General features: G+C 33.2%; 52 protein-coding genes, 2 tRNA genes and 1 pseudogene (1 of these 55 running past the window's edge). 34 read left to right on the forward strand and 21 right to left on the reverse strand.

All coding sequences use genetic code 11. The features are described from left to right. The first annotated feature begins 132 nt into the window (after positions 1-132). The gene (locus tag PKK00_06050) at positions 133-1,566 is read left to right on the forward strand and encodes an NADH-quinone oxidoreductase subunit L (GenBank protein HNW97956.1); all 1,434 of its coding nucleotides are present in this window, start codon (positions 133-135) and stop codon (positions 1,564-1,566) included. Between the two features lie 65 nt (positions 1,567-1,631). Here the strand turns inward: PKK00_06050 and PKK00_06055 are convergent, their stop codons facing one another. Next, positions 1,632-1,901, reverse strand: a complete 270-nt coding sequence (locus PKK00_06055; GenBank protein HNW97957.1) for a hypothetical protein — start codon at positions 1,899-1,901, stop codon at positions 1,632-1,634. On the opposite strand from PKK00_06055, the gene PKK00_06060 reads away from it, so the two are divergent. The 16 genes from PKK00_06060 (at position 1,900) to PKK00_06135 (ending at position 16,245) form a co-directional block, all read left to right on the forward strand. Further along, positions 1,900-3,450 carry a proton-conducting transporter membrane subunit gene (locus PKK00_06060; GenBank protein HNW97958.1) on the forward strand — a complete coding sequence of 517 codons (1,551 nt, stop codon included), beginning with the start codon at positions 1,900-1,902 and terminating at the stop codon, positions 3,448-3,450. The genes PKK00_06055 and PKK00_06060 overlap by 2 nt on opposite strands. 11 nt (positions 3,451-3,461) lie before the next feature. Continuing rightward, on the forward strand, positions 3,462-4,880 hold the full coding sequence (locus PKK00_06065; GenBank protein HNW97959.1) for a proton-conducting transporter membrane subunit: 1,419 nt from the start codon (positions 3,462-3,464) through the stop codon (positions 4,878-4,880). A 9-nt stretch (positions 4,881-4,889) separates the two neighbouring features. Next, positions 4,890-5,387: a hypothetical protein gene (locus PKK00_06070; GenBank protein HNW97960.1), complete on the forward strand. Its 498-nt coding sequence runs from the start codon at positions 4,890-4,892 to the stop codon at positions 5,385-5,387. 3 nt (positions 5,388-5,390) lie between these two features. Beyond that, positions 5,391-5,690: an NADH-quinone oxidoreductase subunit K gene (locus PKK00_06075; protein HNW97961.1), complete on the forward strand. Its 300-nt coding sequence runs from the start codon at positions 5,391-5,393 to the stop codon at positions 5,688-5,690. Between the two features lie 13 nt (positions 5,691-5,703). Then, positions 5,704-6,024 (forward strand): hypothetical protein, encoded by a 321-nt coding sequence (locus PKK00_06080; GenBank protein ID HNW97962.1) that lies wholly within the window; start codon positions 5,704-5,706, stop codon positions 6,022-6,024. Between the two features lie 43 nt (positions 6,025-6,067). After that, positions 6,068-6,496 carry an NADH-quinone oxidoreductase subunit B family protein gene (locus tag PKK00_06085; protein HNW97963.1) on the forward strand — a complete coding sequence of 143 codons (429 nt, stop codon included), beginning with the start codon at positions 6,068-6,070 and terminating at the stop codon, positions 6,494-6,496. Between the two features lie 8 nt (positions 6,497-6,504). Beyond that, entirely contained in the window at positions 6,505-6,966 is a 462-nt protein-coding gene (locus PKK00_06090; GenBank protein HNW97964.1) for an NADH-quinone oxidoreductase subunit C, read from the forward strand. 9 nt (positions 6,967-6,975) lie between these two features. Then, a complete protein-coding gene (locus PKK00_06095) occupies positions 6,976-8,187 on the forward strand; it encodes a nickel-dependent hydrogenase large subunit (GenBank protein HNW97965.1) in 1,212 nt (403 codons plus the stop codon). A gap of 67 nt (positions 8,188-8,254) precedes the next feature. Then, a complete protein-coding gene (locus tag PKK00_06100; GenBank protein HNW97966.1) occupies positions 8,255-9,181 on the forward strand; it encodes an NADH-quinone oxidoreductase subunit H in 927 nt (308 codons plus the stop codon). Position 9,182: 1 nt separating this feature from the next. Then, the gene (locus PKK00_06105) at positions 9,183-9,548 is read left to right on the forward strand and encodes a 4Fe-4S binding protein (protein HNW97967.1); all 366 of its coding nucleotides are present in this window, start codon (positions 9,183-9,185) and stop codon (positions 9,546-9,548) included. Between the two features lie 126 nt (positions 9,549-9,674). Further along, on the forward strand, positions 9,675-10,217 hold the full coding sequence (locus PKK00_06110) for a hydrogenase maturation protease (GenBank protein HNW97968.1): 543 nt from the start codon (positions 9,675-9,677) through the stop codon (positions 10,215-10,217). A gap of 149 nt (positions 10,218-10,366) precedes the next feature. After that, the gene (locus PKK00_06115; GenBank protein ID HNW97969.1) at positions 10,367-11,464 is read left to right on the forward strand and encodes a T9SS type A sorting domain-containing protein; all 1,098 of its coding nucleotides are present in this window, start codon (positions 10,367-10,369) and stop codon (positions 11,462-11,464) included. 202 nt (positions 11,465-11,666) lie between these two features. Beyond that, on the forward strand, positions 11,667-13,481 hold the full coding sequence (locus PKK00_06120) for an NAD(P)H-dependent oxidoreductase subunit E (protein ID HNW97970.1): 1,815 nt from the start codon (positions 11,667-11,669) through the stop codon (positions 13,479-13,481). Between the two features lie 26 nt (positions 13,482-13,507). Continuing rightward, on the forward strand, positions 13,508-14,212 hold the full coding sequence (locus PKK00_06125; GenBank protein HNW97971.1) for a 2Fe-2S iron-sulfur cluster-binding protein: 705 nt from the start codon (positions 13,508-13,510) through the stop codon (positions 14,210-14,212). 15 nt (positions 14,213-14,227) lie between these two features. After that, the gene (locus PKK00_06130) at positions 14,228-14,779 is read left to right on the forward strand and encodes a hypothetical protein (protein HNW97972.1); all 552 of its coding nucleotides are present in this window, start codon (positions 14,228-14,230) and stop codon (positions 14,777-14,779) included. A 17-nt stretch (positions 14,780-14,796) separates the two neighbouring features. Further along, positions 14,797-16,245, forward strand: a complete 1,449-nt coding sequence (locus PKK00_06135; protein HNW97973.1) for a Ni/Fe hydrogenase subunit alpha — start codon at positions 14,797-14,799, stop codon at positions 16,243-16,245. Positions 16,246-16,484: 239 nt separating this feature from the next. On the opposite strand, the gene PKK00_06140 is transcribed toward PKK00_06135, so the two are convergent. Continuing rightward, positions 16,485-17,480 (reverse strand): virulence RhuM family protein, encoded by a 996-nt coding sequence (locus tag PKK00_06140; protein ID HNW97974.1) that lies wholly within the window; start codon positions 17,478-17,480, stop codon positions 16,485-16,487. Between the two features lie 579 nt (positions 17,481-18,059). Between PKK00_06140 and PKK00_06145 the strand changes: the two genes are divergently transcribed. The 10 genes and pseudogenes from PKK00_06145 to PKK00_06190 all read left to right on the forward strand — a co-directional run bounded on the left by PKK00_06145 (position 18,060) and on the right by PKK00_06190 (position 25,688). Beyond that, entirely contained in the window at positions 18,060-18,908 is an 849-nt protein-coding gene (locus tag PKK00_06145) for a T9SS type A sorting domain-containing protein (GenBank protein HNW97975.1), read from the forward strand. 3 nt (positions 18,909-18,911) lie between these two features. After that, positions 18,912-20,843, forward strand: coding sequence for a neutral/alkaline non-lysosomal ceramidase N-terminal domain-containing protein (locus PKK00_06150; GenBank protein ID HNW97976.1), 1,932 nt, complete (start codon positions 18,912-18,914; stop codon positions 20,841-20,843). A gap of 129 nt (positions 20,844-20,972) precedes the next feature. Further along, a complete protein-coding gene (locus PKK00_06155) occupies positions 20,973-21,428 on the forward strand; it encodes a hydrogenase maturation protease (protein ID HNW97977.1) in 456 nt (151 codons plus the stop codon). 45 nt (positions 21,429-21,473) lie between these two features. Beyond that, on the forward strand, positions 21,474-21,641 hold the full coding sequence (locus tag PKK00_06160; protein ID HNW97978.1) for a winged-helix domain-containing protein: 168 nt from the start codon (positions 21,474-21,476) through the stop codon (positions 21,639-21,641). Between the two features lie 21 nt (positions 21,642-21,662). Next, positions 21,663-22,094 (forward strand): annotated as a pseudogene (locus tag PKK00_06165) (redox-sensing transcriptional repressor Rex). Between the two features lie 129 nt (positions 22,095-22,223). Beyond that, positions 22,224-22,697, forward strand: a complete 474-nt coding sequence (locus tag PKK00_06170; protein HNW97979.1) for a hypothetical protein — start codon at positions 22,224-22,226, stop codon at positions 22,695-22,697. 108 nt (positions 22,698-22,805) lie between these two features. Then, entirely contained in the window at positions 22,806-23,204 is a 399-nt protein-coding gene (locus tag PKK00_06175; protein HNW97980.1) for an Rrf2 family transcriptional regulator, read from the forward strand. Between the two features lie 66 nt (positions 23,205-23,270). After that, positions 23,271-23,792, forward strand: coding sequence for a hypothetical protein (locus PKK00_06180; protein HNW97981.1), 522 nt, complete (start codon positions 23,271-23,273; stop codon positions 23,790-23,792). Between the two features lie 338 nt (positions 23,793-24,130). Then, positions 24,131-24,215: transfer RNA gene (locus PKK00_06185), tRNA-Ser, on the forward strand. A 240-nt stretch (positions 24,216-24,455) separates the two neighbouring features. Then, positions 24,456-25,688, forward strand: a complete 1,233-nt coding sequence (locus PKK00_06190; GenBank protein HNW97982.1) for a site-specific integrase — start codon at positions 24,456-24,458, stop codon at positions 25,686-25,688. A gap of 70 nt (positions 25,689-25,758) precedes the next feature. Here the strand turns inward: PKK00_06190 and PKK00_06195 are convergent, their stop codons facing one another. Further along, positions 25,759-25,950: a hypothetical protein gene (locus tag PKK00_06195; GenBank protein HNW97983.1), complete on the reverse strand. Its 192-nt coding sequence runs from the start codon at positions 25,948-25,950 to the stop codon at positions 25,759-25,761. A gap of 218 nt (positions 25,951-26,168) precedes the next feature. Here PKK00_06195 and PKK00_06200 point away from each other — a divergent pair, with 218 nt between their 5' ends. Further along, the gene (locus PKK00_06200) at positions 26,169-26,918 is read left to right on the forward strand and encodes a hypothetical protein (GenBank protein HNW97984.1); all 750 of its coding nucleotides are present in this window, start codon (positions 26,169-26,171) and stop codon (positions 26,916-26,918) included. A 44-nt stretch (positions 26,919-26,962) separates the two neighbouring features. Here the strand turns inward: PKK00_06200 and PKK00_06205 are convergent, their stop codons facing one another. Beyond that, positions 26,963-27,436, reverse strand: coding sequence for a hypothetical protein (locus PKK00_06205; protein HNW97985.1), 474 nt, complete (start codon positions 27,434-27,436; stop codon positions 26,963-26,965). A gap of 426 nt (positions 27,437-27,862) precedes the next feature. Here PKK00_06205 and PKK00_06210 point away from each other — a divergent pair, with 426 nt between their 5' ends. From PKK00_06210 to PKK00_06220, 3 genes are all read left to right on the forward strand, one after another. Beyond that, entirely contained in the window at positions 27,863-28,498 is a 636-nt protein-coding gene (locus tag PKK00_06210; GenBank protein HNW97986.1) for a hypothetical protein, read from the forward strand. A gap of 48 nt (positions 28,499-28,546) precedes the next feature. After that, positions 28,547-29,077, forward strand: coding sequence for a hypothetical protein (locus PKK00_06215; protein ID HNW97987.1), 531 nt, complete (start codon positions 28,547-28,549; stop codon positions 29,075-29,077). Between the two features lie 204 nt (positions 29,078-29,281). Continuing rightward, positions 29,282-29,404: a hypothetical protein gene (locus PKK00_06220; GenBank protein HNW97988.1), complete on the forward strand. Its 123-nt coding sequence runs from the start codon at positions 29,282-29,284 to the stop codon at positions 29,402-29,404. Between the two features lie 451 nt (positions 29,405-29,855). Here the strand turns inward: PKK00_06220 and PKK00_06225 are convergent, their stop codons facing one another. From PKK00_06225 to PKK00_06285, 13 genes are all read right to left on the reverse strand, one after another. Continuing rightward, positions 29,856-30,137 (reverse strand): hypothetical protein, encoded by a 282-nt coding sequence (locus PKK00_06225; GenBank protein HNW97989.1) that lies wholly within the window; start codon positions 30,135-30,137, stop codon positions 29,856-29,858. After that, positions 30,134-31,054: a hypothetical protein gene (locus PKK00_06230; protein HNW97990.1), complete on the reverse strand. Its 921-nt coding sequence runs from the start codon at positions 31,052-31,054 to the stop codon at positions 30,134-30,136. The genes PKK00_06225 and PKK00_06230 overlap by 4 nt, the downstream gene beginning before the upstream one ends. 246 nt (positions 31,055-31,300) lie before the next feature. Continuing rightward, positions 31,301-32,371 carry a hypothetical protein gene (locus tag PKK00_06235; GenBank protein ID HNW97991.1) on the reverse strand — a complete coding sequence of 357 codons (1,071 nt, stop codon included), beginning with the start codon at positions 32,369-32,371 and terminating at the stop codon, positions 31,301-31,303. Further along, positions 32,368-32,604, reverse strand: a complete 237-nt coding sequence (locus PKK00_06240) for a hypothetical protein (GenBank protein HNW97992.1) — start codon at positions 32,602-32,604, stop codon at positions 32,368-32,370. The genes PKK00_06235 and PKK00_06240 overlap by 4 nt, the downstream gene beginning before the upstream one ends. 43 nt (positions 32,605-32,647) lie before the next feature. Next, positions 32,648-35,323 carry a DEAD/DEAH box helicase family protein gene (locus tag PKK00_06245; GenBank protein ID HNW97993.1) on the reverse strand — a complete coding sequence of 892 codons (2,676 nt, stop codon included), beginning with the start codon at positions 35,321-35,323 and terminating at the stop codon, positions 32,648-32,650. A gap of 21 nt (positions 35,324-35,344) precedes the next feature. Further along, on the reverse strand, positions 35,345-37,114 hold the full coding sequence (locus PKK00_06250) for a site-specific DNA-methyltransferase (protein HNW97994.1): 1,770 nt from the start codon (positions 37,112-37,114) through the stop codon (positions 35,345-35,347). Continuing rightward, positions 37,115-38,950: a hypothetical protein gene (locus tag PKK00_06255; protein ID HNW97995.1), complete on the reverse strand. Its 1,836-nt coding sequence runs from the start codon at positions 38,948-38,950 to the stop codon at positions 37,115-37,117. A 48-nt stretch (positions 38,951-38,998) separates the two neighbouring features. Continuing rightward, positions 38,999-39,844 carry a DNA damage-inducible protein D gene (gene dinD / locus PKK00_06260; protein ID HNW97996.1) on the reverse strand — a complete coding sequence of 282 codons (846 nt, stop codon included), beginning with the start codon at positions 39,842-39,844 and terminating at the stop codon, positions 38,999-39,001. A 55-nt stretch (positions 39,845-39,899) separates the two neighbouring features. Beyond that, positions 39,900-42,860, reverse strand: a complete 2,961-nt coding sequence (locus tag PKK00_06265; protein ID HNW97997.1) for an SNF2-related protein — start codon at positions 42,858-42,860, stop codon at positions 39,900-39,902. A 34-nt stretch (positions 42,861-42,894) separates the two neighbouring features. Further along, positions 42,895-43,842 (reverse strand): hypothetical protein, encoded by a 948-nt coding sequence (locus PKK00_06270; GenBank protein HNW97998.1) that lies wholly within the window; start codon positions 43,840-43,842, stop codon positions 42,895-42,897. A 68-nt stretch (positions 43,843-43,910) separates the two neighbouring features. Next, the gene (locus tag PKK00_06275) at positions 43,911-44,195 is read right to left on the reverse strand and encodes a helix-turn-helix domain-containing protein (GenBank protein HNW97999.1); all 285 of its coding nucleotides are present in this window, start codon (positions 44,193-44,195) and stop codon (positions 43,911-43,913) included. A gap of 216 nt (positions 44,196-44,411) precedes the next feature. Then, a complete protein-coding gene (locus PKK00_06280) occupies positions 44,412-45,581 on the reverse strand; it encodes a hypothetical protein (GenBank protein HNW98000.1) in 1,170 nt (389 codons plus the stop codon). Between the two features lie 706 nt (positions 45,582-46,287). Continuing rightward, positions 46,288-46,521, reverse strand: coding sequence for a hypothetical protein (locus PKK00_06285; GenBank protein HNW98001.1), 234 nt, complete (start codon positions 46,519-46,521; stop codon positions 46,288-46,290). Positions 46,522-46,600: 79 nt separating this feature from the next. Between PKK00_06285 and PKK00_06290 the strand changes: the two genes are divergently transcribed. From PKK00_06290 to PKK00_06300, 3 genes are all read left to right on the forward strand, one after another. Then, positions 46,601-47,725 (forward strand): radical SAM protein, encoded by a 1,125-nt coding sequence (locus PKK00_06290; GenBank protein ID HNW98002.1) that lies wholly within the window; start codon positions 46,601-46,603, stop codon positions 47,723-47,725. A 45-nt stretch (positions 47,726-47,770) separates the two neighbouring features. Beyond that, a tRNA-Ser gene (locus PKK00_06295) sits at positions 47,771-47,859 on the forward strand. 1,642 nt (positions 47,860-49,501) lie between these two features. After that, positions 49,502-49,705, forward strand: a complete 204-nt coding sequence (locus PKK00_06300; protein ID HNW98003.1) for a hypothetical protein — start codon at positions 49,502-49,504, stop codon at positions 49,703-49,705. A gap of 212 nt (positions 49,706-49,917) precedes the next feature. Here PKK00_06300 and PKK00_06305 read toward each other — a convergent pair whose 3' ends face one another. From PKK00_06305 to PKK00_06320, 4 genes are all read right to left on the reverse strand, one after another. Then, positions 49,918-53,682, reverse strand: a complete 3,765-nt coding sequence (locus tag PKK00_06305; GenBank protein HNW98004.1) for an Eco57I restriction-modification methylase domain-containing protein — start codon at positions 53,680-53,682, stop codon at positions 49,918-49,920. 361 nt (positions 53,683-54,043) lie between these two features. Continuing rightward, complete coding sequence (locus PKK00_06310) at positions 54,044-56,107, reverse strand: M13 family metallopeptidase (protein HNW98005.1); 2,064 nt, start codon at positions 56,105-56,107, stop codon at positions 54,044-54,046. 195 nt (positions 56,108-56,302) lie between these two features. Then, positions 56,303-56,707: an energy transducer TonB gene (locus tag PKK00_06315; protein HNW98006.1), complete on the reverse strand. Its 405-nt coding sequence runs from the start codon at positions 56,705-56,707 to the stop codon at positions 56,303-56,305. A gap of 131 nt (positions 56,708-56,838) precedes the next feature. After that, positions 56,839-57,671 carry the 3' portion of a hypothetical protein gene (locus PKK00_06320; GenBank protein ID HNW98007.1) on the reverse strand. The gene runs 229 nt beyond the window's last position, so the window shows 833 of its 1,062 coding nt (coding positions 230-1,062); its start codon lies beyond the right edge, outside the window; the stop codon is at positions 56,839-56,841.

Genomic DNA, 57,671 nt, shown 5'->3' on the forward strand with positions numbered 1-57,671 from the left:
GACGATTTTCAGCTTTCTTTGTTCCCTGTTTGAAATTTTTGAGGAAACTCCAATTTTAAGTAAAAAAAACGTTTAAAATTTTTTTTATTAATTTTCTTGAGTACTTTTGCCGCTTCAAATCATTGAAAATACATGAATGCTAAACTGATTTTGTGCTTAATTGTATTTGTTCCTATGGCTGGAGCATTTATACTCCCATTAGTAAGTTCAATTTCGAAAAAATTCAGGAATATTACTGCAATTCTTTTGGTTTTAACTTCAGTTATCTTATCATTTATTGCTTTGCCAAGTTCTATTACGACACCGTTGCAATTCAATATTGATTTTCCCATGAATTTCAATTTTGGTTTTCTTGGTGACGGATTGGCAGTTTTTATGGCACTTTGCTCAGCCGGAATCGGATTAATAATAATTTATTATTCTTGGGACTATATTGATCATTACAAAAACCAAAATGAGTACTACTTGATGGTGTTGCTATTCCTTGGTTCTATGATGGGAATTGTTTACACTACGAATTTAATTTTCCTTTATATTTTTTGGGAAATATCAGCTATTTGTTGCTGGAGATTGATTGGTTTTTTTAGAGATAAAGAGATTGTTAAACGAGCTGACAAAGCATTTCTTATTACAGTTTTCGGCGCATTATTGATGCTCGTTGGGTTTATCCTTATTTATAACGAAACAGGAACATTTGACTTAATCGAATTAAGAGGGACTAAAATTTCTAATGTCGCAATGATTTTAATCCTTGCCGGTATTTTTTCAAAATCAGCTACATTACCTATTCACACATGGTTACCTGATGCAGGGGTTGCTCCTTCGCCGGTTACCTCGCTACTACATGCGGCTGTTCTTGTTAAAATTGGGGTATATGTTTATGCACGTCTCTTTCTAATTACATTTGAAATTGACGATATATGGCATACAATTATTCCTATTATTGTCGGAGCTAGCGCATTGGTATCAGCAGGTGCTGCTTTGATTGAAAATGATATTAAACGTATTATTGCTTATTCAACGGTAAGTCAAATAGCTTTTATTTTCCTTGGACTATCTACCGGAACAATTATTGGGGCAGCAGGGGCTATTCTCTATATTCTTATGCATGGACTTGCAAAAGGAGGTTTATTCCTTTGTGCCGGTATCATTGAACAGAAGACCCATACTAAAGACCTAAGAAAATTGGGTGGCTTAATATACACCATGCCTATTACGGCAATATCTTTTATTATTTGTGCTTTATCTGTAATGGGTATTCCACCATTGGGTGGGTTTTTCAGCAAAATGATGGTTATCAATGGTGCTGTACTGGCTAACGAACCATGGATTGCAGTTATATTTATTGTAGGAGCAATTCTTACAGCGATTTATATGCTTAGATTATTTATCAAAATTTTCTTCGGTAAAAACAAATATCCCGAAATCAATGAAAGTGGATCATTTACAATGGTTTCTAGTGTAGTAGCATTAGCTGTACTTTCAATATTAGGTGGTATTCTTATATATTACCCTGCAGATTTTGTAAATTCAATTGTTGGCCAGTTGGCCATGTTATCTTTTTAATATAATAAGGAGTTAGAAAATAAAAACTGTATGTTTGGACTTAATTCTTTGCAATTTTCTCTTTTTTATCCAGTTTTAATACCAGCAATAACTGCATTGGTGGTATTGTTACTACCTAAAAAAGATTTTTGGTTAAAAAGCTTTATAAGTTTGGCTGGAGTAACCATCAACTTAATATTAGCAATCAGCTTGTTTAATAAAGAAGCCGCTTTTACAATTCCCTGGACGGGATTTGGTCTTAATTTTTCGTTTAGACTATACCAGTTCAGTAGTTTTATAATTTTGGCTTCAGCTGGTTTTTCATTCTTGATTGCTTTGTATTCAACCATTTTCATGAAAGGAACGAAGTATTATGTGAAACAGTTTTTCGCATTCTTCTTAATAACAGTTTCAATGGTAAATGGAGCAGCATTATCAAATAACCTTCTTCTTATGCTTTTCTTTTGGGAAGGTCTGTTACTTACAACATTTGTACTTATTTTTGCAGGTAGTAAGAACTCATTTGCAGCTGCAACAAAAGCGTTAATAATTCAAGCAGTTGCTGATTTATTAATGACTCTTGGCATATTAATGATTGGATGGCAAGCCGGTACATTCGAAATGGATCAAATTAATCTTCCAATGAATTATTGGGGAAGTTTTTCTTTCATTCTTGTAATGATTGGAGCAATTGCTAAAGCAGGTTCCATGCCTTTCCATAGTTGGATTCCGGATGCTGCTGTATCTGCACCACTCCCTTTTATGGCTTTTCTTCCTGCTGCTCTTGAAAAACTTTTAGGAATTTATTTCCTTTCTAGAATTACACTTAACTTATACCAATTTGAACCTGGCTCATCGATGAGTACACTTATGATGTCGATAGGAGCAATTACAATTCTACTTGCTGCAATGATGGCTCTAATCCAGAAAGACTTTAAAAAGCTTCTTTCTTATTGTGCAATCAGTCAAGTAGGATATATGGTGCTTGGAATTGGGACAGCTTTACCTATTGGTATAGTGGGTGGTATTTTTCATATGATAAACCATGCCATGTATAAAAGTACGTTATTTCTTATCGGTGGATCTGTTGAAAAACAAGTTGGGACAACAAATCTTGAAGTTTTAGGTGGTTTGGGAAGAAAAATGCCTGTAACATTTACTTGTTTCATTATTGCTGCAGCTGCAGTCTCTGGTGTTCCCCCATTAAACGGATTCTTCTCAAAAGAATTAATTTTTGATGGAGCATTAGAATCAGGAACCATATTTTATCTTGCTACATTATTAGGAGCATTCCTTACAGCAGCTTCTTTCCTAAAACTTGGACATGCTGCATTCCTTGGAAAACCCACAACTGATATTAGTAATGTTAAAGAAGCTAGTTGGCCTATGCTAATTCCAATGATAGTGATTGCAGGTTTTTGCGTTCTATTTGGAGTATATAACCCACTCCCATTACAAAATTTAATACAACCTGTTCTTGGTGCAAAAATGGAAGGTCATGATTTTTCCGGACTTCCACATGCATGGAATTTGGTTATAATTTCTGTTATCGTCCTTTTACTTGCACTTGCTAACCACATATATGGTGTGAAAAAAACCAAAAGAGGTTTGGGCGCAGTAGACCATATTCATTATGCTCCTGGACTTCATCAAATGTACAACTGGGCTGAAAAAAGATATTTTGATCCTTATGATATCAGCAGATTCTTTGTACGCATACTTTCTAAAGCTTTATATGCTATTGACAGAGCTATCGACTGGTTTTATGACACGTTCTGCGTGTGGGTGGCAACATCATTATCAAAAATTTTGAAAAAAGCTTATTCTGGTAATTTTTCAGCTTCTGTTAGCTGGTCATTAATCGGAATTGTAATAATTATAGTAACCACGATGATTTTAATGTAGGAGAAATATAAATGCCAACATTATTTGTGTTAATACCTTTTATTGGAATCGTACTTCTTAACCTGTTTTACACACAGGGAGTAAAAAAACTTGCATTTGGAACGGGAATACTCGTTACATTACTTCAAATGTTCATGGCATGTACGGTAATTTTCCAAATAGCCGGAAACGTTTTTTCATCAATCGAAATGGACTATTTTATTAGTTTTTCAATTGATATGTATGCGGCAATAGTACTTTTTACTATAGGTTTGATTTCATTTATTTCATTAATTATAAGAAGACATTCTGATAATGATGAAATATTCAACTTCTCCCAACTTATTTTTATAATAATGATAGGGATGAACGGAACTGTAATGGTAAATGATATTTTTTCATTATATGTTTTCCTTGAAATAACTTCTGTTGCATCATTTATTTTAATTGCAAAGAAAAAAGTATTGATGGCGCTTAATGGTTCATTTAAATACTTATTGATGTCGAGTATAGCTACCGTAATGATTCTTACTTCAGTAGCCATATTCTTTATGACATTTGGCACTTTAAATTATAACGAACTCGGAGCACAACTTAGCGGATTAACAACTGTATCAACTCAAATAATTTTAGCTGTGATATTCCTTGTAACCGGATTATCAATAAAAGCAGGGCTTGTTCCTTTCCATATGTGGGTACCCGATGCATATTCAAATTCCAGCGATTCTGTTTCCGTACTTCTTGCAGGTATTGTTACTAAAGGTGGTGGTGTTTATGCAATTATTCGTTTATTAATGGTAGTGTTCCCACAGATAGCTATTATTCAAGATATTTTTGCATTACTTGGTATCATTTCGATAGTGGTTGGTGCATTGATGGCTATTGGTCAGAATGAATTTAAAAAAATGCTGGCTTATTCAAGTATCAGCCAGATTGGTTATATTATAGTAGGAGCCTGCTGTGGAACACCACTGGGATTCCTCGGAGCTTTCTTGCATTTCTTCAATCATGCTACTTTCAAATCATTATTATTTGTTAATTCAGCAGCTGTTGAAGCTCAAACAGGCCATAAAGAACTTGATAAACTTCAGGGTCTTGGTGGTAAAATGAAAATAACGGCAGGAACATCAGCAATTGCATTCTTGTCGACTGCAGGAATTCCTCCTCTTTCAGGTTTCTGGAGTAAAGTTATTATTATTGTTGCTTTATGGCAATGCGGATATGTACCTTATTCGGTTATTGCACTTCTGGCAAGTATTTTAACTTTGTCTTATTTTCTTATTCTTCAGAGAAAAGTATTCTTTGGAAAACCAACTGAAGAATTTGAAAATACAAAAGAAGCAAATAAAGGTTTTATCACAGCATCAATGATTCTTGCAATTATCATTGTACTGGTAGGTATTGCCTTCCCGTTTGTATTGAATTTTTTAAAGATTAAAGGATTGTTTTAAGACTTAGATATGAACAACACAGTTTTGTATATTCTCCTTGGTTTGCTGGTATTTTCATCATTGTTCACTGCATTGATCAAAAATACTCTTAAAGCGGTTATTGCTCTTGCAATTGCCAGTGCTCTTTTATCTATAATCATGTTTTTGATGGGTGCTCCACTTGCAGCAGTTTTTGAATTATCTGTATGTGCCGGGTTAGTTACTGCCATTTTCGCTAGTACTATAAGCCTTACTGATCAACCTAATCCAGAACAGCAAGCAGAAAAAAATAAGAAAAGACTAAGCAGATATATTTATTTGCCAATTATTATTATTGTAGTTACAGGTATTATTTTAATCACAAAACCCGGTTTGGACTTTACTTCGTTTACCAGTACCGTTGCTGAAAATACTGTACAAAATACAATATGGCATACAAGAGGTTTAGATATAGCCGGGCAAATAATTGTTATACTTGCTGGAGTATTTGGAATAGTAATTCTTTTTAAAGAAAGATCAAAAAACTAAAACATGCTAACTATAATTTTTCTTACCGTAGTTTTGTTATATATAATCGGATTTTATTACTTGATTACAACAAGAAATCTGATTCGTATACTCATTGCCCTTGAGGTGCTTACAAAAGGTGTTACGCTAACGCTTATTTATGTAGGTAAAGTTACCGGACAAATGGCAACAGCCCAGAGTATGGTAATTACCTTGATCATTATTGAAGTTGTAATACTGGCTGTAGCTGCCGGAATTATTATAAATATCTTCAATCATACAGATTCGCTTGATGTCAGAAAAATTTTCAGAAAAAACGAATAAGGAGTTATAAAAAATGGAAAATATACTTCTGTCCCCACCCATCGCCTTTGCTCTTATACTTGCAGTAGTAATTTTACTTGGCTTTGTTTCTAAAGGCTTGGCTCCTAAAGGTACTGCATCTGTTGGCAAAGGTGAATCATATGCTAGCGGTGAGGATGTAAAAACGCATAAGGTTCAGCCTGATTACAGGCAGTTTTTCCCTTTTGCATTTTTCTTTACAATAATGCATGTCGTAGTTCTAATTGTAGCTACCGTTCCAAAGGAAGTGTCAATGTTGTCGTTTGTTTATATATTTGCAGCAATATTGGCATTATTGATTTTGTTCAGAAAGTAATCTTTCTAATTTGTTAATATTATTAATAAAAATATAGTAGGAAATGGTTTTAGATAAAACTATTAATTGGGCACGGAGAAAATCACCCTGGATTTTACATTACAATTCCGGGTCATGTAATGCCTGCGATATTGAAACACTTGCTGCTTTGACACCCAGATATGATGTTGAAAGGTTGGGTGTCCTTCTTAAAGCTGTTCCACGCCATGCAGATGTTTTGGTTTGTACAGGACCTGTAACGGAACAGAGTGCTAAAAGACTTAAACGCATTTATGAGCAGATGGCTGAACCTAAATTTGTTGTTGCTGTTGGTACATGTGCATGTTCTGGCGGAGTATTTCAGGGCTGCTACTGCGTTAAAGGCGGTGTAGATGCTGTAATACCAGTTTCGGCATATATTCCGGGTTGTGCAGCCAGACCTGAAGCTATAATTGATGGCGTTGTTAAACTAGTAACCAGTCTGAAAAAATAAGTTGTTATATGAGCAAAGAAGAAAATATTTTATCTGGACTTACACAAAAATTCTCATTTTTAGGTGATAAATGTGTTATTATTAGAGCCAGGCGTATAACGATTGAAGTTGACAGGGATAAAGTATTGGATGTACTAAGATATCTTTATTCAGAATATAAATTCGATTTTCTGTCAACAATTACTGGTCTTGATTCAGGTGATAACCTTGAAGTTATATATCACATAAACAACAGCGAAGGTATGCTGATGAATATTAAGGTTTTTGCTCCAAAAACAGATCCTGTAATAAAATCTGTACTTGAAATTTATAACGGGGCAACCTATTATGAGAAGGAACTTGAAGGTATGTTTGGATTAAAAGTTGACGGCTTGCCTGCTGGAAGACATTATCCCTTGCCTGAAGACTGGCCTCAGGATGAACATCCGCTTTTAAAAAACTGGAAACCTAAGAATAAAGAACTAAAGTAGAGGAATCATATGCCAAAAAGAGTTGAAATCCCATTAGGACCTCAGCACCCCGCTTTAAAAGAGCCTGAAAGCTTTACTCTTTACCTTGAAGGCGAAAGAGTAGCTGCAAGCAATGTTACTATTGGGTATAACCATCGTGGTATGGAAAAAGCTTGTGAACAAAGATCATATATTCAGGACCTATATTTAATTGAAAGAACCTGCGGAATATGTTCACACTCCCATACGACTGCATTTATTACAGCAACTGAAGAAGTTGCAGGGCTTGAAATTCCTAAACGTGCAAAATACATCAGAGTACTTGTTGGTGAACTTGAACGCGTTCATAGCCATCTGCTATGGGTAGGTGTTGCTGCTCATGAAATAGGATTTGACAGTTTATTCATGTATAGCTGGCGAGACAGAGAAATAGTAATGGATATTCTAGCTATGCTTACCGGTGGACGTGTACAATATAGCATTAACACATTAGGTGGAGTTCGCAGGGATGTTTCCGAATCACAAAAGGAACAGATTCTTAAAGCAGTAGATATTTTAGAAGAACGTACAAAATATTACATCGAGGTTGCAACAACTGAAACAACCATGATGGGTCGTTTAAAAAATGTTGGTGGTCTTACTTATGATATTGCCATGCGATTTCATGCTTCAGGACCTTTAGCAAGAGCATCCGGTGTTACCCGCGATGTGAGAAGAGATGACCCATATCTGGTATACGATGAACTTGATTTCAATGTGATAACCAACGATGGTTGTGATGTATTTGCACGAGTTGTTGTTAGAGCACTGGAACTTATGGAATCGTACAAGCTGATCCGTCAAGCAGTGAAAAATATGCCCGATGGTGATTTAACAGTAAAAGCTCCAAGAAAATTACCTGCCAATGAAGCAACAGTTCGTTATGAAGCTCCCCGCGGAGAGGATATACATTACGTACGTGGCAATGGCACTGAAAAACCAGAAAGGGTTAAGCTCAGGGCTCCTACAATGGCAAACCTTGCATCGATATCATATATGATTGATGGTGGATACTTAGCTGATGTACCTATAGTAATTGCAGCAATAGATCCATGCTTCTCCTGTACAGACAGGGCAATATCAATTAAACAGATTGAAAACGGTCGTGAAGACAAAATGGACTGGGAAAACCTACGTAAATATAGCATCGACTGGTATAAAAAACGTGGATTTGACGGACATAAGATTAAATTAATGCACTGAACGAATTGACTTAATTGAATACTGTTGAGGCTAATGAATTAAAACTAATTATAATTTAAATATGTTAATGTCATTATTTTATATTTTTATTTTCCCGGGTATCTTATTCCTCAGTATCTATGGTATTATACTCGAGTTTGTGGATCGTAAATTATTTGCACGTTTTCAGAATCGTGTTGGTCCCCCATGGTTTCAGCCATTAGCAGATTTTATAAAACTCATGGGTAAGGAAGGAATTATTCCTACGCATTCCGATAAAGCAATGTTTAAAATATTGCCTGCTTTTGCAATAGCTGCAGCATCAGTAGTTATATTATATCTTCCTATATGGAGTACAAATGCTTTGTATTCTTTTGATGGAGATTTGATCGTAGTATTGTATCTGCTTACTATTCCCACTGTAACATTTTTCCTTGCAGGCTGGTCATCATCTTCATTATATGCTACTATTGGTGCAGTGCGTACCATTACCCAGCTTTTTGCTTATGAAGTTCCTTTATTCATGTCCCTTCTGGGACCTGCCATCCTTGCTGACAGTTGGTCTTTTAGTGGTATAACTGAATTTTACTGTAATAATCCATTAATGGCTCTTGCAAATATTCCTGGTTTTATAGTAGCAATAATAGCCATACAGGGTAAACTGGAAAGAACACCTTTTGATATACCTGATGCAGAAACTGAAATAGTAGCTGGTCCTTTTACTGAATATAGCGGACGTTTTCTTGCATTCTTCAGAATGTCCCTCGATATTGAAATGATCATAGGTGCTTCTATAATTGCAGCTGTATTTCTTCCTTTCTGGAGTACAAACATTTGGTTTGGGTTATTGATCTATCTTGTAAAAACACTTCTTGTAGTATTCATTCTTTCTTTATTGCGTGCATTAATGGCAAGAATACGTATTGAACAAATGGTGAATTTCTGCTGGAAATTCCTTGCACCTCTGGCCATTCTTCAGATATTGATTGATATTATCGTTAAAGTATTGATATAATATGCCAAATAAAATAAAAGGACCTGGAAAAATGCTCTCATTGGTTTTTGGATCTCAATTCAAAAAACCTGCGACAGTATTGTATCCATTTGTAAAGCCTGAAGTGGTTGACCGATTCAGGGGAAAATTAAAATTTGATCAGAGTAAATGCATAGGCTGTAAAATCTGCATGCGCGATTGTCCTTCTTTTGCAATAGAAATTTTTAAAATTTCTGAAACAGAAAAGATCTTCAAAGCGGTAGTACGCCTGGACAGATGCATTTACTGCGGTCAATGTACTGACTCATGCCCTAAAGATGCATTAGAAATGACCAAAGATTTTGAACTCGCTCATTTCAACAGGGAATCTTTAAAAGTAGATATTTAATACAATAGAATATTTAACCGCAAAATAAGCAAAGTAGTTGCATAGCATACAAGGGAAAGTAAAAATGTCTTTGTATGTATTGTTTATAAGTTTGTTTATTTTGCGGTTAATGCATTTATAATCTTTATGAAAATAGCCCCTCCTAAACCTACCCCCGATTGGAAAAAAGATTTGCACCCAGGAAATCTTACATCACTAACTGAAGAGCTTAAGAAAACAAAAAAACTGGCGATTTTGGGTGTGGGTTCTGAATTAATGCAGGATGACAAAGCAGGTCCTGAAATTACTTTATACTTAGAGAAAAAGTATGGTAATGAAAATCCTAAGGTAAGGATATTTACAGGTTTTACAACACCGGAAAACTTTACAAAAGCAATAGCAGACTTCAATCCAGGGCATATCATCATTGTTGATGCTGCTGATCTTAAACTTGCCCCCGGCGAATTCACTGATCTTCCTATAGAAAGAATAACAGATTTTTCTCTTGGTACACATAAACTATCACTGGTTATGATGATCAAGTTTCTTAAAGAAACCATCAATCCTAAATTCAGCGTTCTGGCGATACAATACAAAAGTATTTTTTATGCTGAAAAAATGACTAAAGAAATGAAAACAGGAGTAAAAAAAGTATCTGCATTTCTTTCGGATATCATTGATAATTTATAATTCTTACCTCACTCCTATTTTCTGCAATAACAGTTACAACAATCATTTTATACCAAGTTGATAATACAATCGGTATTATATTCATCGGAGTAATGAATTTCATGATCATATTTTATGTACCTTTATAGTATATAAAATTTTTCATCACTTTGAAAAAGATCATTATCCTGTTTTTCATATCCTGTTTTTCTCTTCTCTTTATAAGCTGGGGCAGTAGCGGGCATTATTGGATAAATCATAAATCAACAGAATCATTTCCTTCATCAATGAGTGAATTTATGATATGGGCTGATTCTCTTGCCAATCATGGCTCCGATGCCGATGACCGTAAAAGCTGGGATCCTAACGAAAGTATGCGCCATTACATCGATATCGACAATTATGCAGAATTTATTTCTACCGGACATATCGCTTCAACTTATGATTCAGTGATTGCTTTGCATGGACAAAATTTTGTTGAAAATGAAGGGATACTTCCTTGGGCAACAAAAAACATGTATGATTCTTTAAAACTGGCGTTCATGCAACACAACTGGCATGCAGTCATTCTTCATGCATCAGACCTCGGGCATTATGTTGGCGATGGACATATGCCGTTGCATATTACAAAAAATTATAACGGTCAATATACTAATCAAACCGGTGTGCATTCCCGTTATGAATCGTATATGATAAATAATTTCGTTAACAATCTTAATACTTATGCTGGTGATACGGTTCACTTTGTAAATAATGTTCAAAAATATATTTTCGATTATCTATATATTAATTACACATATATCGACAGCGTACTTTATTCAGATAACTACGCACAAACTATTGCAGGCAATGATAATACAACCCAATATTACCAGGCATTATTCGATAAATCAAAAAACTTTACAATCACCCTTTGGCATAATGCATCTCATGCCCTTGCAGAATTAATATATTCCGCTTGGGTAGATGCAGGAAGTCCGCCCTTTTCGGAACACATCAGCGAATTTAACGGGAATATATTTGATGTAACGGTTTCGCCCAACCCACTTGCTACCAATTCAGTTTTGAATTTCAACTTACATTCTTCATCTAAAATCAAAATATCCCTCTTCGATTTTTCAGGAAAAATGATTTATTCAAATCAAAATATTTTCCCATCAGGAAAAAATAAAATAAAAATCGAATCCTCATTACTGGCAACAGGAATCTATATTCTTAAAATAGATTCAGGAAAAAATTCAGAGGTAGTAAGGTTTTTAAAACCATAAAAAATTTTACAACCTGTAATTTATAATACCCCGTGTAAGGATATAAAAATTTAAAATCCTACAAAACAAGCATTCATCACAACTAAATATATTTACAAAAAAATATCTCATACATCCCTTGCATTTAAAAAAAAATATATATTTTTGACTGTAATTGTTAAACAAATAACAAATAAAAACTATATAAATTTCAGGAGGTAAAATGGCAAGCATAGAATCAAAAGTTATCGAAATAGCCGGCAAGTACAAGAAACAAGCCCGCCGTCTTATGGATATGCTACTTGATATTCAGAATGAATACAGGCATATTCCTAATGAGGCTATTGTTACTCTTGCCCGTGAATGCAATATTTCACAGGTTGATATCGAACAAACCATTTCGTTTTATCATTTTTTCAGTCTGACACCGGTAGGTAAATATACCGTTTACCTGAACGACAGCGCTGTTGCCTGTATGATGGGAAGAAACGAAATTGCAAAAGCTTTCGAAAAAGAAGCAGGGATCAAATTTGGTGAAGTTACACCTGATGGGTTAATCGGGCTGTTTAATACCGCCTGTATCGGGATGAACGACCAGGAACCAGCAGCAATCATCAACGGCGTAGTTTTCACAAAATTGAATGAAGAAAAAGTTCAGCAACTGGTAAAAGCTTTCCGTAATGGAAAAAATGTTCGCGACCTGGTATTTGATAAAGGCGATGGCGCTAATGCCACCGAATTTATTAACTCCATGGTAAATAATAATATCAGGAAAAAAGGTCCTGTTATTTTTACTGAAACCGTTGCAGGAAATGCAATAAAGAAATTAGTTAATATGACTCCCGAACAGGTTATTGCCGAAATAAAAGCATCTAACCTGAAAGGTCGTGGCGGCGCAGGTTTCCCTACAGGTATGAAATGGGATTTCTGTAATCGTTCGGAAGATAAGGATCGTTTCGTGATTTGCAATGCTGATGAAGGTGAACCCGGAACATTTAAAGACAGGGTATTGTTAACCGAATTGCCAAGCCTCGTATTTGAAGGTATGACCATTGCAGGTTACGCAATAGGCGCAAAAAAAGGAATACTCTATCTCCGCAATGAATATGTATATCTGAAAAGTTATCTTGAAAAAGTTCTTGATGCTCACCGTAAAAATAATTTACTCGGATTGGGTATAGCAGGAAAAAAAGATTTCAATTTCGAAATTCGTATCCAGTTCGGAGCAGGCGCTTACGTTTGCGGTGAAGAATCAGCGCTGATTGAATCGGCTGAAGGAAAACGCGGCGAACCACGCAACCGTCCACCATTCCCTGTTACCAAAGGATACATTCAAAAACCAACCGTTGTAAACAACGTAGAAACTCTTTGTTCTGTTACAAAGATTATTGAAAAAGGCGCCGATTGGTATAAAGGTTTTGGTACTGCTGATTCTACAGGTACAAAAGTACTCAGCGTTTCCGGCGATTGTGCAAAACCCGGCATTTATGAAATTGAATGGGGCATGACCATAAAAGATATGCTTGAAATGTGCGGTGCTGAAAAAGACATACAGGCATTGCAGGTTGCAGGCCCTTCAGGCGTTTGTATCAACCCTTCACAATTCGGAAGAAAGATAGCAAACGAAGATCTGCCAACCGGAGGTTCGATGATTGTTATTGGCAAGAAAAGAGAATTATTGAAAGACGTTGTTGCCAACTTCATGGATTTCTTTGTTGACGAGTCATGCGGTTCATGCGTTCCATGCCGTGCCCTCACTCCTGTTCTAAAAGAAAAACTTGAAAAAGTAATTGCAGGTAAAGGTGTAAAACAAGATATCGACGATATGGTAAAACTTGGAAAAATGATGAAAGACCTTAATCGTTGCGGGCTTGGTCAAACCTGTGCCAACCCTATTCTTACCACTATTGAAAATTTCAGGGATAAATATGAATCATTGGTAAAAGCACCTAAAGCAGATGGCGTTTATGATTTTGATATGAAAGCTTCTGTTAAAGATTCCTGTGAAGTGGTTAAAAGAAAAATAAATGTACATTAATTGTTGAACAAAATAATAAATAATATATGAGCAAAATCAAGTTCACTATAGATGGGAAAAGCTGCCAGGCAGAAGCCGGTCAAACCCTGCTGGATGCCGCAGCCGAGAATGGAGTATATATTCCTTTCCTGTGCCATATGAAAGGTGTTATTCCTGCCGGTTCATGCCGTGTTTGTACTGTTAAAATGAATGGCAGACCTGTTGCTGCATGCACTACTCCAATTGGCAATGATTGCGCTGAAGCAAAAATCGAAAATAATACTCCTCAACTGAATGAAATGAGGAAAACTATTATCGAATTACTTTTTGTTGAAGGAAATCATTTCTGCCCTTCATGCGAAAAAAGCGGTAACTGCGAACTTCAGGCTTTAGCATATCGCTACCAGATGATGGTTCCGCAATTCCCTTATACATTCCCAATGAAAAAAGTTGATGCAACAAGTCCTAAATTATATATCGACAGGAACCGTTGCATTCTTTGTAAAAAATGTATCCGCATTATAAAGACCGATGATGATAAGAGTTATTTCGCTTTCTACAAACGCGGAAAGAAACTCGAGATACATATCGACCATGAACTGGCTGCAAAAATGAACGATGCTCTTGCACAGAAAGCAATGGACATCTGCCCTGTTGGCGCCATTCTGAAGAAAGAAAAAGGTTACGATGTTCCTATCGGGAAACGTAAATACGACAAAAAACCTATAGGTAGTGATATTGAAAAAATTTAATCAGGAGGAAAAACGATGAGCAAAGCAATAGTAGCAACAGCTTCACTGGCCGGATGTTTTGGTTGCCATATGTCAATACTCGATATTGATGAAAAAATTCTGCAACTAATCGAACTGGTTGAATTTAATAAATCGCCAATCGACGATATAAAAACCTTCACAAAACCTGTTGACGTAGGTATTATTGAAGGCGGATGCTGCAACAGTGAGAACGTAGAAAATTTAATTGCATTCCGTAAAAATTGTAAGATACTTATCTCATGCGGCGAATGCGCTATCATGGGAGGTTTGCCCGCTTTAAGAAATGGCATTCCTATCAAAGAATGCCTGGATGAAGCTTACCTTGGCGGACCTACAACAGGAATTTGCAATCCTGATAAGATCATGCCTAACGATGAAGAACTACCCATGATTCTTGATAAAGTTTATCCTTGTCATGAAATAGTAAAGATAGATTACTTCCTGCCCGGATGCCCTCCAAGAGCAGAATTGATATGGGAAGCAGTATATGCATTGCTTACCGGTAAGGAAATGAATTTACCATACGAAGTAATTAAGTTTGATTAATTTTAAAAAGAGGTACGATGAACAAGATAACTATAGAACCTGTAACCAGAGTTGAAGGCCACGGTAAAGTGACCATTCACATGGATGATAAATTGAATATTGCACAATCGCGTTTGCATATTGTTGAGTTCAGAGGCTTTGAACGTTTCGTACAAGGACGTCCTTACTGGGAAGCTCCTGTATTGGTTCAGCGTCTTTGCGGTATCTGTCCTGTTAGCCACCACCTGGCTGCTGCCAAAGCACTCGATGTTATTGTGGGAGCCGGAACCGGCGACGGTCTTACTGCTACCGGCGAAAAGATGCGCCGCCTGATGCACTACGGACAAATGTTCCAGTCGCATGCACTGCATTTCTTCCACCTTGCATCACCCGACTTCTTATTAGGATACGACAGCGACCCTGCATTACGTAATGTAATTGGCGTTGCATTAAAATTCCCCGATCTTGCTGTTCAGGGTGTGATGATGCGTAAATACGGACAGGAAATTATTGAAGCAACTGCCGGAAAGAAAATTCACGGAACAGGCGCTATACCCGGTGGTATCAATAAAAACCTCACCATCGAAGAACGTGATAAATTCCTGAAAGGCGCCGACCCGATGAACATCGATAAGATGATCGACTGGGCTTTAGCTGCTGTTGCTTTATTTAAAGAATATCACAAAGCAAATAAAGATTTCGTTGACAACTTCGCAGTATTCCCTTCAAGTCACCTGAGCCTTGTAAGAAAAGACGGCGCTCTTGATTTGTATCACGGAGTTCTTCGCGCTGTTGACAAAGACGGCAAGAGAATATTGAACGATGTGGATTACCAGGAATATTACAAATACATCAATGAAGAAGTTCGTTCATGGAGTTATATGAAATTCCCATTCCTTACATCAATAGGAAAAGAAAACGGTTGGTATACTGTAGGCCCATTAGCACGTTTGAATACCTGCGACTTCATCCCTACTCCACTTGCACAAAAAGAATTTGAAGAATATAAAAAATACACCAACGGAAAACCCAATCACATGAGTCTTCACATGCACTGGGCACGTTTGATTGAACTGTTACATTCAGGTGAAATGATAAAACAATTATTGAACGATCCTGATTTACAGAAAACCGATTTGGTGAAAAAAGGCAAGAAACAAATGGAAGGCGTTGGTTTGATTGAAGCTCCACGCGGTACATTATTCCATCATTACCGGATTAACGAGAATGACCAGATAACCATGGCTAACCTTATTGTTTCAACAACCAACAATAATGAGCCTATGAACAGGGCCGTTAACGATGTAGCAAAGAAAATGTTCACCGGTAAAAAAGAAATTACCGAAGGAATGAAAAATGCTATTGAAGTTGCCATAAGGGCTTACGACCCTTGCTTAAGTTGCGCTACACATGCATTAGGCAAAATGCCTCTGGATATTAAATTATTCGATTCTAACCAAAACTTAATTGATAATTACAGGTCGTAACACTACTACCTGTTAAAAGAAAGAGCTGCTTCGTTGAAGCAGCTCTTTCTTTTTTATAATCATACGCCATTGATCGGTAATCATACAGCACTATTTCCTATGCAATAGATACTGGATTTAAACAAACATAATTATCTCCAGAAACTTTGTGTTTAGTAGCTCTTTACAATCTTTGATTTCAGCGTAAATTCAAGGGGCTATGATCAGCGGTGGCTGATGTGTCTGCAAATGCATAGACATTATTTTTCTTTTCTTGTTTTCTTTTCTAAAACTTTCAAGCTTTCTAAATAATTTTTTTCTGCTTCGCTCAATGTTTTTTGTTGATATTTCTGATATTCAGCGGTAGCCTTTTCAATAGCAATTTCATGGCTGATGGCACCAGCATCCTGCAAAAGTTTTTCTCCGCTCATTGTTAAAATTTTATCCAGATGTTCAGCCCAATCTTTCATTGTCATTGTTTGCTCTCGTTCTGCCTGACGCTCTGCAAAATCTAAATACCCCGAAACTATTTGCCCAAGCGAACGAAGCTCTTTTTCGTCTAAATAATTCTTTGCAACCACAACGTCTTTTAAATACGGACGACTGCCCGGAAATGTCATTAGTCCCATAAATTCTTTTTCTGCATCAGCACGATTATAAATAACTTCGGCTGCTGTTTGTCCATGTACTGCAAAATGAATTTTGTTTTGAACTTTTTTAAAAAAAGCGATGGAAATTTCTGCCTTGGGATCGTAGTCAATACTTGTTGCATAAATATCAAGCACCTGGCGGTAAAATACTTTTTCGGAAGCACGAATATCACGTACACGCTGCAACAATTCTTTCCAATAGCCACCACCGCCCAAATTTTTAAGGCGCTCGTCGTCCATTGTATAACCTTTACGGATATATTCGTTCAGTCGTTTTGTTGCCCACTGGCGAAACTGTGTTCCCCGCAATGATTTTACTCTATATCCTACAGAAATTATAATGTCTAAATTATAGTAATTGGGGGCTTTCTGCTGAAATTCGGAAATTCCGAATTTCTTTATACATGCAGCCTCATCAAGCTCTCCTTCATTAAAAATATTTTGTATATGCTCATTTATTGTAGATTTAGCTTTACCAAAAAGTAACGCCATCTGCTCCTGCGTAAGCCATACTGTTTCATCTTTAAAACGAACATCCACCGATATTTTCTCATCTTCGGTTTTGAATAAAATAAAGTCCGATTGATTATTTTCCCTCTCTACCATCTTCTATAATTTTTGCTTCCTCATATTTTAACTTTTAAACATATTCACTAATGCTTCGCACTTCTTCTCCCGGGCTAGCTTGCAAGCTCTTAAACCAAGCTTTGGTTGTAGCGCAGGTTGTGGAACTTTGGTCCACCATAACGATAGATGTGTAATAAGGTTCGGTTGAATTTCAAAATTTTTGTGCCGTGGCATTTTTATTTTTCTTTTTTGTCAAAATTCTTTTATCATTTTGTTTTTTGTTTTGATTTTTAAAATGAATGCCTAATTTTTGTGTTGCTCTATTAATGTTATTCTTTTTCACACTTTGCTATAAACTCTTTTCCAAATTTATAAATTTTTATATACTCGTTTACAAATAAATATTAATATTTCGGATACAAATTGGAAAGCTATGAGGAGTAAGTTGCAAGACACAAGTCGTAAGTAGCAAGATCCTGGTCAGGAAAATTATGTGTCAGGAGATGCAGAAGAACCGAAGTAATAAACAGAATAAATATTAACTGATAATCTTTTATGTTAAAAATTTTAACCATTTTCATTTATTCTTTTAACTTTGATATAATTATTTCAGTTGCAATGAAAAAATTATTACTCATATTTCTTATTTTTTCTGTTCACCATTTTTCTTTCAGCCAGGTTTTATTTCACGAATCATTTGATTCTACTGCTATTCCATGTGCCTGGAAAAATATCCAGGTAAGTGGCGCCGGTTATAAATCCATTTGGGATGATATAACCATTGGAACAAATGCCATATGCAACCCGCATTCGGGAACTGGAATGGCAAGGTATTTCTGTTACAATCTTTCAGAAGGAAAATCGGCAATTCTTATTTCACCTTCGATAAATCTTACTACAGTTGGAGTATATGTTGCAAAGGTTTCTTTCTGGATGTTCCGCGATAACAGTTATCCTACAAAAGAAGACAGCCTGGATATTTATGTGAATGATACACTCACGTTAAGTAATGCTGTTCATCTTGGAAAACTTATCCGCTACAAAGGATTACCTCCAATACAAAGTACAACCGGATGGTATCAATATTCATTTGAAATTCCTACTTCTTTCAGCGGGGATAAAAATTATATCATACTCAAAGCAACCAGTGAATTCGGTTACGACATAATAATTGATGATCTTTCGGTATACATTGATAATGCCGTAAACATTGATGTAACGGAAGAAAACGCTTCAATAAATATTTTTCCGAATCCTTCCGATGGAATAACAAATATTGAAACAAAACAAATCAGCAACGCTGAATTATCTGTTTATTCGCTGATGGGACAAAAAGTATTTTCAAAAAAAATAAATAAAACAAATACTGTTCAACAACTTGATTTCAGTTTTCTTGTAAAAGGGACTTACATCATTCAAATTAAAAATGAAAAAAATAACATCATCCGCAAATTAGTTATTCAGTAAACGATGAAGAGATTAATTGCAATAATATTTGCCTTGTTTATTTTTCAGTTAAGTTTTTCGCAAACTTCAACAAGTAATTTTATTATAGGAACAGGAATAGCTGATGTTACCTATCCTACATTTGGTGTGGGAATGCACGGCATGGCCGATGACCTGCAAAAAACCACTGAAGTTGAAACACCATTGTATGCAAGAGCATTCATCATTGCCGATAAATCGGGACAAAAACGTATTGCAATTATTGTTATTGATATTTTAACCTGCAAGCAAGCTGTTAAAACAAAAGTTATTGAAGAATTACAGAACGACCCATTTTTTAATCATCAATATAATGTCGACAATGTTTTGATATCGGGAACGCATACACATAGCGCACCGGTAGGATATTCTGATTATTTTCTGTATAACTTTACCGGTGGCGGTTTTGACCAGATGTGTTTCGACCATATTGTAAAAGGAATAGTAGAAGCTATGCGAAAAGCGCATCAGAATCTTGCTCCCGGAAATATATATTTTAATAAAGGCGGATTATCTGATTGCGGCAGGAATCGTTCCGTAACAGGGTACAACAATAATCCCATAGCTGAACAAAATAACTATTCTACCAATACAGATACGGTGATGCTATCGCTCAAGTTTGTAAAAAACAATAATGGAAATACAAAAGCAATTGGTGTGTTGAATTGGTACAGCCTCCATCCTACTTCACGCGGACAGACCAATACATTAATAACCGGTGATAATTTCGGATGGGCTTCGCATCTTTTTGAAAATGAAATGGCGACTGATGTGGATTCGAACGAAACTTTTGTGTGTGCCTTTGCAAACGAGACTGCCGGCGATGTTTCGGGAAATATAAAATATGGTTTGCCCGATGGAGGGCCGAATGATATTCTTCATATGCAGGAATACGGCAATATGCTTTATTCAAAATCGAAAGAACTTTTTAATACGGCTACTGATTTATTGGATACCGGAATTTCTTACAGTTACACGCACATCGACATGTCGAACGATACCATTGATAGCATTCCAAATGCTCGCACATGGCCTGCTGCGGTAGGATTATCAATGGCAGCAGGAAGTACCGAAGACAGCAAAGGAAACACTTTATTCATGGGTATAAGCATAACTACTAGTCTAAGGGAAGGAATAACATCTGACAATATTACTTTAACTGAAAATGGAAAACTATTAATTGCTTATAATGGACTCGTCGGGAAACTTCCATCCGGCTGGAATTTACCGGGCAGTAATGCAGATATTAATTTAGTGAACGGGCACTATCCTAAACCTATAATGTGGCCTGTTGGTAAAGCAACACCATATCCTTTGGTACCAAATGTTGTTCCTATTCAATTAATAAAAATCGGGAAGCTTGCAATTGCAGGAATACCGGGCGAAATGACAACTATGGCAGGAAGACGTTTAAGAACTTCAATCCACGATGTTTTTGGTTCTGATATTTCGGAAATTGCTTTGAATACTTATGCAAATGCATATTCATATTACATCACAACTAAAGAAGAATATGAAATACAAAATTATGAAGGTGCTGTTACTATTTACGGACCTTATACTTTAGCAGCCTATCAGCAGGAATATACCAAACTTGCCAAAGCAATTAAATACAATACCCCCATCGATATAGGAAGCCCGGCAATTGCAGTACCCCCAGATCTTCCCTATCCGGGAATTGACACAACAAAGATTTTCATCAATAACCGCAGCGATACAGCAGTTCGCATTCGTGTTTACAAATCGGATGATACCATGGCTGATACAATACTTGGTATTCCTTCTTCCGACAAAACTGTTGAAGCAAGAACCAATGCGCTTATTGATATGCCTTCGGGATACACAACTGCTAAGGTAAGGAAGAACGATGACCTTTCGGTTATTTACCAAGGCGGAAGTATTATTATTGTAAAATAAAATCTTTATCGGTTCTTCAGATTTTTTATTTTTTCGAAAAACAATAAAGTAAAAAATCATTCTTCTTATTTTGAATCGACAATAAATACTATTTTTGTTTTAATGATTATTAAATAATTATTTCATAAAATGAAAATTCTGATTTATGGTTACGGTAACCCGGGAAGACAAGATGATGCATTAGGTGTTCTTCTTTCTGAAAGAATAGAAAAATGGATCGCTTCTGAAAATATAATGGATGTGGAAACCGATTCCAACTACCAGCTGAATATTGAAGATTCGGCAAAAATTGCAGATTTCGATACTGTAATTTTTTGTGATGCAAGTTTAGAAGAAATTCATGATTATGTATTTACTAAAGTTTGTCCGAATGATTCGCAAATAGAGTTTACAACACATGCCGCATCGCCCGCATATATTTTAGATTTATGTGAAAAAGTTTTTAGTAAAAGCCCCGACACATACTTATTGCACATTAAAGGATATGAATGGGAATTTAAAGAAGGGCTTTCTGAAAATGCACAAATCAATTTAGAAAAGGCAGAATCTTTTCTGAAAGAAAAAATTTTATTATCCCTGAAATAAACGGTTATTTTTAGTATATTTGTTAAAGATTTAACAAATAACTTTATGGGTATTTTACCTGAAAAAACCATTGAACGATTAAGTCAATACAGAAGGGCGTTGATCAGGATTTTTTCTAATGAAAAACAAAATATCTTTTCTCATGAATTGGCAAGTCTGCTTCATTTAACTCCCGTACAAGTAAGAAGAGACTTAATGCTTATCGGGTATTAGGGTTCACAAAGAAAAGGATATGAAATAAAAAAACTGATTTCATTGATTGGCGATATCATTGATTCTAAAACAGCACAGAAAGTAGCGCTTGTTGGTGTTGGAAATTTGGGCAGAGCGCTTATCAGCTATTTAAATAAAAAAAATACCAATCTGAAAGTTGTAGCTGCTTTTGACAGTAATCCCGAAAAATCCAATAAAGAATTTTCCAAAATAAAATGTTATCATATTGATCTGCTTTCACAGATAATTAAAAAAGAAAAAATAACAATAGGCATCATTTCTGTCCCCGCAGAACATGCGATAAATATCGCCGAAATGCTTGTAAAAGCAGGCATTAAAGGAATATTAAATTTTACTACTGCACCATTGAATCTAAATAAAAATATTTTCCTGGCAGAATATGATATGATTACTTCGTTAGAAAAAGTAGCTTATTTCTCCAATAAAAGTTAGCAATCTTTTTCCTGTTCTTCACATTAAATTTTGTTGAAAAAACTGTTAATAAATCATCTTCCCTTTTTAAAAATCTTTTCTTTTTAATATTGATATTTGTAATATACTATATTCTCTATTCTCATTATAATGGAAAGGGCAATTACACCTTATAAACCAAGTATTCCAAAGAAATGGCTGCTATTTATTTCAGGAATCATCTGGTTTTTTGCATGCGCTTTTCTTATAAAAAAAGGAACTATTTACATCTACTATTATTCTCATCACCTGCTTTTCAATGTAGGTTTAGGTTTTTTATCCGGCTTGCTGTTCTTTTCATTTATTTTCTATAAAGTTGCAAAAAAACATGTTAACAGCATAATAAAACTGGATTGTGAAAAGCCCGGCATATTCTCGTATAGAGGAATTAATGATTACTTTATTATTGCTTTCATGATAATAACAGGTTTGCTTCTATGGAAATTTCAGTTTATAAATACTCTATCATTAAATATATTTTACATCTGCATGGGCACTGCGTTGTTCATATCATCATTAATATTTTTCTATCACTTGCTTTTCTACAAAAAATATAATTACTCCGAAAACAGCCACAACAGCTAACAGACAAGCAAACCTATACATTTCAAAATTTACTTTAATAAAAATTATCAATTATTCCTTTGGTTGCTTAAAAATTATACAGATATTTGATTACTAAAATTTTGTAAAATGTCAAGAATTATACAAATCTCCGAAGCCGCATCTATTGGCCTTCACAGTATGGTTCTCATTGCCCGGTCAAAAGAACTTATTAATGTAAATCATATAGCCGAAAAAACCGGCGCTTCAGCCAACCATCTTGCCAAAGTATTACAACGCCTGGTAAAAGCAAACTTTTTAATTTCCAGCAGAGGACCTTCCGGTGGATTCCTTTTAAAGAAAAAACCTGAAGAAATTTCCATACTTGATATTTATGAAGCTATTGAAGGACCAATTAATACATCAGGCTGCCCAATGGACCGCCCGGTATGCCCTTTTGATAAATGCCTTATGGGTGGTATAATAAAAAAAGCATCAGAGGATTTTAATTCTTATTTTAAAAAACATACGCTTAAAGATTATTTATAATTAAAATCATTCCCCGTTTCGGATTAAATTGCATATTCCTTAAATGACAAACATAAGATCTTATTTATGATCAGAAGAATCTTTTTCTTATTATCGGCATTTCTAATCATGCATCTTAATGTTCAATCGCAACAGGATATAAAATGCAGTTTATGGAATCCTGCAAATTATTGTATCGCTCCCGAATCACTTTGTATTTTTAGTCAAACCAAATGTTTATTCTGCAATACCAGTTATATTTCATGCGATAATATCGATTCAATCAAAAACGCTACAGGCGTGATTATTTCAATAAATAACAATTCTTTTTCAAAACTTAAATTTAAAAACAAACTTAAAAATATTTACCTGCTGAATAATAAAGGAGAAAAAATATTTCCTGTTGCATTTGCATGGATAGAAGGAGTTGACTGTAATGATAAATCGCCGGTAATAAAATACCTGGACACCAAAGAATTTAAAGCCATAAACTTTAATTTAGTTTGTGTAAATGCAAATCAGCTTAAATTATTATTTATATTCAAGGGAGCTGAGAAAGGGAATACATTCACGTTTAAAAATGTGATCGAAAATAAAATTATAGAATGAATTAAACCCATTCATACTGAAACGGAAAAGATTTATTCACGATTTGTTTTTATTTATTTCTTCACAAACACACTCCCATAAGCATTGCATGTGTGGGGCATGATGGATATAACTAGTGTTAAGTTAAGTCTACTATGTCCCAGAATGTCATATTGAGTCTATCGAAATGTGAACATTCTTTAAGCGGTTCATCCTTCGTATTACTCAAGATTACCGTCATTTCAAAATTAACTTAACACGACCTCAAAAGCAAAGAAATTATTTAATCTGCCCCGTTTATTTCCCTATTTTTTTAAAAAACTTATTTTTCATTAAAAGAAAAATATTATCTTTGCAGCGGAGAGATGGCAGAGTGGTCGATTGCGGCGGTCTTGAAAACCGTTGAGGGTAACACCTCCGGGGGTTCGAATCCCTCTCTCTCCGCTGATAAAAAAGGAATCAAAACGCAAACCACTGAATTTACAACGAGTTCAGTGGTTTTTTATTTTGCGCCGAATGCAAAAAATGCCCTAAAAACGCAAATAATTCGGTTGCAAATTCGGTTGCAAAAACATTCTGAAGTTTATGCAACCGAATTGGAGATTATTTCACATGTTTTCAATATTTTGCATTTTACTTTTTTGCTTTTAAATAATAGTTTTATAAACCTTAAAATTTAAAAGTATGAAAAGACCAACATTCAGTATTTTATTTTTTGTAAAACGCTCAAGAGCGTTGAAAAATGGGGCATTACCAATATATGCCAGAATTACTATCAATGGAAAACGTGCGGAATTTGTCATTCAAAAAAATGTTGATGAATGTTTATGGGATAATGATAAAAGCTGTGCTAAAGGAAATTCAAAGCAATCAAAGGAAATAAACGATTACCTCGATTATGTAAAAGCAAAGATTTTGTTTGACAAAATTTATATGGAAGAACATAACGAAGCTCTCACAGCCTTTAGTTTGCGCGATAAGTACATGGGCATTGACAGTAAAAGTAAAACGATACTTGAAATTTTTAAGGAACATAATGAGAAATGCAAAAATTTAATGAACATAGATTTTGCACCCGGAACTGTTGAAAGATATAATACCTGTTATAAGCACATAGAAGATTTTATAAAGCTGAAATTTAAAAGAGAAGATTTACAGCTTAATGAAATTACTCCAATGTTTATAAGCGACTTTGAATATTATTTGAAGATAAACCGCAAATGTTGTCATAATACAGCAACAAAGTATATTAAAAATTTTAAGAAAATAGTACGCATTGCATTAGCAAACGGATGGATGAAAACTAATCCCTTTTCAAATATTAAATTTCATTTAGACGATGTTGACCTTGCCTATCTTACCGAAGAGGAGCTTAACACAATGATAAAAAAAGAATTTAAAGTAGATAGATTACAGCAGGTAAAAGATGTTTATTTATTTTGCTGCTTTACAGGATTGGCTTTTATTGATGTGAAGAATTTGACTTATGAAGATATTGAGGAAAAGAATGGGCAACTATGGATTAAAAAAAGAAGGCAGAAAACAAAGAACTGGTGCAATGTGCCAATACTGGCGCCTGCAATGGATTTAATGAACAAATATAAAAACAATCCAAATTGTAAAAATAATGGTTCGGTTCTGCCGGTGCTAACCAATCAAAAAATGAATTCCTATTTAAAGGAAATAGCTGATATATGCGGAATCAATAAGCATCTAAGTACACACACTGCAAGACATACATTTGCAACAACCGTAACGCTTTCAAATCATATTTCAATGGAAGTTGTTTCTAAAATGCTTGGGCATTCAAGTATTAATATGACTAAGAAATATGCCAGAGTCGTTGATGATCTAATAAAAACAGATATGGACAAGATAATGAACAAATATTCTATGAATGCGCCAGTATTGAATTAATTGTAATAGTCACGATTTAATCTGACAGACGGTTTTATTTAATACATAGTTTGTATTTAAAAAAAGTAGTTTAGTATATCAAACATTGCTTAACAGTGGCAACATCTAAGCCCATGTAGCTACAGAATTCATCAATAGTTACTAACTGGTGTTCCTGCTTATTAAACTCTTGTTTGATTTTACGAATAATATCCCTTCCCCAGCGTTCACTCTTGCCGGTTATTAATTGAATATCCTTCGGATAAATACAAACTCTTTCCATTTTATATAAATATTTAATACACTATCCATACTTCATCTATGCTTGTTGTATGGCTTTAATATTGCAAAGGTAATTCATTTTATGGTAGAAATAAAATATGTTTATGGAAGAATAAGCATATTTCGGCAAGAGCGGAAGTACCTGATTGCACAAGGGTTTCAAATGGTTTATTTTTACGAAAAAAAAAAGATTTTATTAACAATTAAACTTTAAAAAAAATGGCAAAGCAAAAAGGTATAATAAAATTAGAAGGCACTATCGGAGATATTACTTTCTATAAATCAATGGACGGACATCTGGCACGCGCAAAAGGTGGTGTAAGCGGGGAAAGAATAAAAACTGATCCTGCTTTTGTGAGAACCCGTGAAAATGGCACTGAGTTTAAATTAGCTGCTCAATCAGGAAAGTTATTAAGAGATTCAATACGCCCGATATTGATGAATGCTACCGATTCCAGAGCAACATCAAGGTTAACAAAAATAATGTCAAACATTGCAAAGCAAGACTCAACAAGTGTAAGAGGTGCAAGGTCGGCAGCTACAGGTATTGGAACTGCAAACGGAAAAGCTTTTTTAAAACTTTTTAATTTTAATCTTGATTCAATACTTGGAACGGTGTTGTTTAAAACATGGAGTATAAACTACGCAACAGGCGTTATTACTTTGCCTAATATTACTCCAACAACTGATATTATAGCACCTGCTGGAGCTACACACTTTACAATAAGCGGAGCTGAAGAAATTATAAATTTCAGTACAGCAACTTATGATTTCAAACTAACAAATGCCGTAAATGCTGCTATCGGGACAACTGCCGTACCAGTGGTTTTAACACCGACAGCACTACCAGCAGGCACAGGAACGAAATTATTCTTTTTGAAAATAGAATTTTTTCAAATGGTAAACAATGTTCAATATTCATTGAAAAACGGCAAGTTCGATTCACTTGCAATTATTGATGTTTCTTAATGTCTTTATGTACAAAAATAGAAAAGGGCTTTTAAGCCCTTTTTCTATTTAAGGACAAATTTTTCTTTTTTGCTTTCAACAATATCGCTGCCATATTTTTTTCTTATTTCTTCAATTGATTTAGGGCTTTTGTTTAAACTTTTATAATCAGATGGGCGGTAATACCACATAACTTTTTTCGATGCGAAATAAAAGCCAATTTGCTTTAATATGGCACGATGCGTGTATGTGTTGCCACTTAGCCAAATCCAGTTGCCGATAAGCTCAATTATTAAACCATCAAGACAGATAATTTGATTAATGATTTCGGGATAACGGATAAATTCCTGTTTATCTTCTTCGCTCTGCTTAGCAAAATCAAACAAAGGGTTCTTTTGAATTTCTTCGTACTCATTGTTTATTTCCTGCATTATTGCTGTTACTCCTCCTCTATCGGGGTGGTGCTTCATGGCAAGTTCTTTGTATTTGCGCTTCACTTCTTCGAGTGAGTGGCAATCGAAAAAATATTTTATGTTCATAAATAAAAGATTTAGTTAATAAATAAATTGAGGTTCTGCGGCTCAATGGCGTTCGCCGCCGCATAAAAAAAGTATATCATTTTAAAAGCTTAGGCAACAAAAAGCGGAAGGCTTAAGCGAAACGCAAGGTTTTTGACAAAAAAAATTTTACACTTTAAAAAGCAAAATGAGAATAAGTAAAAATTTTTTTGTCAAAACACGCAGTGCCTGACCTTGCATGAGCGAAGCCGTGCTTAACTTTGCCTAAGACTTTTATAAATGATACCCCTAATTTTTATTTTTTGAGATTATTAAGAATAAGTACATTTGACTAATAATTATTGGCAGCCAATAGACTTACAGGGATAAACAATTTAAAAGCAAACAAAAAAGTTTATTTTAATAGGAGATAATCTTTTAATAATAATTAAAAGAAAATAAAATAAAATGAATAAAAAGGATCCAATTATATGTACCTATCCAGTACTAATTCGGCTCTCAGAATTAGAAAATATGCTAAATAAAAAGGACAATAAGGATAAGAAAACATTCATATCGATAATTGAACATCGCTTGAGCAGAAGATTTTTAAAAGTAATTGATAAAGCAAATAAAGGCGATTTAAGCTCATTTCTTTCAATGGCAATTTGTTGCTTTCTTATTGAAACGCTTGAATGTTTTTATCAAGGATTAGAGAATACAGAAGGAAGAGGAGAAGGACTAAGAGTATTTAAAAGCTTTTTTAAAAGAGAAGAAGCAAATTTTCCTGGACTATATGATAAGAGTACTGATTTTTATTATAATGTTCGATGTGGTTTACTGCATCAAGCAGAAACTAAAAGCGGCTGGTTCCTAAATAAAAATGGCAAGTTATTAGAGCTTTCAGATGGAGAAAAAACAATTAATGGAAAACTCTTTTATGAAGCAACAAAAAAATCAATAGAAAACTATTTAATTTTATTAGAAAAAAGCGACTTTACCAGTGATGATAAGATATGGGAAAACGCATTTAAAAAACTTATTGAAGTATGCAAAAATTGCAAAGAAATTGAAAAACCTACAAAGAAGAAGGACAGCCGATAAAAGTATTGTACGCATATATGACAATGAAAAGAGTAATAAAAAATCAATATGAAAGTTTTAATTTATAAGCGAACACATAAAGGAGATCCTAAAAAAGAAGGGATATTTGGCAATCAGGATTGTATGGGAAGAATCCGAAATTGGAATTATGATGCTGTAATTGGTATAGGAGGAAAGACAGCTTGGAAAGAAGATTTGGATATAAAATATAAAATAAATTGGATAGGTTTAGAGCCAAAAAAAATCAAATCCAATGATGGGCGAAAGTGTGATAAAGTTGTTTTTTCACACTTTGAGTTGTATGAAGGGAAAGGGGTAAAAATAAAGGACAATTATCCAAATCTTTTTAAATATATGTATGAGAGTGGAAAAAGATTTGATATGTCTTCTGATTTACCAAAAGATGTTTATGAAGAAGTAAAACAAATTTTAGATTCAATTAAAGATTGTCCTAAATCAGAAGCATATGATGCAGTTGAAAACATTGCTACTTTTGAAACAAAAAAAACCTTTAGTTCCTCAAAATGCGGTGGCTGTTTTGGTGGTAAGGAAATAGAAATGACAATTCAAGAATGCTGATAATAAAACATTAGAAATGACCATCCCATTATAGCATTGATTAAAGTGCATAGTGATTTGGTAGAAACTTACAATATTTTATTTATGGAATGCGTGGTGTGGGAAAAGCCTAAAGCAGGTTTATAGTGCCTACAGCTCAAAACGAAGTGGAGGCTGCAATTAGCGAAGCGGTTTGCAGCCGGAACAAAACCAAGCATTTCAGAGATGCGAGCCACTGCGAGCGGAGCAAGGGTGGCAGACAAAAAAGCACGTAACGTAGTGAGTGCGTTGGATGGCATATGTTGCTTGCAACACAAGGGCGACGGTGGTGGCGGTGATGTAAGATAATTAATTTATAAATACTGGTATTTTCCGACACCACCGGAAGCCCGCAGCCCGCAGCGACACGCAGGCGAGCCAAAATAAGAAGCAGCCGCCGGACTTGAAGGGACTGAAGCGAACGAAGGCGAAATGAAATGAAGGATAGTGAGCCTGCGAACGCCCTGAATGAAATTGAGCAGTAGAGAGCAAAGTGCCTGAAAGGACGAAAAAGGCTGCAAGTGAAGCAGAAGGAGGAACTGCAAAAAGCATGACAGCCTTGCGATAGCAACCTTTGGCGGTGCTGCTCTTGTTAGACATTTAAAACAGACACTTATCTAACAAGGGCTGCAATGGGCTGGCGTGATTTTTTGCTGACGAACTGATGCTGAACACCCTATAAACCTGCGAAGGCTTGAGCGGTGGGAAATAATTAAAATTTGAATTAGAAAAAGGTAAAAATTTAAGTGTAGAAAAAGGGTTAGTCAAGAAGACCATTTTTTGATAGTATTTTAATGTATTCTTCTTTATTTATACTACATTTTGCAAATTGTATAAATTGATTATTACTCAGTTTACATTGATGTGCCATTTGAGATACTAAGGAAATGCCAATGTCTTTTGAAGAACCTCTGCTTATTTTTGTATGTAAAACTAATTTATCATTATGCCAAAATTCAAGAAACTTATGGTCCCCAGAATTTTCAACAAAACCTTTTTGAAGAAGATTTTGAAGTGTTTTTTTTGTATCAAGTGAGCTCATTCTTCAACTCTATTTACAAAAAGGTTAATAATCTTTTTTATTTTTTGAAGCCTTTTGGTAAGTTTCTTGTCAGGTAATTCATTACATCTTCTATAAAGAAAATCAAATTCTTCAGAAAAATCAACCTCTGCATCAACTTGAGATTCGCCAACCCCAATTATATCAAGCATTGGGTGTTTAATTATTATATTGTTATTCTCTCTTGAAACTTCACATAACAAGTAATCATTGAAAATATAAAGTCTGTCAAAATATCTTAAAGAGATTGGCTTGAAAGCTACACATAAATTAGGTCTATCAAAATAGTCTAAAACTTTTTGCCTGGGTTTTTTGCCAGGAATATTAGTGATTTTTATATGACCAACAAATTCTTCAGTTAAACCTGGTTCAGTAACATTTAAAACATCTGATATTAATTTATTTTTTGTTTCAATATTAAATTTTCTAATCTTGTAGATTGGAACTACATTATTATTCTTATCATAATCAATAAATCTTACTGGGGTATTTCCTAAACTGGTGGTAAATGCATATAAATTTTCAACAATATAGTTGCGACGAAAAGCATCAGGATAAAGTTCAAGTAATTTTAAATAATCAGATTTATCGGATAATTTTATTAAATTATCTAACTGGTCATTTACAAATAAACGCTGTTCGTCAATGTTCCCTAAAACATGTTGTTTTGGTAAAGAATACTTAATTTCAAGAACTGTACAGCATTTTTTTATACCTAATAAATCAAGTTCGAAATTATTTAAATCTATTGATGATTCAACAGTATTTTTTGCTATAGATGTAACAAGTTCTTGTAATGACTTACCAAGCTTAATAAGATAATTGATGGCAATGGTTCCATGTTTACCCATTTCACCACCAATTTCAATATTAAGCCCCTTTGTAAGATCAATTTTCATAAAAAAAATATAGAAATATTAAATTATATACGAAAATTATTGATATATGTTACTTTAAAATCATTCAGCTTTTAAATGATAATAAAAAATGAAATTTTAAGAATAACTTAAATAGCAAAATACAGTTAGCCAAAAATAGAGAAAACAAATATAATTAAAAAGTAATATTACGAGGTGAACTAAGCTAAAATGATGTAATTAAAGAAATGCAAAATAAAAATTGGCGTAAAAAAGATATTTTTAAAATCATTTTTTATGATATACTGCAATTTTGTTATTACGTAAAACCATTAAAAAATTCTGAACCTCGTAATCTTGACCTTCTTTATCTTTTATTATTGCAGCGTATTCTTTAGTAAAATAAATACTATAATCTAGACCACTTTCGTTAATTACAGATTTAATGAAAGATTTATTAGTAATATTACCTATTAAATATATTGTCTCAATTTCACTACTGATTTTTTTAAGATCATTGATGTAAATCTTTTTACCTTCATTATCAATTTTAAATTTCTTACCCAATATGCGAATTGTGAATTTGCAATAACTACCAACAAATTCATTAGCGCCTTTTTCATCAAATTTTCGATTTGCATAACAGTAAAGTAAAGCAACTAATTCAGTAACTTCCTTATAGATTTTTTCTTTTTCAGCACCTTTTGCAAAAATTTTTTCACCTAAAAAATTCATTTCTTGTATGAATACAGGGAAAAATATACCTGCTTTGCCAATATCAAAGAAATTGTCATAAAGCTGACCTACCTTATCTTTTTCAAGACCATCACGGAGAAAATCACTGACAAACTGATCTAATATATCTGCTTTCTGATTTTCAAATAATTTATAAGCAACATATAAATCAATAGAATCTTTTTGATATTTGGCTATATAGGATTTAGCTTTTCTTAAAAGGACACCAGAAATATATGCCATAGAAGCGTTAACTAGATTTTTGTTTTGATTAACACTTTTATGCATTCTAATAATAAATGCATTGTTTTTGATAAATTGTTCACGAGTTTGGTTTTCATTTATCCAGTGAATAACAATATTAGAAGGAGATAAATTAGGAATATCCTTCGAGAGCTTATTTGAATATGAATTTACTTTACTTTGAATATCATATTTTACATATTGGTATTCACCTTTATTCAATAGGTATTTTGTAACTCTATAAAAAATAGAAGCCCATTTTTCAAGAGTTTCAGGGTGTCTTATGAGGTAAAATACCGTTGTGCCAAATGTTACAACAATAATAGCAACGCTGATTATTATTGTTACATTTAAGTTTATTGTAATGTCAAGAATATTCATAATTTATCATTTAAAAAACTTGATAGATCTTTAACACATTTGGGTTTGTCACATGATATTTTTATGTCCCCACCTTGAGGGAAAATGCCATTAATGTTTTCAATAGTAATTTTATCACTACAGAATTTACACTTTATTTCCCCATTTTTAATTTTATCAAGTAAACCAAGATTATGCAATAGGGTTTCTAGATTATCATCATGGATTACATTTAAATTTTCTTTATTGATCATAAAGTGATAATTAATTATGCTAAGGTATAAATAAAATAAATTTTTATTTGTAAATATTTGGTGAAACAACTCCTTTGAAACTGCTTGTTTTTGATATTTGGTCATGTGGGATAAGGGCGTATTTCCATGGTTTGCCGCCATGTTCCTTTGTGTATTCGGTTGCGTACTTGCAATATTTTAATGCTGCCTGTGCCTTAGCCTGAACATCAGGATCGTTGATTTCATTGGCTGCTTTTACTTCAATTAAATATATACAATCTGCTGTTTCGGCAACGAAATCGGGTTCGTAAATTCTACTGTTGTTGTGCCAGTATATACGAAACTGATTTGGCGCAGGTCGTAACCATTTTAAAACTTCTTTGTCATTCTCTAAAACATAGGAAAGTGTTTGTTCAGTGCGGCTGTCGAACTTGTATTCAAAGTGACAGCTCTTTTCAAAACCTGAAAAAACAAATTTTGTTACCTGGCTGGCCGGAAAGCTATCGTCCCGATAATCTTTCCTACTCATACCTTTTAAAGCTGTACCGCTCCATTCTTCAATGCGTGTAAATGGCTTCACATTTGGTTTAATGTATTCAGGTTCATGCAAACGGAAATGCTGCATCATTTGTGAATAGATTTTATTTGCAATAAAATTGCGTGATTGAAAAACTATAGTTTTCAAGACTTCGTTTTCTTTTAAATTATTTTGAAGCTTATCTACTGCTTGTTTTGCCAGCTTATACAGTAAATCTGCATTTGCATCATAATCTATTTCGGAAAAATTAATCAGCTCTGAAATTATTAATTTCACCGGACTGCCATAATTTACGCCTGTTTTGACTTCTATTATATCATAACTTTTATCCTTCAAACCAATTCTTACAATTTCTTCATTTAGCTGATCATAGGAAAAGTCCTTACTATCTAAATCAAAATCATCAAAACTTGCGGTTACTTCGCCCTGCACTAAATCCATTCTTGGCATTTCAATGATATTCTTTTTGAAATCAGCAACCAGCTTTTCATAAATTTCATCTGCTTCGGTTGCAATTTGATCAGCAAAAATATTAATCTGCCCTGTGCTTAATTCTTTATGAACTGCTTGCATAACCTGTGCTTTCACATCAGGTTTCATTAGGTCGTCAACTTTTTTTACTTGAGAGTTTGTATTGAAAAACGGAATAACATTTACTAAAACTTTTTTCGCATCAACTATATTTTGTTGTTTCTGTTTTTGAGTAGCATCCTGAATTTTATTTACAACTTCTTGCTCGTTCTGCAAATTAACTGTAATGGTACTTTGCGCCGTTACCACTTCAACTCTTTCATTTAGTTGGGCTGCATCAATTTCAACAAATTTTAATTTATTTAAAATTGAATTGGGATCCTGGGCTGCTGCAATTACTTTATTGAAATTATCGTGTGCAACGACAGTGAGTTTATCTACTTTTTCATTGTTTGTTCTTTCTCCACCGAAAGGCAAACGTAAACCTCTGCCAATGGTTTGCTCAACTAATACTGATGCGTTGGCTGCTCTCAGCGGAACTATTGTATAAAGGTTTGTAACATCCCAACCCTCTTTGAGCATGTTCACATGAATTACTATTTCAATTTCATTGTCGTCTTTTTCTAATGAAATAAATTGTTCTTCTATTAATTCTTCATTTCTGGTGGTGCTATCTATCTGTAACACTTTTTCAGCAAATGTACCTTCATAAAAATCCACAGAAGTAACTAAATTATAAACAGCTTTAGCATGTGTAGTGTCTTTGCACACCACTAAAATAAAGGGCTTCACCAATTTTCTACCTGTATTCAAAGCAAAGAGTTTTAACTCTTGCTTTGTATCTTCGTGTATGCTTACAGCATCTTCTAATTTTATTTTTTCAATTTCTTCTTCGCTTCTTCCATGCGGATTAAAGTCTTTTCTTGTAGCAATGGTTGGGTTCTTCACATACAACCCATCGTCTAATGCTTTAGCCAAGCTGTATTCATACACCACGTTTCTGAAAAGATTACTTTTTTCATCTATTGGAGTTGCCGTTAATTCAATGCCTAAGACAGGTTTCAATTCATTGATTGCATCTTTGCTTTTATCGGCATGATAGCGGTGCGCTTCGTCCATTAAAATAACCAAGTCGTTCAAATTGCTTAGATAATTCCAATAGCTTTGACCTATATACTCAGAAAGACGCTTAATGCGAGGTGTCATATTTTTCCCACCTTCTTTTACAGGCTTTGTTTCACGAGCAAATTTTGAAACATTGAAAATATTTATTCTAATTTCTGTTTTGCTAAACAAAGAACTTACCTGATTGTAATTGTCGCCGGTGATAATTACAGGTTTGTTATGGACAAACTCTGCAATACCATTGAATACATATTTTTCATAACTACTATTGCCAAAATCTTCAATGAGTTTATTGTAAATGGTAAGGTTAGGAGCCAATACAAAAAAGTTCTTAATTCCTTTTTCTAAATACAGATATGCAATACAAGCACCCATTAAGCGTGTTTTACCTACGCCTGTAGCAATGCTGTAACAGATAGAAGGAAACTCTCTTTCAAAATCGGTGCAGGTTGGATATAGCGCTTGCACTTTTTCCAATTCTGTTTTAAGGTCAACATCTTTTTTAAGTTCTAACTCACCCGAAAGATGAACAAGTATATCTAATGCCTCTTGCAAAGGTTGGCGAAGTGATAAACGCTGCTTTATATTTTCTGCTATTTGATTCATGGTCGTATTTTGCATTAGGAATTAAAAAAGTGTTGATTGGTTTTCATCTTCAACTTTCTTTTTGGTTTTATTTTTTTTTGATGTTGTTTCTTCAATGTTTATTTCATCTTCATCGGTTGAATCAATTTCTGTTTCATCATGTGGAAGATTTACAATGTTGAATGAATAATCATCTTTGCCAAACTCACATCTACCATATAGCATTTGAGGGATTTTTTTAATAGTGATGTTTGAGTGCCTTGATTTGCATGAAGCAGCAAAGCCTTTGCAACAAATTAATAAACTTTCGTAGGGTTGCATTTCTTCGGCAAGTCTATCCAACATTTCTACTGTAATAAATTGGGTTGTTGTGAAAATAAAATCTTTTTCACTGCTGTTACCCTGTTTCCAATAAATACTTTCATGAGGCAAATAACGAAATCCTTCTTGTTTAGCCATTGCAGCTGCAAGCATATTTGCATTATAAGCGGGGTTAATTATATCATTACCGTATTTGTCTTTTTGAATTAATGAGGGCGCAAGCGTATAATATTTAAAACCTCCGCCACCTTTCCAGTTTACTGATTTGCTAATACCACTTTTCTCACCTATAATTACACTTTTAAGTCTTGGTATACAATGAGTAATTGCTTGTTCACCTAACTCAATTCCTATATATTTACGTTTCATTTTATGGGCAACAGCTGCTGTAGTACCAGAACCAAGAAAACTATCTAAAACTATATCGCCTTCTTTTGTAGACATATCTATGCATCGTTCTAAAAGTTTTTCCGGTTTTTTCCCTTTTGGAAAATCAATACCACCTTCGTTTGCTAATCCTTCAATAGAAATATCTGACCATATATCAGTAATTAAGTCTCCGGGCAATAAATTACCATCAATTAATTTTAATCTTTCTTTATAGTAAAGTACTCTTTCGCCACCAATAAATAGGTAATCCATATCATCATCTGGATGAGTAACAATTTTATCTTTAATTCCTTTAGATTTTATTATTGTTTCTTTCCTTTTCAAATATGCACCCCCTGAAACGGAAGCTGTTCTAAAAACAAAATCAGCATTCTCAATTGCAAACATTGCTATTTGAGTGTCAAAGTCATTTTCATTTTTCTTTGCTTCATAAGGAGATTTGTATCCTAATTTTTTTGAAAGAATATTTTGAATTGTATCCCATTGCCAGTTTTCTCTTGGATCATTTGGGTTAATAAATATATATTTATATTGAGTATCATAACCCTTTTCTATAAATAAATGAGAACTGTTTAGAACAAAATCTAATTTACTCTTAGCATAGAAAAAAATATGATTTGCTTGTTTAAAAAGACCCGATGATGTGCTTTTGAAACCAAAAGGTTTGTTTGTAGCATTAATTATATGGTTAATATAATTAGAACGTCCGAAAATATCATCCAATAAGATTTTACAATATGCAGCTTCATTATCGTCCAAATGGACAAATATTACACCATCTTTAGATAACAAGGCGTGTAGCACTTTTAATCTTCTTGACATTAAGTCAAGCCAAATAGAATGTTCAATACCGTCATCATAATGTTCAAAAGCACTGCCTGTGTTAAAAGGTGGGTCTATGTATATACACTTGATTTTATTAGTAAAATTTTGTTCAAGGGCTTTTAAAGCAAGCAGGTTATCGCCATGGATAAGCATGTTTTCGGAATTGGGGTCACCAAAGCTTTTGCCTGGGTCTTCAATTAAAATGCGAGGCTCAAGCTGTGGTTCGCTTCCTTTGCCAATCCATGTAAGTTCGAGTTTTTGTAAGGGTTTTGCCATTTATTTATTGAATTTTCGGAATGCACTTATTGTTTGAAAAATAAAATATGAAACTACTATTCTGCTTAAAAAATCCCAAAAGTAAATCCATTTTGAAAGATGACTGAAATTTTCATTTAAGTCTTTTAAACTATGTGCCGGATTTATTATTATAAGCCAATTATTGAGATTTTCCCAAAAGATAATTTTAAGATTGAAAGCAATATCAGAAAGTGATGAAGCAAATGTTGAGTAATCAAGTTCATTGCTATTAAGAAAACCAATTGGAATAAAACATATAAATGAACAAGCTGCTAATAGTATCAATGCTTTAATCCAATTTTGACCAAAATCATTTGATTGATTACTCCATAGAATTAAATGTTCACTCCAATTTCGAGGCTTACGCAGTTTTACAATTTTTCTATAATAATTCATCTCATGCCGTTGAAATTCTAAAGCACTTGGTTTATCACCTTGCTTTTGCGAAGCAAATTTTAATTGTCTATATAATTCCTGATTAAGGCAGTAGCTAAGATCAAGAGAAGAAGAGGCATTTTCATATTGATGCTTATTTTTTGACTTCTTTGCTTCAATTAGCAATTTTTCATATTCTTTTTCATTAAAAACATGTAACTGATCTGGAGTAAACCATTTCATTAGAGAAGTGGAAATATCAGTTAAAATGTTATTATGAAAAACGATTGTTTGAAATGAACCGAAATCAGTATTAAAAAATTGAGCTTTACCGAAGTTAGTAGAATCAATATAGAGTGCATTTTCTCTAAATTGTTTTTGCTCTTTATCATAATACCATTTTTTATATGAGGCCTTAACTCTTAGAAATATTATACCAGCATTATTTATTAAACCTTTTATTTTTATTTGATTAATTAATAAGTCCTGTAAATATATATTTGCTGATGTGTTGGTGCCACCCATATTCAAAATACCAACATGAAAGTTCATGATCTCAATATTGCCTTTTAGATTAGGTGAAATATTAATTGTGATATCTTCAACAATAGGAGATTCAGCAAATATGTCATCCTTACCATTAATGTAGACACCGTTATTAAATTCAGAATCTAAAATGTAAATTTTTGGGCAGCCACCACTGGCATTATGTTTAGTGTCGTTATAAAGGACTTCACAACTTTTTTTAAAATTAACGTCAATAAATGTAAGATTCCCTGTTGATTTTACTGCATGAATTTTAAAAGTATCTTCAAAGACACCACCATTAAAGGTAATGCCATTTTTTGCAGTTCCACCCCAAATAAAAATATCGGATTTAAAGGTAGAATCCATAAATACATAAGAAGGAATAACATTTTGTTCAAATCGCAATGAATTATTTATAAATGATTTTTCAAAACGTATATCCAAATTAGTACATTCATTATGTGCAATAGTTGAAAAATTATTTATAGAAGTTCTAAGGAAATAAAGATTACTGAAAATATTTTCAACAATATTAAGCTTTTCGACTTTAGAGTCAATTAGCCTAAGTTCACGTTCCAGCTTACATAATTCAAAAGAAAAATCATTTCTAATTTCACAATCTTTTAAAAGTATGCATTCATTATTAGGGTTGAAATATTCATTATAACCAGTTCCGGTACATTTAACAAATGATAGATGCCAGAATTTAGTATTATAGAATTGTAGGCCGAATTTTAAATTTGTTTCAAAAAATTTTAATTCACTGCTAAAAGAACAATTTTTAAAAAAGACACCATCGCATTTATAATCATTTTGAGAAATAAATAAAGGAGTTGGTAAAGTGATATTTTCAATGGTTACAATACCTGTTTTATTAAGCTGCTCTTTTATATATTTTTCTTCTTCTGACATATTTTATTGCTCAGTTTTCCTAATAAAATGATATATCATTAAGGACATTTAGTCTTTTTTTCTTTTAAGTTTTTTCTTTGCAATTTCCTTGTCTGCAGATTTTACTCTGCGTTCTAATTTTTTAATATCTTCTTCCGGAGGCAACTGTTCAGGTTTAATACCACTTTTACCTAATAAATTTCTAACATCAAAATTATTTTTAACATGTTCATTGGTGATATTTGTTTCACCTTTTAGGTCGTTCTTTTTAACATTGAAATTTGTAATCTCTGTTGCTAATTGTTTTGCTGTTATAGTAATTGTGGGTAAAAAATCGGCAAGGGGACGGTTTTCAGGTACTCCTAATTTATGCTTCATTGTGATGGTATTATTTCCGCCAAACAACGCCCAATCGCCTTTACTTCGAATATTTGCAAACCCTTTATTATCGACACCTCTTTCATAAATATTTTTTGAAAGTTCTGTTTCGGTAGCAGCAAGTTTTTCTCTTGCCTGCAATCTCTCCATCAACTGAATTCGCTCTTCAAGTAACTCTTGCTTACGTGTCTGAATTGCGAAATAACTTTGAGCAAAAGCAATTTGTTCTTTTTTAGGGTCGCCATTCTGAGCAATTAAATAACAAGCATATCTTGTAAGCATAATGTCATTAATGCTCTTTTCCGCACCCTTAGGCATGGGTATCGTTTTGGTGACATCAACAAAATGATTAAAAACATCTTCACCCGTGGTTTGACAACTTTCTTTAGCTTTGTCAATCGCATTTAAAAAATTACGCCAATCAGCATATCCAAGTAACTGCTGAAGTTCGCGGGCAAGCCAATATTCAATACCATCTTGTTCGCACGCAGCTTCTTCAAAAGTTTTATTGAGCTTAATGATAACTTCTTTATTCATATTACCTATGTTTAAATTAACGTTTCGGTGACATCACCAAAACGATAAAAATTGATTAAATAATTTTCCAACGTAAAGTAAATAATTCTTGTTCTGAAATATGTTGTTTTAAACGGCTTTCAACCTCATCAAGCAAATTATCTTTCCGGTGTTCAATATCATCTTCATTCTGATATTGGTTAAATCGTTTTTCGGCTAATTTTTTTTCTAATTCTTTAATAATACGCTGCTCTTTTACTTTCTGTTCAAGATTCAACAGTTTTCTTGCTTCAGTTTTTCGAGATTTTATTTCTTTATCAAGTTCTTTAATTTCAAACTTTATGCTATTCCTGACATCTTCACTCCACTTTTCTAATTTGTCAACTTCTTCATCAAAGAAACTATTGTTGCGTTGCAGGTTTTCTTCAATGATGCTTATTTGCTGAGCATTATAGATTTCTTTGAAATGTTGTATTATTTCATCATTAATAACAGAAAATGGAAGTGTTGTTTTTGCCTGTAATGAAAATAAACGCTGACATTGTTCCGGTAACAAAGCATTATTGTTATCATCAAAGGCAGCAAATAAAATATGGTCTTCCGTTTCAAAACTTGAAATTGAAATTTGCTTAGCCTGTAACCAACCTTGTTTGCCTATCAGGCTTTCGAGTATTGAGATTTTCTTTTCACAATTAGAATAATCAAAAACCAATTCTTGCAGTGGTAGTTCCCTACCTTTACATTTATTTATAAGCGTTTGGGCTAATGGGTGACCAACACGATAAAGATTTTCGTTTGGCTGTAATTCTTCCGCTTTACGCCTTTCACCGACTTTTTTATTTCCTACTTTGTACGGTCCTTTATGAATAGGTTCATCTGAGAAAGGGTTTTTCTTTAAGAAAAAACTATTTTCGGAAACATCGAAAGTTGCGTAAGGTTGTAAATAATATTTAGTAAGCTGCCACAACCAATTCTCAAATTTGCTTAAATAATCACTGCTTTGTTTAAGATTTATCTTTAACTTTTCATGCACTTCTTCATCAAAATTTTCCAATAATTTTTTTCGCGTGGTTTCAATGCCCTGCTCAATCTCTGGTTCCATCTCTTTTTGCAGAAAATCAAATGCAAGCTGAATAGCTTCGGTAGTCCTACAGGTTTGATAAATATTCACAATTCTTTTTTCAAAATCAACACCGCTTTCAATTGCCCCTAAAACTTCATCGCTGGCACCAAAGACACCATCAAAAAGTTGAAATTTTTGATCCAACAACTGATATACACGCTGGTCGGCGGCATTTGAATTATTAAGAAAATTAACAACAACAACATCGAATTTTTGCCCGTAACGGTGGCATCTGCCAATACGTTGTTCAATTCGTTGCGGATTCCAGGGCAAATCATAATTGACTATTAAGGAACAAAACTGCAAGTTAATACCTTCTGCTGCTGCTTCTGTGGCAATCATTATTGTTGCTGTTTCACGGAAATAATCAACCAATGCAGCTCTCTTATCAGCGGTTTTTGACCCAGTAATTCTATCAGTGCCTTTGTGCTTTTTAATCCATTCCTGATAAATCTGATTGCTTAAAGGATCATTATTACTGCCATTAAATAATACTATTTCATTTTTGTAGCCTCCTGCTTCAAGAATATCCTTAAGATATTCCTGCGTACGTGTGCTTTCAGTAAAAATAATAGCTTTACGTTTAGCTTTAAGTTCTGTTAGTTTCTGAAAGCCTTTATTTAATGCAGTGAATAAAACTTCTCCTTTGGAATTAACGAGAATGGATTTTGCTAATTTTTTGAACTCTTCAAGGGATTTTATTTCCTGCTTGATTTCATCTATTTCAGCATCGGTATAGATTTTCTCCTCTTTTGGTTTTTCTTCTTCTTCCTCCTCTTTCCATTCATCTAATTGCTCTTCATAGGTTTCATAATGAGATGAAATAACATCATCAAAGTTTTGATTAATATTATTTTGCTTTGTAATTGTATTTTCAAGCTTTTTAGCTAAACCATGTAATGTATCAGAAATAGCGAAAGTTGAAGAAGCTAATAGTTTGCGAAGTATTAAGGTCATTAGAGTACGCTGACCCGGAGGCAAAGCATATAAGTTAGGTCTTTGTAAATATTCGGAAACTAAATTGTAAAGTTTCTGTTCATCTTCTCTTGGGGTAAACTCTTGCAATATACAGGTGCGTTTTGTATAATTGATATATTCTTTAACCTGTCTCCTAAGGGTACGTTTACAAACAGGTTCCAATCTTTTCTTTAATTCATCAAAATTCTTTTCTTCTGAAATCCTTGTATATTGAGATTTAAAACTTTTTAAATCACCAAAAGTATATTCATCAATAATACTAACAAGTCCATATAATTCAAGTAAAGAGTTCTGTAATGGAGTAGCCGTTAAAAGAATTTTAGGAGATGTTATTAATGATTCCTTTATAGAACGTGCAATTCTGTTGGAAGGTTTGTAAACATTCCGCAAACGGTGAGCTTCATCAATAACAACTAAATCCCAACTAACTCTGCTTAAATAAGCCTCTTTAGACCTTGCAAACTGATAAGAACATAAAATAATTTTATCTGTTTGCTGAAATGGATTGAAATTACCTTTTTTAATTTCATCATTGAAGGATTTAGTTTCAAGAATAAAAGATGGTAAAAAGAATTTATCCGAAATTTCCTGATTCCATTGCTTGCGAAGGTTAGCAGGAGTAATTATTAATATTTTACGTTTTCTTTCAGCCCACTTTTGAGAAATTACAATACCTGCTTCAATAGTTTTGCCAAGACCTACTTCATCAGCTAAAATAGCCCCTTTTGAAAGAGGTGATTGGAAAGCAAATAAAGCAGCATCTATCTGATGAGGGTTTAAATCCACCTGTGCATCTGAAAGTGATGCGGTGAATTTCTCCAAGCTATTTGATGAATAGCGTCTTGTTAATTCGTGTGCAAAATACTTTGCGTGGTATTCAGTAATGTCCATTACAGGAAACTCTAATTTTTGATATGGTAAAAATATAAAAAGCAAAGTAATTTATAATGAATTATTATAAAAAAATATACTAAATCGAATACATATCAATCTTTTCATTGAGCTCCACAATATAATCGCTTGGAATGGTTAATAAATCAGAGTGTGCGGCTTCTCTGGCTTTTTTTCTGATATCGAAAGCAAGTTTACGATTCATCCCTTTTTTTTGTGCTTCGGCAATTTTCTTTAATGTTTTTACTTCGCCACCATTTAAAATGTTTAATGCAATAGAGCCTTGCTGATAATAGTCTGCTATAGATTTTAATTGTGAAAAATCGAATTTATTTTTGTCGTGAGCTTTTCTGATTCTTTTGTATTCGGCTTTCCAAATCTTTAACAACAAGGCAAAGAATTTTTCATCATAAAGTTTAGCAGCTTTCAATTTAGGTAAATTAAATTGTTGTAACAAATACTTCAAAAATCTAATTTCATAACGTAAAACATTTTTATTCTCGTAGTATTCAGGAATAGGCAAACCCTTTGCTTTGTAGTCAGCAACCTTATTATAAAAAACCAATTGTTTTAAAATATTTCTTGATGTTTTGCTATTGTTATAATATAAACCATTGCTCTGCTCCAACCTTTGATAATATTGCAAATAACCGAGACGATTCATATAAAACGATAAATCGTAGAGCATAATGAAATTTGTTGCAAAATCAATTCTGTTTACATCTGCTTTGTGCATTGGCAAATGAAGGAAATCACTTATTTTTTCAATTACAAGTTTTGTTTCTTCTCTCGTTAATGTTTCAAAGTTGTTTCCATGATAGTATTTACAAAGACTGCTATCCTTGATTTTAATATAGTTTTCAGATACTATAACTTTTAAATTATCTGCATATCCTGACCATGAAGCTCTATCATTATCTTTATAATAACTCATATTTACTTTCTTTAATAAGGGTGTAACATGCTCAATCAAATTAATATTCCCTGCATCAGCCCTGTTTATAATCATTTCAACAGTATCGTACATGAATACAGGTGTTACTAAATCGGTAACATTTTTACCCTTAATATAGACTGATAGAAGTTTACCAATTTTTACTTTTTAATAGCCTTGTTGTAATGCTTTGATAGATGCTCTTCGATGTCGGAAGCTTTAAAATATACTTTGCCTCCAATCTGACTAAAGCCGATAATGCCAGTATCACGGTAGTTTTGAAGTGTTCTTTTAGATATTTTTAAAAGCATGGCGGCATCAGAGGTATCAAGCCAGACTTCGGATAAAGGATTTTGCTTGTTAGCTTTATCAATTCTTTTACTGATTTCAGAAATGTTATTGATAATTTCCTGAAATGCTTCTGAGGTAATTGTTATTACTTCCATTTTTTTAAATTTTAGATATTACAAAAAATTGAATTTTTGTTTTCTGCGCGAAAAAACGATACAAAGAAAATAATGGAAATGCCAGTAAAAACAGGCTATATGAAGCAGCAGAGTGGAATGTAGAGTGTAGAGTATTAGTAAAAACAATAATAACAACAGGCATAAAAAATGACTGTGTTAAATAAATTTAAGGAAAGTTTAGTATAGAGTAGAGTATTATTTAAGGTGAGCAACCGCCTTGTCTAAAACAGTTGCTCTTGCAGGTGTTTTCTGGCTTCTGAATTTTTTCCAATCAAATGGATTTCCATTACTATCAATAAAAAGTTTAGCAGTAACTTTCCAAATATTAGATTTTAAATCCTCGAATAAACCCGGAAAACTGTGTAGGACTTTGACGAAATAAACAAGCTCGGAAATGTTGCCTGTCCAAACGACTTGAGAATCAGGCAAAGTATTGTTAAAGATTTTGCGAAAGTCTTTTAATTCGGTATTATCAGCAACAAATTTATTTTTCTTCAATGCTCCTAACATATCTGTGATATGTGTGAGATGACTGGTATATTTTATATATGAAAAGGAATTAGGAATTGATTTTTTTGCAGCTTGTTTTGCTGATTTAACTGTTGATTCAGGTTTTTCTTTTTTGAGCATAATATCAAGAATTGATGGACGCTCTTCTTCTTCGGGAATCAAATTATGGTTGTCGAGAAAGTCTAATAAAGTATCAGCAATTTTAAAGCAATCATTCATTACCTTGATGAAAATTTCATTTTCAGAATCAATATTATCATCAAATTCACCTTTATCGAAAGCATAGTTAAGACCATTAAGAACATCCCAATATTTAGATAACGTAGAAATATTGGCTTCTGTGAAGTTATCAGGCTTTACAACAATTTTCAAAAGTTTATTAAACAAATCATGAAGGTTATCGTTCTTTATAACATCAATTTTGTTATTCATGAATAATTCTACATTATAAATAATATCGTTAATGCGACAGAATAAATCCTGAATATCGGTATCATCAATTTCATTTAAACAATCTTCGATATGAGCTTGCTGTGAATGCAGTGTTACGCTTGATTTCAGAATGGTTTGCTCTATATCTAAATTGTCGGAATCCATGCACTGAGACTGGAAAATGGAAAAAAGAATTTCTTTGTTTTGGTAATTGTCGAAATAATCATAATAGCCCAATTCCTTTATTTTAGAGGCAAGGGACGATAGTTCGGATTGTAGTAGTGTGTCAAGTTCTTCAAGCGATTTGCTTTTTTTATGTTTGTTTAAATTGAATTTATAAAGATACGTTTTAATGTCAAGCTCTGCTGCTTTCAGGGCATTATCGAAAAGTGAATGAAGGTAAGAAATAGCATCCAAATGCATGGAAAAATAATTGATTAAAATAATGTGTAAAAATATATAAAATAAATGAAGATTTTTCTCTGATTTTCCTTTATTTTATTTACCTTTGCAGCGAAGCAAAAAAGTTCTTTAAGAAGAAAACAAAAGAAACAAAATAGGTTGCAAATTCGGTTGCAAAATTAAGATTAAAAATTGAAACACTGAATTATCAACGCTTGGAGAGGGAAGTTTACAGAGCCTCTCTCTCCGCAAAATCAATAAAAACAGCTCCGTCAGGAGCTTTTTTTATTTTCGGAAAAAGCATAAAATTTATTTTAATGCTTTTGAAGAAAATAAAAAAATAATACGAACGAAGTGAGTATGTTTTTATTGATTTTAGCCTCCCCTTTCGGGATCATGAGCGCAGCGAATAATCCCGTGTAATGTTTCTCGTTTTCCGCCATAGCGGAGTTTGTTGTTTGTCGTTCAATATCAAATTATATTTAATGCTTTTTCCTAAAATAAAAAATAATGCAAACGTAGTGAGCATGTTTTTATTGATTTTAGCTCCCCCTGCCGGGATCATGAGCAAAGCGAATAATCCCGTGTAATGTTTCTTGTTTGTTGTTTTCCGCCACAGCGGAGTTTGTTGTCCAATATCAAATTATATTTATCCGATTGAAGAAAATAAAAAATAATACGAACGAAGTGAGTATGTTTTTATTGATTTTAGCCTCCCCTTTCGGGATCATGAGCGCAGCGAATAATCCCGTGTAATGTTTCTCGTTTTCCGCCATAGCGGAGTTTGTTGTTTGTCGTTCAATATCAAATTATATTTAATGCTTTTTCCTAAAATAAAAAATAATGCAAACGTAGTGAGCATGTTTTTATTGATTTTAGCTCCCCCTGCCGGGATCATGAGCGCAGCGAATAATCCCGTGTAACGTTTGTTGTTTGTCGTTAATTGTTTGAGGTTTTCCACAGTGACTGATTTGGCGTTTTTCTGTTATTCCTGATTTTATTTCTTTCATTCTACATTTAATATTTTATAACTTTGATTTATGATTAATGAAATCGTAGCAAAATCAATTCTCCGCAAACAAAAATGTGTCGACAGTTGGTTTATCTCATCATGTGGCATGAACCTGTATCGCGGATGTACACACAATTGCTCATACTGCGACGGACGCGCAGAAAAATATAATATAACAAATGAATTCGGACATAATGTTGATGTAAAAATAAATGCAATAGAATTACTTGATAAAGAATTAAACCCTACAAATAAAAGAGTCCCCTTACGAAAAGGTTTTGTTCTTTTAGGTGGCGGCGTTTGCGATGCATATCAGCCTATTGAAAAAAAATATTTTCTCTCGGGAAAGACACTTGAGTTGATTGAAAAATACAAATACCCTGTTCATATTTTAACCAAATCAACATTGGTATTAAGGGATTTGGAAATCATTTCAAAAATCAACAAACAATCAAAAGCAATTATTAGTTTCAGTTTTTCAAGTTGCAATGACATTGTCAGTAAAATTTTTGAACCCGGAGTTCCTTCGCCATCTGAAAGATTAGATGCAATAAAAAAAATTAAAGAACAGGGAATAAACTGCGGAATGTTCCTGATGCCCGTCATTCCGTACATTACCGATACTGATGAATTTTTAGAAGAAAGTATAAGTAAAGCAAGAAATGCAGGTATCGATTTCATAATTTTCGGTGGAATGACTTTAAAAGAAGGAAAACAAAAACAACATTTCATTAATACATTATCTGAATTCAAACCTTCATTAATAAAGACATATCAAGAAATATATCCGCCTTCAAAATGGGGAAATGCAAACAATGAGTATTACTGCGGTATTAACAAGAAATTTTTCTCACTTGTAAAAAAATATCATATACCTGTTAGAATTCCTTTTCATGTATATTCCGGCTTATTGGGAATGAATGATAAAATCATAGTGATGCTCGAACATTTAAATTACATCCAGCAACTAAAAGGTGAAGATTCATTTTTTGGTCTTGCCGCAAGATCAATATCAGAACTTAAAACACCTGTTTCTGAAATAAAAAATAATCTTACATCATTAAAAGGTATTGGAAATTTAACAGAGAAAATTATCTGTGAAATTATTGAAACCGGACACAGTAAATATTTCCATGATAAAATGAATATATAAATATCATCCCATTTAAAAAAATAAAATTAAATTTGCAGATAATTCGGAGAGATGGCAGAGTGGTCGAATGCGGCGGTCTCGAAAACCGTTGTTCACCGTAAGGCGAACCGGGGGTTCGAATCCCCCTCTCTCCGCAAATCAATAAAAACAGCTCCGTCAGGAGCTTTTTTTATTTTCGGAAAAAGCATAAAATTTATTTTAATGCTTTTGAAGAAAATAAAAAAATAATACGAACGAAGTGAGTATGTTTTTATTGATTTTAGCCTCCCCTTTCGGGATCATGAGCGCAGCGAATAATCCCGTGTAATGTTTCTCGTTTTCCGCCATAGCGGAGTTTGTTGTTTGTCGTTCAATATCAAATTATATTTAATGCTTTTGAAGAAAATAAAAAAATAATACGAACGAAGTGAGTATGTTTTTATTGATTTTAGCCTCCCCTTTCGGGATCATGAGCGCAGCGAATAATCCCGTGTAATGTTTCTCGTTTTCCGCCATAGCGGAGTTTGTTGTTTGTCGTTCAATATCAAATTATATTTAATGCTTTTGAAGAAAATAAAAAAACAATACGAACGAAGTGAGTATGTTTTTATTGATTTTATACCAATTGTATCCTAAACGATTAAAATAAGAAATGATGTAAAACAGCTGATAATAAAGGGGCGTATGATATTCCATTATTGAAAGGAAGCGTTGTTGTCGCCGACCGATCTTATAACGACTTCTCACTATTAAATATTGGGGACAGCAAGGATGGTTATTTTGTGATTAGGCACATAGAAAATATTCAATACACTGTTATTAAAGAAAACGAATTGCCTGAGAACAGACACTAACATATTCTTATAGATGAAATCATCAAACTCAAAAATACTTCATCAAAAAATAAATATCCAAAAAGACTAAGAAGAGTGGTTGTTTGGGATGATGTAAATAAACAAACTATCGAAATTATTACGAATTAAATGACTTGGACTGCAAACACTATTGGCGAAATTTACAAAAATCGTTGGCAGGTGGAAATATTCTTCAGAGAAATAAAACAACTGCTACACATTAAATCGTTTATTGACACAAGCGAAAATGTAGTAATGATAAAATCCGGACTGCTCTAATAACGATTCTTATATTAAAAGCAATTGCTAAATTCAAATGGCATCTTTCAAACTTGGTTTGGTTTATACGATTAAATTTGTTCGTTAAAATTAACTTACAACTATGGCTAGTTAAGCCATTTGAGAATACAGAAACATTTGAATTAAAAATTTATCAGTGGGGTCTTTTTTGAAAAAAAACAGGAATATGATTGGTAATATTCAATAGAATCAATGACTTTGTTCTTGTTAAAAAAAACGTTTTGGACACTATTGTTTTTAAATTATTAATCATTTCATTTATAACCCTTATTACACTTCAATCCTCACCATTTTTCCGGAGTATTATCATCATATTAAAAATAAGGGTTATTACCTACACGCTAAGGGTAATTACTTATAAGTATAGGGTTTTTAAAATTTAAATTGTTTTTATATTATACTTTTTTTAAATAAATTCAATCTATTAATACTTATTGTTTAACTATTGATTTTATAATTTCTTAGAATACATATATAATATTTTAAATAATTGAATATGTTTTTTTAAAAGTTAAAGTTTGATTTACTTTTAAAGTTAATTACATTTATAAAATAACTTTATTAGGCTAATACAGACAAAAGAAATGAATGATTAATAAAATTATTATTTAACTATATTTTAGAATTTTAAAATAAAATATTAATGGCACGAATAAAAATTGACTCCATTATCGATTACCTCGATACCGATTTAAGAAAGGCTTTAGAGGAAACTATCAAGCAGCATTTTTCGGATGAAAATTTTGATAACAGGGAACTGTTCCGCACATTTAAAAGAAATGTTTCAAAAAAATGCAGTTCCTGGGAAGAAGTCCCCGATCATTTTATTGATAGCAACCTGAATTAAAATCAGGACTATCCATTTATACAGAATCTTAGCAGATTTGGAAAACAAACTGTGCTTAGATTCTGTTATGCTGATTTATCCCGACTTGTCACGAATAGGAAATTTTTGCAACCGAACTTGTGATCTCATGAATACCTTTAAAATAAAATAAGTTATGAATATACTGAATCTTGACGAATTTGCAAAGTCAAATTCGTCAAGATTCAGTATAGTTACGAGTTTTCAATTATTGCAATTTCGTCTTCCGTTAGTTCGTACAGCTTATACACCATGCGGTCTATCTCGCTTTCAAGTGCAGTGGTATCTGTAGACGAATCTGATTTTTTTAATGAAATAATTTGAGAAATTAATTCTTTAAATGGTTTTTCTTGTTCTTCGGAAATTTGTTTTACAGGAATTGGTTCAAAAAATACTTTTCGTAACTCACGTGTACCACCTAATAATTCTGGAAAATTATCTTTAAAACAATATTTGAATAATTTTGAATTTAAAAAAGCTCCTAACCAATAAATCCTTTCAGCAATTATATGAAAAGATTTATCATTATGAAAATAATGTTCATCAATATCTATTACAAAAGGCATATACTTTGTCATATTAGGATATATTATCTTGGGCAAATAAAATTCCTTCCAATAAGCAATGTTATCCTGAGTTTCAAACCAATTATTATTTGTTTTTTTTCTTGAGCCTGTCTCACCAGATTGTTCTAATTTTCGGCCGAAAGATTTTAACCAAAAATTTATTGTGGGATATTCTTCAATTCTCAATTTTAAACTTGGAAATGTTGCAATCAGCCATAAATTTTGATATTCAGGAAAATATTTTTGAATATCTCTACCTCTTAATAAAGGAACAATAATCTTTTCGCTTGTTTTATCCGCAATTGTTAAATCCGATTTTTTATTATCATCAATTATAAAAGCTTCATTACAACCTGTCTTTACTCCATAATTAATTGTAATATCCCAATCTTTCAAAGGGATGCCTTGAGATTCAACTTTTCTTTTAATCTTTAAAACTACTTCATTCTCAAAAGCCCATGTATTTTGATTCAACTCGTTTTGCGAAAAATATTTTTTTATACCTGAAATATAATTTTCAAATTCATTTATTCTAAATTCTTCCTTAATAATATTTGCATATACGAATTGGTTCTGTTCCTTTATATTTTTAATATAGCCTAGAATAGCCGCATCAACAGTAGCTTCATCAAAAACTGGCAACCCACTAAAATCAATAAAATGCGTCAATTTTGTTTCTCCGACAAGAAATTTCCTTATTTCTTTACCATAATTAGCACGAGTAAACTTATTCGAAATAATAAATTGAAATATGCCATTTGATTTAAGAATTTTATAACCTTGCTCAACAAAATAAGTAAGAATATCAGCAATAGAATTATAAACAACAAAATTATCTTTTAGATATGTTTTGATTTCAGAAAATGCTTCTTGTCTTATATAAGGTGGATTTCCAATTACCACATCAAAACCAACAAAGTCACCATCATCATTTAATACTTCAGGGAATTCAAAGCGCCACTCAAAAGCATTTTCATAGATTTTATTGCTTTTAATTTGTTCAATTATATCTTCCAGTTTTTTTATTTCGGCAGTAAGTGTTTTTATTTTTTTATTCCATTCGGTTTTTTCCGCTTTGCTTCTTTCGAACATTGTAGTTTGCGTAGTAAGTGCAACCAGTTCGCCTTTAATTTTATTCAGTTTCAGGAAACGCTTGTCGTTACTGGCAACTTCGCTTTCAAAATCGTTTTTGATTTTTTCAATTAGTTTTACCAAATCGTGTTTCTCTTCTTTGCTCTTAGCATTACGATACGACATTACCGCGAGGCGGTAACTGTCAATGCTCCATTTACTTTTTTTCAAAGCTTTCTTAATATCCGAGTCGAGCTCGTAACGGCTTATGAGCGAGTTTCCGCATTTAATATTGATATCGATATTCGGAAGCGTTTCCAGTTCTTTAAAATCGGGCGCTTTGTAATAAGCATTTTTAAGCAACTCAATCCACAATCGCAAACTACAAATTTTTACAGAGTTGGGATTGATGTCAACACCAAACAAACAGTTTTCGATTATGGTTTGCTTTTCAAGAAATAATGTTTCCTGCACCCTGCGGCTTTCATCGTTGTTAGGGTTATACACAAATGCTTTCCCGTCTTCATCGGTAATTGCCAGTTCATCATTTACTACTTCAACTGCATAATCTTTTAATGATTTTCCATTACTGTCGTATAAAATTTTCAATTCACTTTTAACCGCAATAATTTCGTTCAACGCTGAAACCAGGAAATGCCCAGAACCTACAGCCGGGTCGCAAATTTTTAAACTGTTTATAATTTTATTAGCTTCCTGCTTATCGGTAATTTTATTATGAAGTTCTGTTAAATCATTACACTCCCACGATTTTTCATCTCTGAACTTTTGCAAAATAGCGCGACGTATTGTTTCGCGGCACATATACATGGTAATAAACCCGGGTGTAAAAAACGAACCATCTTTATAACCGTTTATTTTTTCAAATATCAATCCCAATACAGAAGCATTGATAAGCGTTTTATTTTCTTCCTGTATTTCTTCAGAACCTTCGCTGCTGAAATCGTAAGCATTCAGAAATTCAAAAATATATTCAAGGGCATTCAGTTCGCCGCTTCTTCTTTTGCCGTTGTGGTCTTTTAACACCGTGTTTGATAAAATCGGAATTTTATTTTCGGAGCGAAGGCTGCTGATAAATATTGCCTGGTGTTCAATTTCAGTTGGTTCAAATAAAGAACTGTTCAGGTACGGCACATTGGGAAAATGCTTATTGATTTCGTCATTGCGTTCATTGTATTTGCGCGCAAGAACCTGGAAGAACAATGTGTTCAGCTCATCAAAATCTTTAATTTTTTCAATATTCAGGAATTGAAAATTCTTATCTCCCTTGTGATATGTTACTAACTGGGCTTCGAGCAATTTCAAAAACAATATCCTGTTAATCCATGTAATCACAAGCTCGAGAGCGACATTATATAATCTTATATCTTTGGTGTCGCCATATTGAGATGGATTATTTAATCGTGAAATTTTATCAAGAGTATCAATTTGCATGATGGCGCTTTCAATAAAAGTACCACTGTAACGGTTCTTATCTTTACGACCGATCAGTTTTTTACTTCCGTCTTTTGTTTCCTCAAGCCCTATAATGTGAAGTAATTCCGAATAAAAAGTTTTATCCAGGCTATTGCTGTCGTTCAGGAAAGGAAGCTTTAATAAATGTTGCGGCGATAATAATTTAAAAAGGGAAATCAGTTTATTATCATCGTTTTTATCATTATTTCGTAACGGAGCATTATATTCACGAATATTAAAATATGTAAATGAAATTTCTGATTCAAGTTCTTTTACAAAGGGTTCGGCAATTGATTTATAAAAAAATGCTGTGTCTTTACCGGAAAGACGACCTTCTTCAAAATCAGTAAATTTTTGAATTAACCGTTTATTTTGAGCAAATAATTTTTCAAATAAACTGGCATCAAAAATATACCACTCAAAAATATTTGTTGCAACAAGATATTTAATCTCAAGATTTTTTAAAGTAATCCTTTCACGCAGGTAATATAAAATAAGTTCATGAAATGCTTTTACATTAATATTCTCAGGGCTTAGCATTTCGGGCTTATTAGAAGGTTTCTTTGCTTCGATGATTACACCAACGGTTGATTTTGCATCCTTACCATTATGAATAACCAGGTCATTCCTGCCTTTTGTATTAATAAAATGTTCGGGACTGTAATACGTATTCTTTAAAAAGTCGGAAACAAGATTTTTATGATATTCTTCCGATTCATTTTCATTTATTTTATCTAAAACATCTATCAGATTCTTTTTGAATTTTTCAATATCATTCCGTTGCGGTTTGATTTTGAGAAAAGCTTTATTTAATGATTTGCGCGGGTTTTCCTTATTCAGCTTTATCATAAATATATTTATACCTTAATATTATATAATTAATCATTCGATAATTTTTAATGTAAGGACTAAAGTCCTTTATGTTCTTGTTGCCTGAATAACCCCGACCTTAAGGTCGGGGTTAATAACTATCAATAATAACGGGCTTTAGCCCAAAAATAAAAATTACCTAAAATGATACTGCCAAGTTAATAAAAGAATTGAAAGGTAAATAAAATTTTAATTGAATTAATACATTTTTGCTTGTATTAATTCAACAAAAAACCGGCTGTCTCCAGCCGGCTTTTTGCTCTACCCTCTTTTTGTAGTTTTTAATCTGTGGAATAAACTACATCAATCATAACGGTAGTAAAAAAACATATTGTACAGGTTACCAAATTTTTGCTCTTTTATCGGGAGCAAGATATAATGCATCATTTTCTGACACACTAAATGCATTGTAAAAATCAGGAATATTCCTTAATGTTGCATTTACTCTTGCAATAGCAGGTGAATGCACATCTTCTTTCAGGCGACGCATTTGTTCTTTGTCGCGAATATTAGTTCTCCATACTGCGGCATATGAAAGGAAAAATCTTTGTTCTTGGGTAAACCCATCAATTTTTGCAGTATCATTTTTTTCCTGCATAACTTTTTTCAATGCATTCAGAGCAACTGTTACACCACCAACATCAGCAATGTTTTCGCCAATGGTAAGTTTACCATCAACATGCAGTGAATCTAAAATTTTAAATGCATCATACTGTTCAATAAGTACTGAAGTTTGTTTAGTAAATTTAGCAGCATCATCTTTAGTCCACCAATCGGTAAGATTACCTTTTTTATCATATTGTCTTCCCTGGTCATCAAAACCGTGAGTCATTTCATGACCAATAACAGCGCCTATCGCACCATAATTAACAGCAGCATCAGCATCTTTATTAAAGAAAGGTGGTTGTAATATAGCAGCAGGGAATACTATTTCATTCATATTAGGACTATAGTATGCATTCACGGTCTGAGGATTCATATGCCATTCATCACGGTCAACCGGTTTGTTTACTTTACTCATCTGGAATTCAAAATTGAATTTTTCAGCATTTAAAGCATTCATCACATATGAATCTGTAGTAACTTCAAGTTTAGAATAGTCTCTCCACTTATCAGGATAACCAATTTTTACATTCATTGCATCGAGTTTTGCCAATGCTTTTTCTTTTGTTGCAGCGCCCATCCATGTTAATACAGAAATGCGATCGCGTAACGAAAGTTTAAGATTATTTACCAGTTCAAGCATAGAAGTTTTTGCTTCGGGTGGGAAATATTTTTTTACATAAATCTGACCTACTGCTTCGCCTAAAGCTCCATTTGTAGCATTCAGCACACGTTTCCAGCGAGGCTGCATTTTAGTTTTTCCGCTCATCACTTTTGAATAGAAATCGAATGATGCCTGTTCAAAATCAGAACTTAAATAACCTGCTGAACCATTAACCAGGTTCCATCGCAAATAAGTTTTCCAAACATTGATATTCTCATTTTTAATAATTTTTGCTAAGTCAACAAAAAACGATGGTTGTCCAACATTAATATCACCGGGGTTTTTCAAACCGATTGCTGCAAAATATTCATCCCATTTTATTTCAGGACATTTTTTTTGCAAATCGGCAACCGACATTTTATTATATCCTTTTACAGGGTCTCTTAAATCAAGACGTGTCCATGAAGCTTTTGCAATTTTAGTTTCAAGAGATAGAATTGTTGAAGCGTTTTCTTTAGCTGTTTTATCATCATCATTCATGAGTTTGAAAATTTTTGTAACATATTTTTCATACTCACTGCGGATTTCCTTACAGCGTGCATCATCTTCAAGATAATAATCACGATCCGACATTCCTAAACCGCCCTGGTACAATTGGGCAATGACCATTTCACTATTTTTTTCATCCTGTCCTGCATAAACATAAAATAATGGACCCAGCCCTATTTCATGAAGATGTGCAACTTCTTTAGTCAGCTCATCTTTTGTTTTTATTGCATCGATCTTAGCAAACTCATCATTAAGTGGAGCAATTCCATCTTTATTAATTTTTGCGGAATCCATACCGCTTGCATAAAAGTTTCCTATCTTTTTCTCGTTGCTGTTTTTCTCAGCATTTTTATTTTTAGAAGCATCTTCTAAAATTGATTTTAAATCATTGTAATTTTTTTCCTGCAATACCTCGAATGCACCATAACGGCTGTATTCTTCAGGTATCGGATTTTTCTTAAGCCATCCGCCATTGGCATACTTAAAGAAATCAGCTCCCGGTTTAATTGTCTGATCTAAATTTGTTAAATCAATAGCCGGAACTTTTTCTTTATCATCTTTCTTCTTGTTACGCTTTGAACATCCTGTCATAATTGAGAATGATAAAATTAATAATGCAATTAATTTAATTGTTGATTTGCTTTTCATATAATTTGATTTTATTATTCATTACAAAAATAGGAAAAGGAATCCGTTTATTAATAGATTTTTCCTGAAAGTATACGTACCAGCTATTGCAGAATACAAACAGGCAGATTATTTAAACAAAAACAAATCGAATTTACTGAATTATAATTTCACTTTTAATTGTATGATGCTTAAAGATTAATTCAATATATAAAATTATTGAGCTTTGATAGGAATATAAAGAATTACATTCATTTTTGTTTTTGTTCCATCAATAATTCCGGGAGCATATTTTATTTCTTTCAATATACGTAAAACTTCCGCATCGATGAAAGAATCAACTCCCTTTAAAATATTAATATCGGCTAGGGTACTATCGGGCATAACATCAAAGCTTACCATTACTTCTCCGCTTAATTTATTATCAATAGCCTCGTCGGAAAACTTAATATTTTTATAAAAAAAAGTTATGAATTCTGCATCACCTTTTGGATAATATGGCTCCTGATCGGTTTTAAAAGTAAAGTTTATATTATCGGAACTTTTTTTCTGTGTGTCGTTTTCCTGGCAATAAATAATTGAATTTGATAAAAGGAAAATCACAAAAAATATTTTTCTCATAATTAATATTTTAAATATGAAAAGTAAAAGTAAAAAAATATAAGCAGCAACAAAAAATTATTAACCGATAAAATACCAGGAATAAAAAAGCCCTTGAATAATCAAGAGCTTTGAAATATTTTCATGATATATTACACACCATCGTATAAAATATTCGACCAAGTATATGAAACAAATGAACCGTCGACAACCCCGAACCAGTCAGCATCAGCAGGGCTGGTTGTATTGCCATCTCCATTAGAATCGCCTCCATGTGCATCATCTTTATAAGATGTGAAATAAACTCCTGAACCATTAAAATTTATAATAGAACTTTCGCCATTCATTAAAAAAATATCAGCATATTCGCCTAATGCTTTAATTACAACATTATCACCCAGCGTAAGTGTTGAATTAACTACAAAATCACCGTTATGTTTTAGAAAATATGCTACTTCGTCTTCACTCCAGGAAATAGGATTATCAATACTGCTGCCACTTACAAAGATAGCACAGTATTTATTTTTTTCTGATGCATTATCGGGATTGTGGAAAGTATTAGAATTTCCTAAATTATATTTTGCAGCTATTGATAACGGAATATTATTATTATAAAAAATATTATCTTCAATTATTGTTGATTCGCCTGATGCTGATGCATTCAAAGCACCACCTTCGTTATAAAGGCCATCATTGTTTCTGAAAATACAATTCTTCACTGTTGCCGATGCTGATGCTGAAATTTCTAAAGCTGAACATTTATTCTTTCCGCTAAACATGAACTCACAATATTGAAAAACAGAACCACTTATCCCGTTCAGGTTAATTGTTCCCCAATCACCTACTGCCGGCGATGTTGCATTTTCATCATAATTGTTATCTCCGCCATGAACATCATCTTTATATGAAGTAAAAACTATTTTACTGTCAGAAGTACCATTGGCAATTATTTTCCCCGAACCACCAAGCATTAAGCCAGATCCTA

The organism is Bacteroidales bacterium (assembly GCA_035353855.1).
Classification (GTDB): Bacteria; Bacteroidota; Bacteroidia; order Bacteroidales; family CG2-30-32-10; genus DAOQAK01.

Excerpts from the sequence above, each read along its gene's own strand:
- PKK00_06050 (HNW97956.1), top strand. The coding sequence starts at position 133 with ATGAATGCTAAACTGATTTTGTGCTTAATTGTATTTGTTCCTATGGCT.
- PKK00_06060 (HNW97958.1), top strand. The coding sequence starts at position 1,900 with ATGAAAGGAACGAAGTATTATGTGAAACAGTTTTTCGCATTCTTCTTA.
- PKK00_06055 (HNW97957.1), bottom strand. The coding sequence starts at position 1,901 with ATGAAAATGGTTGAATACAAAGCAATCAAGAATGAAAAACCAGCTGAA.
- PKK00_06065 (HNW97959.1), top strand. The coding sequence starts at position 3,462 with ATGCCAACATTATTTGTGTTAATACCTTTTATTGGAATCGTACTTCTT.
- PKK00_06070 (HNW97960.1), top strand. The coding sequence starts at position 4,890 with ATGAACAACACAGTTTTGTATATTCTCCTTGGTTTGCTGGTATTTTCA.
- PKK00_06075 (HNW97961.1), top strand. The coding sequence starts at position 5,391 with ATGCTAACTATAATTTTTCTTACCGTAGTTTTGTTATATATAATCGGA.
- PKK00_06080 (HNW97962.1), top strand. The coding sequence starts at position 5,704 with ATGGAAAATATACTTCTGTCCCCACCCATCGCCTTTGCTCTTATACTT.
- PKK00_06085 (HNW97963.1), top strand. The coding sequence starts at position 6,068 with ATGGTTTTAGATAAAACTATTAATTGGGCACGGAGAAAATCACCCTGG.
- PKK00_06090 (HNW97964.1), top strand. The coding sequence starts at position 6,505 with ATGAGCAAAGAAGAAAATATTTTATCTGGACTTACACAAAAATTCTCA.
- PKK00_06095 (HNW97965.1), top strand. The coding sequence starts at position 6,976 with ATGCCAAAAAGAGTTGAAATCCCATTAGGACCTCAGCACCCCGCTTTA.
- PKK00_06100 (HNW97966.1), top strand. The coding sequence starts at position 8,255 with ATGTCATTATTTTATATTTTTATTTTCCCGGGTATCTTATTCCTCAGT.
- PKK00_06105 (HNW97967.1), top strand. The coding sequence starts at position 9,183 with ATGCCAAATAAAATAAAAGGACCTGGAAAAATGCTCTCATTGGTTTTT.
- PKK00_06110 (HNW97968.1), top strand. The coding sequence starts at position 9,675 with ATGAAAATAGCCCCTCCTAAACCTACCCCCGATTGGAAAAAAGATTTG.
- PKK00_06120 (HNW97970.1), top strand. The coding sequence starts at position 11,667 with ATGGCAAGCATAGAATCAAAAGTTATCGAAATAGCCGGCAAGTACAAG.
- PKK00_06125 (HNW97971.1), top strand. The coding sequence starts at position 13,508 with ATGAGCAAAATCAAGTTCACTATAGATGGGAAAAGCTGCCAGGCAGAA.
- PKK00_06130 (HNW97972.1), top strand. The coding sequence starts at position 14,228 with ATGAGCAAAGCAATAGTAGCAACAGCTTCACTGGCCGGATGTTTTGGT.
- PKK00_06135 (HNW97973.1), top strand. The coding sequence starts at position 14,797 with ATGAACAAGATAACTATAGAACCTGTAACCAGAGTTGAAGGCCACGGT.
- PKK00_06140 (HNW97974.1), bottom strand. The coding sequence starts at position 17,480 with ATGGTAGAGAGGGAAAATAATCAATCGGACTTTATTTTATTCAAAACC.
- PKK00_06145 (HNW97975.1), top strand. The coding sequence starts at position 18,060 with ATGAAAAAATTATTACTCATATTTCTTATTTTTTCTGTTCACCATTTT.
- PKK00_06150 (HNW97976.1), top strand. The coding sequence starts at position 18,912 with ATGAAGAGATTAATTGCAATAATATTTGCCTTGTTTATTTTTCAGTTA.
- PKK00_06155 (HNW97977.1), top strand. The coding sequence starts at position 20,973 with ATGAAAATTCTGATTTATGGTTACGGTAACCCGGGAAGACAAGATGAT.
- PKK00_06160 (HNW97978.1), top strand. The coding sequence starts at position 21,474 with ATGGGTATTTTACCTGAAAAAACCATTGAACGATTAAGTCAATACAGA.
- PKK00_06170 (HNW97979.1), top strand. The coding sequence starts at position 22,224 with ATGGAAAGGGCAATTACACCTTATAAACCAAGTATTCCAAAGAAATGG.
- PKK00_06175 (HNW97980.1), top strand. The coding sequence starts at position 22,806 with ATGTCAAGAATTATACAAATCTCCGAAGCCGCATCTATTGGCCTTCAC.
- PKK00_06180 (HNW97981.1), top strand. The coding sequence starts at position 23,271 with ATGATCAGAAGAATCTTTTTCTTATTATCGGCATTTCTAATCATGCAT.
- PKK00_06190 (HNW97982.1), top strand. The coding sequence starts at position 24,456 with ATGAAAAGACCAACATTCAGTATTTTATTTTTTGTAAAACGCTCAAGA.
- PKK00_06195 (HNW97983.1), bottom strand. The coding sequence starts at position 25,950 with ATGGAAAGAGTTTGTATTTATCCGAAGGATATTCAATTAATAACCGGC.
- PKK00_06200 (HNW97984.1), top strand. The coding sequence starts at position 26,169 with ATGGCAAAGCAAAAAGGTATAATAAAATTAGAAGGCACTATCGGAGAT.
- PKK00_06205 (HNW97985.1), bottom strand. The coding sequence starts at position 27,436 with ATGAACATAAAATATTTTTTCGATTGCCACTCACTCGAAGAAGTGAAG.
- PKK00_06210 (HNW97986.1), top strand. The coding sequence starts at position 27,863 with ATGAATAAAAAGGATCCAATTATATGTACCTATCCAGTACTAATTCGG.
- PKK00_06215 (HNW97987.1), top strand. The coding sequence starts at position 28,547 with ATGAAAGTTTTAATTTATAAGCGAACACATAAAGGAGATCCTAAAAAA.
- PKK00_06220 (HNW97988.1), top strand. The coding sequence starts at position 29,282 with ATGCGAGCCACTGCGAGCGGAGCAAGGGTGGCAGACAAAAAAGCACGT.
- PKK00_06225 (HNW97989.1), bottom strand. The coding sequence starts at position 30,137 with ATGAGCTCACTTGATACAAAAAAAACACTTCAAAATCTTCTTCAAAAA.
- PKK00_06230 (HNW97990.1), bottom strand. The coding sequence starts at position 31,054 with ATGAAAATTGATCTTACAAAGGGGCTTAATATTGAAATTGGTGGTGAA.
- PKK00_06235 (HNW97991.1), bottom strand. The coding sequence starts at position 32,371 with ATGAATATTCTTGACATTACAATAAACTTAAATGTAACAATAATAATC.
- PKK00_06240 (HNW97992.1), bottom strand. The coding sequence starts at position 32,604 with ATGATCAATAAAGAAAATTTAAATGTAATCCATGATGATAATCTAGAA.
- PKK00_06245 (HNW97993.1), bottom strand. The coding sequence starts at position 35,323 with ATGAATCAAATAGCAGAAAATATAAAGCAGCGTTTATCACTTCGCCAA.
- PKK00_06250 (HNW97994.1), bottom strand. The coding sequence starts at position 37,114 with ATGGCAAAACCCTTACAAAAACTCGAACTTACATGGATTGGCAAAGGA.
- PKK00_06255 (HNW97995.1), bottom strand. The coding sequence starts at position 38,950 with ATGTCAGAAGAAGAAAAATATATAAAAGAGCAGCTTAATAAAACAGGT.
- dinD (HNW97996.1), bottom strand. The coding sequence starts at position 39,844 with ATGAATAAAGAAGTTATCATTAAGCTCAATAAAACTTTTGAAGAAGCT.
- PKK00_06270 (HNW97998.1), bottom strand. The coding sequence starts at position 43,842 with ATGTACGATACTGTTGAAATGATTATAAACAGGGCTGATGCAGGGAAT.
- PKK00_06275 (HNW97999.1), bottom strand. The coding sequence starts at position 44,195 with ATGGAAGTAATAACAATTACCTCAGAAGCATTTCAGGAAATTATCAAT.
- PKK00_06280 (HNW98000.1), bottom strand. The coding sequence starts at position 45,581 with ATGCATTTGGATGCTATTTCTTACCTTCATTCACTTTTCGATAATGCC.
- PKK00_06290 (HNW98002.1), top strand. The coding sequence starts at position 46,601 with ATGATTAATGAAATCGTAGCAAAATCAATTCTCCGCAAACAAAAATGT.
- PKK00_06300 (HNW98003.1), top strand. The coding sequence starts at position 49,502 with ATGGCACGAATAAAAATTGACTCCATTATCGATTACCTCGATACCGAT.
- PKK00_06305 (HNW98004.1), bottom strand. The coding sequence starts at position 53,682 with ATGATAAAGCTGAATAAGGAAAACCCGCGCAAATCATTAAATAAAGCT.
- PKK00_06310 (HNW98005.1), bottom strand. The coding sequence starts at position 56,107 with ATGAAAAGCAAATCAACAATTAAATTAATTGCATTATTAATTTTATCA.
- PKK00_06315 (HNW98006.1), bottom strand. The coding sequence starts at position 56,707 with ATGAGAAAAATATTTTTTGTGATTTTCCTTTTATCAAATTCAATTATT.